45 protein-coding genes and 2 pseudogenes (1 of these 47 running past the window's edge) are annotated in these 57,671 nt (G+C 68.7%); 28 read left to right on the forward strand and 19 right to left on the reverse strand.

Annotated elements, in window-relative coordinates; genetic code table 11:
- Positions 1-72: 72 nt before the first annotated feature.
- Together RB628_RS20530 and RB628_RS20535 are read right to left on the reverse strand one after the other, a co-directional pair.
- The gene (locus tag RB628_RS20530; RefSeq protein WP_318321951.1) at positions 73-1,602 is read right to left on the reverse strand and encodes a UDP-N-acetylglucosamine 1-carboxyvinyltransferase; all 1,530 of its coding nucleotides are present in this window, start codon (positions 1,600-1,602) and stop codon (positions 73-75) included.
- Between the two features lie 64 nt (positions 1,603-1,666).
- Positions 1,667-1,867 (reverse strand): DUF4236 domain-containing protein, encoded by a 201-nt coding sequence (locus RB628_RS20535; RefSeq protein WP_318321952.1) that lies wholly within the window; start codon positions 1,865-1,867, stop codon positions 1,667-1,669.
- Between the two features lie 233 nt (positions 1,868-2,100).
- Between RB628_RS20535 and acnA the strand changes: the two genes are divergently transcribed.
- From acnA to RB628_RS20560, 5 genes are all read left to right on the forward strand, one after another.
- Positions 2,101-4,818, forward strand: a complete 2,718-nt coding sequence (gene acnA, locus RB628_RS20540) for an aconitate hydratase AcnA (RefSeq protein WP_318321953.1) — start codon at positions 2,101-2,103, stop codon at positions 4,816-4,818.
- Between the two features lie 547 nt (positions 4,819-5,365).
- A complete protein-coding gene (locus tag RB628_RS20545; RefSeq protein ID WP_318321954.1) occupies positions 5,366-6,091 on the forward strand; it encodes a response regulator transcription factor in 726 nt (241 codons plus the stop codon).
- On the forward strand, positions 6,088-7,593 hold the full coding sequence (locus RB628_RS20550; protein ID WP_318321955.1) for a HAMP domain-containing sensor histidine kinase: 1,506 nt from the start codon (positions 6,088-6,090) through the stop codon (positions 7,591-7,593). Before RB628_RS20545 ends, RB628_RS20550 begins: the two co-directional genes overlap by 4 nt.
- Positions 7,594-7,675: 82 nt before the next feature.
- Positions 7,676-8,566 carry a hypothetical protein gene (locus RB628_RS20555; protein ID WP_318321956.1) on the forward strand — a complete coding sequence of 297 codons (891 nt, stop codon included), beginning with the start codon at positions 7,676-7,678 and terminating at the stop codon, positions 8,564-8,566.
- Positions 8,567-8,878: 312 nt separating this feature from the next.
- Positions 8,879-9,979, forward strand: coding sequence for a lytic polysaccharide monooxygenase (locus tag RB628_RS20560; RefSeq protein ID WP_318321957.1), 1,101 nt, complete (start codon positions 8,879-8,881; stop codon positions 9,977-9,979).
- Positions 9,980-10,425: 446 nt separating this feature from the next.
- Here RB628_RS20560 and RB628_RS20565 read toward each other — a convergent pair whose 3' ends face one another.
- Positions 10,426-14,247 carry a GH92 family glycosyl hydrolase gene (locus tag RB628_RS20565; protein ID WP_318321958.1) on the reverse strand — a complete coding sequence of 1,274 codons (3,822 nt, stop codon included), beginning with the start codon at positions 14,245-14,247 and terminating at the stop codon, positions 10,426-10,428.
- A gap of 453 nt (positions 14,248-14,700) precedes the next feature.
- On the opposite strand from RB628_RS20565, the gene ngcE reads away from it, so the two are divergent.
- The 9 genes from ngcE (at position 14,701) to RB628_RS20610 (ending at position 26,983) form a co-directional block, all read left to right on the forward strand.
- Positions 14,701-16,182 carry an N-acetylglucosamine/diacetylchitobiose ABC transporter substrate-binding protein gene (gene ngcE / locus RB628_RS20570; RefSeq protein WP_318321959.1) on the forward strand — a complete coding sequence of 494 codons (1,482 nt, stop codon included), beginning with the start codon at positions 14,701-14,703 and terminating at the stop codon, positions 16,180-16,182.
- A 60-nt stretch (positions 16,183-16,242) separates the two neighbouring features.
- On the forward strand, positions 16,243-17,169 hold the full coding sequence (locus RB628_RS20575) for a sugar ABC transporter permease (RefSeq protein ID WP_318321960.1): 927 nt from the start codon (positions 16,243-16,245) through the stop codon (positions 17,167-17,169).
- Between the two features lie 5 nt (positions 17,170-17,174).
- Positions 17,175-18,101 (forward strand): carbohydrate ABC transporter permease, encoded by a 927-nt coding sequence (locus RB628_RS20580; RefSeq protein WP_318321961.1) that lies wholly within the window; start codon positions 17,175-17,177, stop codon positions 18,099-18,101.
- Positions 18,102-18,293: 192 nt separating this feature from the next.
- Positions 18,294-19,493: an ROK family transcriptional regulator gene (locus tag RB628_RS20585; protein WP_318321962.1), complete on the forward strand. Its 1,200-nt coding sequence runs from the start codon at positions 18,294-18,296 to the stop codon at positions 19,491-19,493.
- Positions 19,494-19,615: 122 nt separating this feature from the next.
- Positions 19,616-20,713 carry a sugar ABC transporter substrate-binding protein gene (locus tag RB628_RS20590; protein WP_412180692.1) on the forward strand — a complete coding sequence of 366 codons (1,098 nt, stop codon included), beginning with the start codon at positions 19,616-19,618 and terminating at the stop codon, positions 20,711-20,713.
- Between the two features lie 257 nt (positions 20,714-20,970).
- Positions 20,971-21,762, forward strand: coding sequence for an ATP-binding cassette domain-containing protein (locus RB628_RS20595; protein WP_318321996.1), 792 nt, complete (start codon positions 20,971-20,973; stop codon positions 21,760-21,762).
- Positions 21,759-23,081 (forward strand): ABC transporter permease subunit, encoded by a 1,323-nt coding sequence (locus RB628_RS20600; RefSeq protein WP_318321963.1) that lies wholly within the window; start codon positions 21,759-21,761, stop codon positions 23,079-23,081. Before RB628_RS20595 ends, RB628_RS20600 begins: the two co-directional genes overlap by 4 nt.
- A gap of 315 nt (positions 23,082-23,396) precedes the next feature.
- On the forward strand, positions 23,397-25,319 hold the full coding sequence (dxs, locus tag RB628_RS20605) for a 1-deoxy-D-xylulose-5-phosphate synthase (protein ID WP_318321964.1): 1,923 nt from the start codon (positions 23,397-23,399) through the stop codon (positions 25,317-25,319).
- A 146-nt stretch (positions 25,320-25,465) separates the two neighbouring features.
- Complete coding sequence (locus tag RB628_RS20610; RefSeq protein WP_318321965.1) at positions 25,466-26,983, forward strand: amino acid permease; 1,518 nt, start codon at positions 25,466-25,468, stop codon at positions 26,981-26,983.
- A 48-nt stretch (positions 26,984-27,031) separates the two neighbouring features.
- Here RB628_RS20610 and RB628_RS20615 read toward each other — a convergent pair whose 3' ends face one another.
- Positions 27,032-27,409, reverse strand: coding sequence for an NTP pyrophosphohydrolase (locus RB628_RS20615; RefSeq protein ID WP_318321966.1), 378 nt, complete (start codon positions 27,407-27,409; stop codon positions 27,032-27,034).
- A gap of 92 nt (positions 27,410-27,501) precedes the next feature.
- Between RB628_RS20615 and RB628_RS20620 the strand changes: the two genes are divergently transcribed.
- Entirely contained in the window at positions 27,502-28,572 is a 1,071-nt protein-coding gene (locus RB628_RS20620; protein WP_318321967.1) for a hypothetical protein, read from the forward strand.
- 366 nt (positions 28,573-28,938) lie between these two features.
- Here RB628_RS20620 and RB628_RS20625 read toward each other — a convergent pair whose 3' ends face one another.
- The 4 genes from RB628_RS20625 to RB628_RS20640 all read right to left on the reverse strand — a co-directional run bounded on the left by RB628_RS20625 (position 28,939) and on the right by RB628_RS20640 (position 36,012).
- Complete coding sequence (locus RB628_RS20625) at positions 28,939-31,065, reverse strand: 3-hydroxyacyl-CoA dehydrogenase NAD-binding domain-containing protein (protein ID WP_318321968.1); 2,127 nt, start codon at positions 31,063-31,065, stop codon at positions 28,939-28,941.
- A complete protein-coding gene (locus tag RB628_RS20630) occupies positions 31,062-32,291 on the reverse strand; it encodes an acetyl-CoA C-acyltransferase (RefSeq protein WP_318321969.1) in 1,230 nt (409 codons plus the stop codon). The genes RB628_RS20625 and RB628_RS20630 overlap by 4 nt, the downstream gene beginning before the upstream one ends.
- 254 nt (positions 32,292-32,545) lie before the next feature.
- Positions 32,546-33,583, reverse strand: a complete 1,038-nt coding sequence (locus RB628_RS20635; protein WP_318321970.1) for a LacI family DNA-binding transcriptional regulator — start codon at positions 33,581-33,583, stop codon at positions 32,546-32,548.
- Positions 33,580-36,012, reverse strand: a complete 2,433-nt coding sequence (locus RB628_RS20640; RefSeq protein ID WP_318321971.1) for a glycosyl hydrolase 2 galactose-binding domain-containing protein — start codon at positions 36,010-36,012, stop codon at positions 33,580-33,582. The genes RB628_RS20635 and RB628_RS20640 overlap by 4 nt, the downstream gene beginning before the upstream one ends.
- 158 nt (positions 36,013-36,170) lie before the next feature.
- On the opposite strand from RB628_RS20640, the gene RB628_RS20645 reads away from it, so the two are divergent.
- Genes RB628_RS20645 through RB628_RS20655 form a run of 3 tightly spaced genes read left to right on the forward strand, consistent with a single transcriptional unit; the run spans position 36,171 to position 39,273 of the window.
- Positions 36,171-37,484, forward strand: coding sequence for an ABC transporter substrate-binding protein (locus RB628_RS20645; RefSeq protein ID WP_318321972.1), 1,314 nt, complete (start codon positions 36,171-36,173; stop codon positions 37,482-37,484).
- Positions 37,481-38,446, forward strand: a complete 966-nt coding sequence (locus tag RB628_RS20650) for a carbohydrate ABC transporter permease (protein ID WP_412180693.1) — start codon at positions 37,481-37,483, stop codon at positions 38,444-38,446. The genes RB628_RS20645 and RB628_RS20650 overlap by 4 nt, the downstream gene beginning before the upstream one ends.
- Positions 38,443-39,273 carry a carbohydrate ABC transporter permease gene (locus tag RB628_RS20655; RefSeq protein WP_318321973.1) on the forward strand — a complete coding sequence of 277 codons (831 nt, stop codon included), beginning with the start codon at positions 38,443-38,445 and terminating at the stop codon, positions 39,271-39,273. The genes RB628_RS20650 and RB628_RS20655 overlap by 4 nt, the downstream gene beginning before the upstream one ends.
- A gap of 36 nt (positions 39,274-39,309) precedes the next feature.
- Here RB628_RS20655 and RB628_RS20660 read toward each other — a convergent pair whose 3' ends face one another.
- The 3 genes from RB628_RS20660 to RB628_RS20670 form a co-directional block, all read right to left on the reverse strand.
- Positions 39,310-40,599 carry a ribonuclease D gene (locus tag RB628_RS20660; RefSeq protein WP_318321974.1) on the reverse strand — a complete coding sequence of 430 codons (1,290 nt, stop codon included), beginning with the start codon at positions 40,597-40,599 and terminating at the stop codon, positions 39,310-39,312.
- A 200-nt stretch (positions 40,600-40,799) separates the two neighbouring features.
- Complete coding sequence (locus tag RB628_RS20665; RefSeq protein WP_318321975.1) at positions 40,800-41,459, reverse strand: response regulator transcription factor; 660 nt, start codon at positions 41,457-41,459, stop codon at positions 40,800-40,802.
- Positions 41,460-41,822: 363 nt separating this feature from the next.
- The gene (locus RB628_RS20670; RefSeq protein ID WP_318321976.1) at positions 41,823-42,491 is read right to left on the reverse strand and encodes a DUF3000 domain-containing protein; all 669 of its coding nucleotides are present in this window, start codon (positions 42,489-42,491) and stop codon (positions 41,823-41,825) included.
- A gap of 129 nt (positions 42,492-42,620) precedes the next feature.
- On the opposite strand from RB628_RS20670, the gene hemE reads away from it, so the two are divergent.
- Positions 42,621-43,715 carry a uroporphyrinogen decarboxylase gene (gene hemE, locus RB628_RS20675; RefSeq protein ID WP_318321977.1) on the forward strand — a complete coding sequence of 365 codons (1,095 nt, stop codon included), beginning with the start codon at positions 42,621-42,623 and terminating at the stop codon, positions 43,713-43,715.
- An 18-nt stretch (positions 43,716-43,733) separates the two neighbouring features.
- Here hemE and RB628_RS20680 read toward each other — a convergent pair.
- Positions 43,734-44,175 (reverse strand): annotated as a pseudogene (locus RB628_RS20680) (rhomboid family intramembrane serine protease); the annotation flags it as partial.
- Here RB628_RS20680 and RB628_RS42660 point away from each other — a divergent pair.
- Complete coding sequence (locus RB628_RS42660; RefSeq protein WP_412180694.1) at positions 44,165-45,082, forward strand: transposase; 918 nt, start codon at positions 44,165-44,167, stop codon at positions 45,080-45,082. The pseudogene RB628_RS20680 and the gene RB628_RS42660 sit on opposite strands and share 11 nt — an antisense overlap.
- Here the strand turns inward: RB628_RS42660 and RB628_RS20685 are convergent.
- The 3 genes and pseudogenes from RB628_RS20685 to RB628_RS20695 all read right to left on the reverse strand — a co-directional run bounded on the left by RB628_RS20685 (position 45,007) and on the right by RB628_RS20695 (position 46,707).
- Positions 45,007-45,471: a hypothetical protein gene (locus RB628_RS20685; RefSeq protein ID WP_318321978.1), complete on the reverse strand. Its 465-nt coding sequence runs from the start codon at positions 45,469-45,471 to the stop codon at positions 45,007-45,009. The genes RB628_RS42660 and RB628_RS20685 overlap by 76 nt on opposite strands.
- Positions 45,472-45,479: 8 nt before the next feature.
- Positions 45,480-46,200: pseudogene (locus tag RB628_RS20690) on the reverse strand (response regulator transcription factor).
- A 153-nt stretch (positions 46,201-46,353) separates the two neighbouring features.
- A complete protein-coding gene (locus tag RB628_RS20695) occupies positions 46,354-46,707 on the reverse strand; it encodes a DoxX family protein (RefSeq protein WP_318321979.1) in 354 nt (117 codons plus the stop codon).
- A 215-nt stretch (positions 46,708-46,922) separates the two neighbouring features.
- Between RB628_RS20695 and RB628_RS20700 the strand changes: the two genes are divergently transcribed.
- From RB628_RS20700 to RB628_RS20720, 5 genes are all read left to right on the forward strand, one after another.
- Positions 46,923-47,579: a TetR/AcrR family transcriptional regulator gene (locus RB628_RS20700; RefSeq protein WP_318321980.1), complete on the forward strand. Its 657-nt coding sequence runs from the start codon at positions 46,923-46,925 to the stop codon at positions 47,577-47,579.
- A 579-nt stretch (positions 47,580-48,158) separates the two neighbouring features.
- Positions 48,159-48,974, forward strand: coding sequence for an SDR family NAD(P)-dependent oxidoreductase (locus RB628_RS20705; protein WP_318321981.1), 816 nt, complete (start codon positions 48,159-48,161; stop codon positions 48,972-48,974).
- 34 nt (positions 48,975-49,008) lie between these two features.
- The gene (locus RB628_RS20710) at positions 49,009-49,176 is read left to right on the forward strand and encodes a lipocalin-like domain-containing protein (RefSeq protein ID WP_318321982.1); all 168 of its coding nucleotides are present in this window, start codon (positions 49,009-49,011) and stop codon (positions 49,174-49,176) included.
- A gap of 66 nt (positions 49,177-49,242) precedes the next feature.
- Entirely contained in the window at positions 49,243-49,434 is a 192-nt protein-coding gene (locus RB628_RS20715; RefSeq protein ID WP_318321983.1) for a hypothetical protein, read from the forward strand.
- A 45-nt stretch (positions 49,435-49,479) separates the two neighbouring features.
- Complete coding sequence (locus tag RB628_RS20720; protein WP_318321984.1) at positions 49,480-50,379, forward strand: fumarylacetoacetate hydrolase family protein; 900 nt, start codon at positions 49,480-49,482, stop codon at positions 50,377-50,379.
- 407 nt (positions 50,380-50,786) lie between these two features.
- Here RB628_RS20720 and RB628_RS20725 read toward each other — a convergent pair whose 3' ends face one another.
- The 3 genes from RB628_RS20725 to RB628_RS20735 all read right to left on the reverse strand — a co-directional run bounded on the left by RB628_RS20725 (position 50,787) and on the right by RB628_RS20735 (position 53,524).
- Positions 50,787-51,692: a LysR family transcriptional regulator gene (locus tag RB628_RS20725; protein ID WP_318321985.1), complete on the reverse strand. Its 906-nt coding sequence runs from the start codon at positions 51,690-51,692 to the stop codon at positions 50,787-50,789.
- A 79-nt stretch (positions 51,693-51,771) separates the two neighbouring features.
- Entirely contained in the window at positions 51,772-52,707 is a 936-nt protein-coding gene (locus tag RB628_RS20730; RefSeq protein WP_318321986.1) for a dihydrodipicolinate synthase family protein, read from the reverse strand.
- Positions 52,708-52,738: 31 nt separating this feature from the next.
- A complete protein-coding gene (locus RB628_RS20735) occupies positions 52,739-53,524 on the reverse strand; it encodes an SDR family oxidoreductase (protein ID WP_318321987.1) in 786 nt (261 codons plus the stop codon).
- Positions 53,525-53,760: 236 nt separating this feature from the next.
- On the opposite strand from RB628_RS20735, the gene RB628_RS20740 reads away from it, so the two are divergent.
- The 3 genes from RB628_RS20740 to RB628_RS20750 all read left to right on the forward strand — a co-directional run bounded on the left by RB628_RS20740 (position 53,761) and on the right by RB628_RS20750 (position 57,100).
- Positions 53,761-54,861: a zinc-binding dehydrogenase gene (locus tag RB628_RS20740; RefSeq protein ID WP_318321988.1), complete on the forward strand. Its 1,101-nt coding sequence runs from the start codon at positions 53,761-53,763 to the stop codon at positions 54,859-54,861.
- A complete protein-coding gene (locus tag RB628_RS20745; protein ID WP_318321989.1) occupies positions 54,858-56,033 on the forward strand; it encodes a DUF3500 domain-containing protein in 1,176 nt (391 codons plus the stop codon). Before RB628_RS20740 ends, RB628_RS20745 begins: the two co-directional genes overlap by 4 nt.
- Before the next feature lie 401 nt (positions 56,034-56,434).
- Complete coding sequence (locus RB628_RS20750) at positions 56,435-57,100, forward strand: TetR/AcrR family transcriptional regulator (protein ID WP_318321990.1); 666 nt, start codon at positions 56,435-56,437, stop codon at positions 57,098-57,100.
- A gap of 325 nt (positions 57,101-57,425) precedes the next feature.
- On the opposite strand, the gene RB628_RS20755 is transcribed toward RB628_RS20750, so the two are convergent.
- Positions 57,426-57,671 carry the end of an amidohydrolase family protein gene (locus RB628_RS20755; RefSeq protein ID WP_318321991.1) on the reverse strand. It continues 561 nt past the right edge of the window, so only the last 246 of its 807 coding nucleotides appear in the window; its start codon lies beyond the right edge, outside the window — the gene reads right to left on this strand; its stop codon occupies positions 57,426-57,428.

The raw sequence follows: 57,671 nt of genomic DNA on the forward strand, positions 1-57,671 counted from the left end.
CCCCCCGACCGGCCACACCATACGAATCAACGACCCGCGAAGTACGGGTCTAGGGGCACGACACTCCGCCGATCAGATGTCCCGGAAGATCTCGATCTGCGCCCCCACCGAGTTGAGTCGCTCCGCCAGATCCTCGTACCCGCGGTTGATGACGTACACGTTCCGCAGTACGGACGTGCCCTCCGCCGCCATCATCGCCAGCAGCACCACCACCGCCGGTCGCAGCGCGGGCGGGCACATCATCTCGGCCGCTCGCCAGCGGGTCGGGCCCTCGACCAGTACCCGGTGCGGGTCGAGGAGCTGGAGGCGTCCGCCGAGGCGGTTCAGGTCGGTCAGGTAGATCGCGCGGTTGTCGTAGACCCAGTCGTGGATGAGGGTCTTGCCCTGGGCCGACGCCGCGATCGCGGCGAAGAACGGCACGTTGTCGATGTTCAGGCCCGGGAACGGCATCGGGTGGATCTTGTCGATCGGTGCCTCCAGCTTGGAGGGCCGGACCGTCAGATCGATCAGCCGCGTACGGCCGTTGTCCGCGAAGTACTCCTGCGTACGGTCGTGATCGAGCCCCATCTCCTCCAGGACCGCCAGCTCGATCTCCAGGAACTCGATCGGCACCCGGCACACGGTCAGTTCGGACTCGGTGACGACCGCGGCCGCCAGCAGGCTCATCGCCTCGACCGGGTCCTCGGAGGGCGAGTAGTCGACGTCCACATCGATGGTCGGCACACCGTGCACGGTGAGCGTCGTCGTGCCGATGCCCTCGACCCGTACGCCCAGCGCCTCCAGGAAGAAGCACAGGTCCTGGACCATGTAGTTGGAGGACGCGTTGCGGATGACGGTCACCCCGTCGTGCCGGGCGGCGGCGAGCAGCGCGTTCTCGGTGACGGTGTCCCCGCGCTCGGTCAGCACGATGGGGCGGCCGGGGGAGACGGAACGGTCGACGCGGGCGTGGTAGAGCCCCTCCGTCGCCGCGATGTCCAGCCCGAACCGGCGCAGCGCGATCATGTGCGGCTCGATGGTCCTGGTGCCGAGGTCGCAGCCACCCGCGTACGGCAGCCTGAAGCTGTCCATGCGGTGCAGCAGCGGGCCGAGGAACATGATGATCGAGCGCGTACGGCGCGCTGCCTGGGCGTCGATGGACTCCATGTTCAGCTCGGCCGGCGGCACGATCTCCAGGTCGACGCCGTCGTTGATCCACCGCGTCCGTACGCCGATCGAGCCGAGCACCTCCAGCAGGCGGTACACCTCTTCGATGCGGGCGACCCGGCGCAGCACGGTGCGCCCCTTGTTGAGCAAGGAGGCGCAGAGCAGCGCGACACACGCGTTCTTGCTGGTCTTGACGTCGATGGAGCCGGACAGCCGACGACCGCCGACCACCCGCAGGTGCATGGGCCCCGCGTAGCCCAGGGAGACGATCTCGCTGTCGAGGGCTTCACCGATTCGGGCGATCATCTCAAGGCTGATGTTTTGATTGCCGCGCTCGATGCGATTGACCGCGCTCTGGCTGGTGCCGAGCGCCTCGGCGAGCTGCGTCTGTGTCCAGCCCCGGTGCTGCCTGGCGTCACGGATGAGCTTGCCGATACGTACGAGGTAGTCGTCTGCCATGAGGTTGAGGCTATCTCAGATATGAGATGGCGCCTTCTGGGGGGCCCGTGCGGGTGACGTGCCGTCAGTTACCGCGCCTCTTGGTGCGCGTGCGGCGCCAGCCGAAGGGTCCGGGCAGGTCCATCGATGTCGTTCGGCGTCCCGTGCTGCTGTGGGTGTGACGTGGTCCGTTGCTGCCGCCGGTCGTGATCGACCAGGACCGCTTGTTGATGTTCAGTCGTACTCCCGGGAGGATCCGGAAGCTTTTTCGGAAAGTGAGAGGCATGGGGGTCGGTTACCCCGGATCGGCGCGGTGATGGCCACATCACACTGCGGCCGGGCATGACCATCCGCCACCCATGTACTAGAGTTATCTCGACATCGAGATATCTGCCCAGGTGCACCGCGGTCGCCCACCCCGGGTAAGGGTGCCCTAACTTAGCCTTACCTTAGCGGATAGGGCAGGTCTGTGTGGCGGCAGGATGCGGTGGAACGCGCACATCAATGAAGGAGACTGTCGTGTCGGCGAACAGCTTCGACGCCCGTAGCACGCTCAGCGTGGGCGACGAGTCGTACGAGATCTTCCGGCTGGACAAGGTGGAAGGCTCGGCTCGCCTTCCGTACAGCCTGAAGGTGCTGCTGGAGAACCTGCTCCGTACCGAGGACGGCGCGAACATCACCGCCGACCACATCCGGGCCCTCGGTGGCTGGGACTCGCAGGCGCAGCCCAGCCAGGAGATCCAGTTCACGCCGGCCCGCGTGATCATGCAGGACTTCACCGGCGTGCCCTGTGTCGTCGACCTCGCCACCATGCGTGAGGCCGTGAAGGAGCTCGGCGGCGACCCGGCGAAGATCAACCCGCTGGCCCCGGCCGAGCTGGTCATCGACCACTCCGTCATCGCCGACAAGTTCGGCACGCCGGAGGCCTTCGGCCAGAACGTCGAGCTGGAGTACGGCCGCAACAAGGAGCGCTACCAGTTCCTGCGCTGGGGCCAGACCGCGTTCGACGAGTTCAAGGTCGTCCCGCCGGGCACCGGCATCGTCCACCAGGTCAACATCGAGCACCTCGCTCGCACGGTCATGGTCCGCAACGGCCAGGCGTACCCCGACACCCTGGTCGGCACCGACTCCCACACCACCATGGTCAACGGCCTCGGTGTGCTCGGCTGGGGCGTCGGCGGTATCGAGGCCGAGGCCGCGATGCTGGGCCAGCCCGTCTCGATGCTCATCCCGCGCGTCGTCGGCTTCAAGCTCACCGGCGAGCTGACGCCCGGTACCACCGCCACCGACCTCGTGCTGACCATCACCGAGATGCTCCGCAAGCACGGTGTCGTCGGCAAGTTCGTCGAGTTCTACGGCGAGGGCGTGGCGGCCACCTCCCTCGCGAACCGCGCCACCATCGGCAACATGTCGCCGGAGTTCGGCTCCACCGCCGCGATCTTCCCGATCGACGGCGAGACCCTGAAGTACCTGAAACTCACCGGCCGCGACGAGCAGCAGGTCGCGCTCGTCGAGGCGTACGCCAAGGAGCAGGGCCTCTGGCTGGACCCGGCCGCCGAGCCCGACTTCTCCGAGAAGCTGGAGCTCGACCTCTCGACCGTCGTCCCCTCCATCGCCGGACCGAAGCGCCCGCAGGACCGTATCGTCCTCGCGAACGCCGCCGAGCAGTTCAAGACGGACGTCCGCAACTACGTCGACGCCGTGGACGAGGCCGGCAAGGAGTCCTTCCCGGCCTCAGACTCCCCGGCCGTATCGCCCAACGGTGCCCCGTCGAACCCGGTCACCGTGACCGCCGCCGACGGCTCGACGTACGAGATCGACCACGGCGCGGTGACGGTCGCGGCCATCACCTCCTGCACCAACACCTCGAACCCGTACGTCATGGTCGCCGCCGCGCTCGTCGCGAAGAAGGCCGTGGAGAAGGGGCTGACGCGGAAGCCCTGGGTCAAGACCACCCTCGCGCCCGGCTCCAAGGTCGTCACCGACTACTTCGACAAGGCGGGGCTCACCCCCTACCTCGACAAGGTCGGCTTCAACCTCGTCGGCTACGGCTGCACCACCTGCATCGGCAACTCCGGCCCGCTGCCGGAGGAGGTCTCCAAGGCCGTCAACGACCACGACCTGGCCGTGACGTCGGTGCTCTCCGGCAACCGTAACTTCGAGGGCCGGATCAACCCCGACGTCAAGATGAACTACCTGGCGTCCCCGCCGCTGGTCGTCGCGTACGCCCTCGCGGGTTCCATGAAGGTGGACATCACGCGCGACGCCCTCGGTGTGGACCAGGAGGGCAAGCCGGTCTTCCTGGCGGACATCTGGCCCTCCGAGGCCGAGGTCAACGACGTCGTGGCGAACGCCATCGGCGAGGACATGTTCAGCAAGTCCTACAAGGACGTCTTCGCGGGCGACGCCCAGTGGCAGGCGCTGCCGATCCCGAGCGGCAACACCTTCGAGTGGGACCCGCAGTCCACGTACGTCCGCAAGCCCCCGTACTTCGAGGGCATGACGATGGAGACCACCCCGGTCTCGGACATCGCCGGTGCCCGCGTCCTCGCCAAGCTCGGCGACTCGGTCACCACCGACCACATCTCCCCGGCCGGCGCGATCAAGGCCGACACCCCTGGCGGCAAGTACCTCACGGAGCACGGTGTCGAGCGTCGTGACTTCAACTCGTACGGTTCCCGCCGTGGCAACCACGAGGTCATGATCCGCGGTACGTTCGCCAACATCCGCCTGCGCAACCAGATCGCACCGGGCACCGAGGGCGGCTACACCCGCGACTTCACGCAGGACGGCGGGCCGGTCTCCTTCATCTACGACGCCTCGCGCAACTACATCGAGCAGGGCATCCCGCTGGTCATCCTGGCCGGCAAGGAGTACGGCTCCGGTTCGTCCCGCGACTGGGCCGCCAAGGGCACCGCGCTCCTCGGCGTCAAGGCCGTCGTCGCCGAATCGTACGAGCGCATCCACCGCTCGAACCTCATCGGCATGGGCGTCATCCCGCTGCAGTACCCGGCGGGCCAGTCGGCCGAGTCCCTCGGTCTGACCGGCGAGGAGGCATTCTCCATCACGGGCATCACCGAGCTGAACGACGGCACCACCCCCGCCACGGTCAAGGTCACCACCGACACCGGTGTGGAGTTCGACGCGGTCGTCCGCATCGACACCCCCGGCGAGGCCGACTACTACCGCAACGGCGGCATCCTGCAGTACGTGCTGCGCAGCCTGATCACCAAGTAGGCGATCCGGTACGGCAGTCGGGCCGCGCCCCCCGCTCCGGGGGGTGCGGCCCTTCGCGTGCCCGTACCTCTGCGCCCGCTGCACCCAGCCCGCTCAGCGGCCCGCACCCCCAGCTGGAACCGGCTCGCCCCCCGCCGGTCCTGCACCTTGCTCACCCGCCGTCGCAGGGTCCGAAGGCTCACCCCCGGATGGCGGGCCACCGCCTCGTCCTTCATTCCGGCAGCCGGCAGCCGGGTCAACGTCCGCCAACGACTCGGCGACAGGGGACACGGCAGCCGCAGCCGCAGCTCCGGCCGCGGGCGTGCCCGAGACCGGGCCGGCTGCTTCCGCCGCGGCCCGGAGGGCATGGACTCCTCGCGTGGGAGGGTGGATGTCCCGCCCTGGACGCACATGGCATGGGGTTCCTGGGATTCCTGTGGCCGGGGAGTGCCAATGCCGCCTTTGGTCACGGCAGTTGACCGCATCCGATGCCTCCGGGAGGGCGTCCCACGGCTGCGGCTCAGGTTGAACACAGGGTTCCCCCAGGGAACCGGGACACGATTCGTACATGTCTGGCACTTCTGGGGTTCGCGGCGGTCATGTCCGTGTGCAGATCGTCGACGACGAACCGGCGCTCACGGAACTGTTGTGCGTTGCCGTCACCGAGGCGGGCCGGCGGCCCTACCCCGCCGCCGACGGCGAGAGCGCGCTGCGGGCCGCGGGCTCCTCGGCCCCGCACGCCGTCGTCCTCGACGGCATGCTGCCCGACCTCGACGGCCTCCAGGTGCTCCGCAGGCTGCGGTACGAGAGCCCACAACTGCCCGTCCTCATGCTCACCGCCCGCGACGCCCTCGAACACCGCTTCGACGGACTGGAAGCGGGCGCCGACGACTACGTCACCAAGCCGTTCTCGCTGGAGGAGGTCGTGCTGCGGCTGCGCGGACTGGTGCGCAGGTGCGGCGCCGAACAGACGCTCACCGACGACTCCGTACGCGTACTCGGCGACCTGGTGATCACCGGGGAGACCCGCGAGGTGCACCGCGACGGCATGCCCGTCCAGCCCACCGCCAAGGAGTTCGACCTGCTCGGTCTGCTGATGGGCCATCCGCGCCAGGTGCTCAGCAAGGGGCAGATCCTCGGCCATGTGTGGACCACCTGCTTCGACAGCGGCGACAACCTCGTCGAGGTGCACATCTCCAGCCTGCGCCGCAGGATCGACAAAGGACGGGCGCCGATGATCCACACCGTGCGCGGACTCGGATACGCGATCCGGGCGGGGGAGGAGGGGAGATGACCGTACGTCTGCGCGGGCGCTCACTGCGGACCCGCCTGCTGCTCTTCATCGGGGGCACCCTGGCCGTCGTGTGCGGCGCGATGGCGGTCACCACCGTCTTCGCCCAGCACGAGTACCTGCTGGGCAGCCTCGACGACCGGGTCGCCAACGCCGTCGAGCGCAGCCAGGGCGGTGCCGCGCTCCACCCCGGACTCGACTCCGACCTCGGCTTCCTCAACGAGAGCGGTCAGCCCGCCGGGACCCTGGCCGCCCGTCTCGCCGCCGACGGCACCCTGCTCACCGCGCAGGTCGTCGCCCAGGACGCGGCGCCGCAGGATCTGACCTCCGCCCAGCGGTCGGCACTCGCCGGCATCAAGGCCGACGGCTCGATGCACACCCGTACCGTGCCGGGCCTCGGCGCCTACCGGATCACGGCGATCGGCGGCACCGGAGACAACGGCGTCCGGGTGCTGACCGGGCTGCCGATGGACGACGTCCAGAACATGATCCGGGGCCTGGTCGTGGTCGAGGCCGTGGTGGCCGCGGTCGGACTGACGGTCGCGGGCTGCGTCTGCGCGGTCGTCATACGGCGCCAGCTGCGGCCCCTCGGCCGGGTCGCCGCCACCGCGGTCGAGGTCTCGCGCGCACCTCTGGGCCGGGGCGCGGTCGTCGGCCTCACCCGGGTCCCGGAACGCGACACCGACCCGGAGAGCGAGGCCGGCCAGGTCGGCGCCGCCCTCAACCGGATGATCGACCACGTCGAATCGTCCCTCGCCGAGCGCCAGGCGGACGAGGAACGCATGCGGCGCTTCCTGGCCGACGCCAGCCATGAACTCCGGACCCCGCTCGCCTCGATCGCCGGATACGCGGAACTCATGAACCGGGGTACGCAGCGGGTCGAGCCGGCGCTGGCCTGGCGGCGCGTGTCGGCGGAGTCGGCGCGCATGACCGGGCTGGTGGAGGACCTGCTGCTGCTCGCCCGCCTCGACGACGGGCGGCCGTTGCAGTCGGCCGAGGTGGATCTCGCGGCGGTGGTCGCCGAGTCGGTGTGGGACGCGCGGGCCGCGGGCGAGAACCACCACTGGCAGCTGGCGCTGCTCCTCGACTCGCCGGCGCTGGTCGTCGGGGACGAGGCCCGGCTGCACCAGGTCGTGGCCAACCTGCTGGCCAACGCTCGGGTGCACACACCCGCGGGCACGACGGTGGTGGCCTCGGTCGAGGTCGTGGACGAGCGGTGCGTCATCCGCGTACGCGACGACGGCCCCGGCATCCCGCCGCACCTGCTCCCGTCCGTGTTCGAACGCTTCACCCGTGCCGACGCCTCCCGCGCCCGCACCGACCCCCGGGACGGCGGCTCGGGCCTCGGCCTCGCCATCGTGGCGGCCATCGTGGCCGCGCACGGAGGCAGCATCGACGTCGAAAGTGCTCCGGGACACACCGAGTTCACCATCGAGCTGCCCGCTGCGAGTCCGGTGCCTCTGGCGCCACCCCGTCCTGACCTCCGTACAACCATTCGGAGTTGATCGCTGTCAGGTCTCGGGGGGCGTCTACGGTTCATACGTCCCTCCGGTCGCAAGCGGCACGACAGACGGGGGACGAGCATGCGTGGCACGCAGACTGTTTCTGGGAAGCTTCACCGCGGGCGCGGTGACCGTCGCGACGGTCACGGCCTCGGCGGCGAGTGAGAACGGCGCGACGACGACGTTCGACGGACCGGTGGCCGCCGAGAGGTTCAGCGCCGACACCACGCTGGAGGCGGCGTTCCTCAAGACGACGTCCGAGACGAACCACGCGGCGACCGTCTACCAGGCCGGTACGGCGGGCAGCGGCGCGGCGCTGAACGTGGTCTCCGGCAACCCGGGCACCTCGGCCATGTACCTCTCCGGCTCCGAGACCGCCCGCGGCACCCTGAAGATCACCCACCGGGGGTACGCCGACGGCTCCGACGCCAACGCCGCCGCCCTGTCCATCGACCTCCGCACGGACGGCACCGCGGCCCAAGGGCTTCCACCTCACCGCGACGAACGGCGCGACTTGGGGCAACCTGATCGCCCTGCGCGACAACGCGGGCCTGGACGACTTCGTCGTCAAGGGCACCGGCCGCATCGGCATCGGCATCGACCGCGCGGCCACCCCCCGCGCCCAGGTCCACATCGTCCAGCGGACGGACACGCCGGCCGCGCTCCTGGTCGAGGGCTCGGTACGCATCGCCAACGCCGGGGCGGTACCGGCGTTGGCGGACAGCGCGGGCGGCGGCGCCCTGTACGCGTCGGGCGGGGCCCTGTTGTGGCGGTTCCAACGGCGCGGTCACGACGATCGCACCGGCCTGACGCAGAGGAGGAGACCGTGCAACTGACGCCCGAAGAGCTGGTCTCGGAGTTCCACGACGCGGTGATGGAGCTCTACTTCGCCAGGAAACGGATCGTGGTCCTGGAGGCGGAGAACGCCGAACTGAGGGCCCGGTCGGCGACGGCCGCGCGGGAGTCGGAGGGCTGACCCCGGCCCCGGTCCGTGGCCCACTGTCTCGCGAGAGCCGCACCCACCCGGGTGCGGCTCTCGTGCGTCAGCCGTTTACAACCACACCGCTCGGCGCTAGCTTCGAAGGAGAGTGAGGTGGGAGCGCTCCCACACCGAGCGGACCGGAACCCGTAAGGCGGGGCCGCTCCCACCCCGCCACCCCCCCCACGCGTCACACGGTGCACATCGCACATATCGCGCGCCTCTTGCCGGGCGCGCCCCTTCACCCGCACGTTCCGTACGTACCGCACGACGTACGGCGCACCGCGTACGACTGAAGGAGATCATGACATGGCCCTGACATCAACCTCCCCATCCTCCCCCCGGACCACACGCCGATTACCGCTACCCACCCGAGGCAGAGCCCTCCTGCTCGTCCTCCTGGCCCTGCTCACCGCGATCCCGGCCCTCGGTCTGGTCGTCACGTCGGGCGGTGACGCGGAGGCCCACGGCACGCCGATGAAACCCGGCAGCCGTACCTTCCTGTGCTGGCAGGACGCCCTCACGGACACCGGCGAGATCAAGGCGATCAACCCGGCCTGCAAGACGGCGCAGCAGGTCAGCGGAACCACGCCGTTCTACAACTGGTTCTCGGTGCTGCGCTCGGACGGCGCCGGCCGCACCCGGGGCTTCGTCCCGGACGGCGAGCTGTGCAGCGGCGGCAACACCAACTTCACCGGGTTCAACACCCCCAGCGCCGACTGGCCGTTGACCCATCTCACCTCGGGCGCCACCGTCGACTTCTCGTACAACGCGTGGGCGGCGCACCCGGGCTGGTTCTACGTCTACATCACCAAGGACGGCTTCGACCCGACCAAGGCCCTCACCTGGGACGCGATCGAGTCCCAGCCGTTCCTGAGCGTCGACCACCCGCCGCTCAACGGTTCCCCGGGCACGGTCGAGGCCAACTACTCCTGGAACGGCCAGCTTCCGGCGAACAAGTCCGGGCGCCACCTCATCTACATGGTGTGGCAGCGCTCCGACAGTGCGGAGACCTTCTACTCCTGCTCCGACGTCGTCTTCGACGGCGGCAACGGAGAGGTGACAGGCATCAAGGACCCTGGCAACCCACCCACTGAGCCCCCGCCCGGCGCGTGCACCGCCACCCGCCGCACGACGGGCAGCTGGAACGGCGGCTACCAGTCCGAGGTGACCGTCACCAACTCCGGGAACGTTCCCATGCTCGGCTGGATGGTCGACTGGACACTCCCGGCAGGCCAGACGGTGGACAGCCTCTGGAGCGGCAACGCCACCTACAACGGCCAGGCGGTGATGGTCCACAACGCCAACTGGAACGGATCGCTGGACCCGGGCGGGAGCACCACGTTCGGGTATGTCGTCCGGGGCTCCGGCGGTGACACGGCAACTACCCTGCCCTGCCGGGTCGGTTAGACGCGCGGGGCTGCACGGTTCACAGGCAAGGCCGCTCAGGGCGGACCCGGTGGTCGACCCCCACCGGGTCCGCGAGCCGGGCCGGTACGGGGGACGAGGCCCGGGTGACGTGCTTCCGGGGATGCGACCAACTGGACGCGTCCGGGGACGCGACCAACCGGAGACAACGTTGTCCAGTGGTCCGGACATCACTCTGTCGCCCCAATGGACAGCATCGTCAAAACGGTTGTCCGCCCCGCAGGAGTGCACGTGGTACCCCGCACGCGTGACCGGCGCGCGCGTCCCCTCGGAGGCGCACTCCCTCCCGTGGCACCGCTGGCGCACGTCACTGTCCCCGCGGCTGTGCGACCTGTGGTGCGCGACCCGTCCGAAGGAGGAGGGGCCGCGTCATGCACCGCCCCCGCCCGCTTCCCCGAGCCCTGACCGGCGAAGCGGGCGGGATGCGGTCAGCCCAGCAACTCCACCTCCGCCAGCGTCGACTCACCGTCGAGAACCAGCCGGTACCGCGTGTACGAGCCCCCGGATGCCACCGAGAACGCCCGGGTCTGCCTGTCCCACCTGAACGACTCACCGGAACGCCGGTCCAGCGTCCGCCAGTTCGTGCCGTCCGTGGAACCCTGCAGCAACCAGCCCGTCGGGGCCTGGGCCCGGTCGGCGGACGTCAGCGTGTACTGAACGGCCTTCGTGTGCCCGGCAACCGGCAGGTCCACGGACGTCACCGCCGCGTTGGTCGCCGATGTGTTGTCGAACAACGCGCCCCCACCTGTCGACACATCCCCACGCGGCGTCGGCACCTTGTCGTCCTTGGTGATCGACACCGGGGCCGCATGCCGGGCCGCTCCCCAGGTCGAGGGCTCGGGGCCCATGTCGAACTCCAGGGTCCCGCCCCGGGAGACGATCGAGTGGGGGAGTGAAGTCGACGTCCAGGGAAGGCCGTTGACCTTCAGGCCCTGTACGTACACGTTCCGCGCACTGTTGTCCGGGGCCTTGATCACCAGGTCCCGGCCGTTCTCCAGGTGGACCGTAGCCTTGGTGAACAGCGGGGAGCCGATGACGTATTCGCCGCTGCCCATGACCAGCGGGTAGAAGCCGAGCGCCGAGAACAGGTACCAGGCCGACTGCTCGCCGTTGTCCTCGTCGCCGTGGTAGCCCTGGCCGATCTCGCTGCCCGTGTAGAGACGGGAGAGGACCTCGCGGACGTTCTTCTGCGTCTTCCAGGGTTGGCCGGCCGCGTCGTACATGTAGTTCACGTGGTGGGCCACCTGGTTGGAGTGGCCGTACATGCCCATCCGGACGTCCCGGGCCTCCGTCATCTCATGGATGACCCCGCCGTACGAGCCCACGAACTCCGGTGACGCCGTCTCCGGAGTCCCGAAGTAGTCGTCGAGCCTGTCCGCGAGGCCCGTCCGGCCGCCGTACAGATTGGCCAGGCCCCGGCTGTCCTGCGGGGCCGTGAAGGAGTATCCCCAGCCGTTCGTCTCCGTGTAGTCGTGGCCCCAGACACGCGGGTCGTACGCCGACGACTCCACCCGCCAGTCGCCCCGCGCGTTCCGGCCCTGGAAGAAACCGGCCTCCTTGTCGAACAACCGCACATAGTCCTGGGCCCGGTTGAGGAAGTACTCGGACTCCTCCTTGTAGCGTCGTTGCCCCGTCTCCCGGTACAACTCCTGGCCCATCCGCGCGATGCCGTAGTCGTTGAGGTAGCCCTCCAGCGCCCAGGACAGGCCCTCACGCGTCTCGGTGCTCGTGTAGCCGAGGAAGGGCGAGGTCGCCATGCCCTTGCGGCCCACGCCCGGCGACGGAGGCACCACGGTCGCGTTCTTCACAGCCGCGTCGTACGCCGACTTCGCGTCGAAACCGACGCCCTTCACATGGGCGTCGGCGAACGCCACGTCCGACGAGGTGCCCGTCATCAGGTCGGCGTACCCGGGGGAGGACCAGCGCGAGGTCCAGCCGCCGTCCTTGTACTGCTGCACGAACCCGTCGACCATCTCACCCGCTTGACGGGGCGTCAGGAGTGAGTAGGCCGGCCAGGTCGTCCGATACGTGTCCCAGAAACCGTTGTTGACGTACACCTTGCCGTCCACGATCTTCGCACCGGTGTGCGTCGGGGTGTCGGGACCCGGCATCGGGGAGAACGGCGACGCGTACTGGTACTTGGAACCGACCTTTTCGAAGCCCGAGTTGGGGTACAGATACAGCCGGTACAGGCTGGAGTACAGCGTCGTCAGCTGGTCCGGGGTCGCCCCCTCGACCTCGACCCTTCCGAGCAGCCCGTCCCACTGCCGCTGCGCACCGGCCTTCACCGTCTCGAAGGACGTACCGTCCGGAATCTCCTGCCGCAGGTTGGCCTTGGCCTGCTCGACACTGATGAGTGAGGTGGCCAGCCGCAGCGTCACCACCCCGGTCGGAGCCCTGAACCGAAGATGGCCCTTGACCCCGCTCGACGCCCCCGCCGTGACCACCGCGTCGTCGTCGAACACCCCGTACACGAACAGCCGGGTCGCCCCAGTCGACAGCCCCGACTTCACGTCGGAGTAGCCGGTGAAGGTGCCGGTCTCCGGGTGGAGGGTCAGCCCCGCCTGGTCGGTGACGTTGTCGAACAGGACGCCGGCGTCGTCGCCGGGGTAGGTGAAGCGCAGGACCGCCGCGTGGTCGGTCGGTGTCATCTCGGCCTTGACGCCGTTCTCGAACCGCACCCCGTAGTAGTACGGCCGCGCGGTCTCGTTCTCGTGCCGGAAGGCCAGTGCCCGTGCCGTACGGCTGGTGTCCGGGGTGCCGGCGGCGGCCGACGGCATCACCTGGAAGGTCTGCCGGTCGCCCATCCAGGGGCTCGGCTCATGACTCGCGCTGAACGCCTGGATCGTCGGCAGGTTGTCCGCGTTGTTGGCCCGCGCATAGTCGTACAGCCAGCTCAGCGAGCCCGCGTTGGTCACCGGCGTCCAAAAGTTGAAGCCGTGCGGCACGGCCGTCGCCGGGAAGCTGTTGCCCCGTGAGAAGCCACCGCTGGAGTTGGTGCCCCGGGTCGTCACCGCATAGTCGGACAGGTGTGCCCGAGGCGGTTCGGGGACGACGGTCCGCAGGGCCACGTCATCCAGCCACCCCCGGAACTTCGCGGGACCGGCCGGCGAGTCGTACGCCACCAGCACCCGGTCGACGGTCTTCCCCTCCGCCACCGTCCCGATCCGCGAGGCGACATGGTTCCACTGGTTGACGTACAGCACCTTGGCCGCACCCTGCCCCCGCGGCGTCAGGGCGAAGCCGTGCTGGTCGACCGCCCGGAGTTCACTCAGAAGGGTGCCGTCCGTGAAGGCCAGGTCCACCGACACGTTCGTGGCGTCGTAGTCGAGATCGCCGTCCGCCATCGACGGGAAGACCCGGTACGACAACTCGGTGTCCCGGCCGACGGCCACATCGACGTCGAACACCTTGTTGGACGAGTACGCCCGTCCGTCCGCCCGGTGCGTACCGGCGTACCGCAGCGCCCGTTTGCCGGTGAAACCGGTGCGCGCCTTCGCGGTCGGCGAGCCGCTCGGGCCGCGGTCGACCAGCGACAGCATGTCCCGGGGCACGGGGGTCTCACCGCTGCCCGTCGAGAACTGGACATCGGCGAGCTGCGTGATCGTGCCCCCGTTGTTCCGCCCGATGCCGAGCCGGAAGTGCCGGTAGGCGGCAGCCTCCGCAAGGTCGTACGACCTGGTCTGGAACCGCTCGCCGAACGACTCGCCCGTGCGGCTGTCGAGGGTCCTCCAGCCCGTCGTCCCGTCCGCCGAGCCCTGGAGCGTCCAGTCGGCAGGGTCGCGCTCGGCGTGGTCGTTCGCCGAGGTCAGCGCATAGGTGACCACCCTGACCGGCTCGTCCAGGTCGAACTCCGCCCATCCGCTCGGCGCGAACGTCAGCCACTTGGTGCCCGGTACACCGTCCACGAGGTTCTCCTTCACCTCGCCCCCGGCGGTGTTCTCGCCGCTCGCCCGTACGTCCGTCACATGGTCGGTCACATTGCCCGGGATGCCGCTGCTGTAGCCGCCGTCGACACCGGACGCACGCTTCGTGCCGTCCGGCGCGGTGTCGACAGTGTTCAGCCAGTCCGGCGCCCGCTCACCCGCCTCGAACGAGGAGACGAACTCCCGGTCCGCGGTCTGGGCGGTGGCGGGCAGTGCGGTCGCCGTACCCTGTCCGCCGATCACCAGTGCTAACACTGCCGCGATGGCCGAAAACGACCCGAACTCCCGTCCGGTCCGTCCTCTGTGCCTAACTCCCTGCCGCATACGAGAGCACCCTCCCTGCCACTTGGACAACGTTGTCACCTTGCTGCGCAGGAACCAGTAGGGAGTCAAGTGGTCTGTGGTGTCAAGGGCGTTGGGTGTGGCATTCGGGGCCAGTATTGCGAATTCCCGCGCAAAGGCAGGTGTCCGGGCCGCATATTTCCGCGAGGTCTCAACTCGGAAAAGACCAGCGGCCAACCCTGCATTCGATCTTGCCCCTTTGACGGGAAGTGGACTATACCTGTCGGCGTCTGCCACTGTTCGACCGGTCGACGACAGGTGTGAGGGGAGCCGGAAGGGTGGTTTGACGTGCTGAACGCGCGGCCCGCCGGGTATTCCCTCTGACCAGGGCGCATCACGCACCAAGTACTTCCTGCACGACCCAGTTCGACCCGATCGCGGTGCCGGGAGGATCCGGTTCACCGCCTGAGTCCTGGAGAAGGCGAGGACTTGAGCATGGGATCCACCTCCGACGAGAGCCGCACCCCCGAGCGCACCACCGGTAAGACCCCCGTCAACGGCGTCCGCCGCCGCGACCTGATCAAGCGGTCGGCGGCACTCGGCCTGATCGCCGTCCCCACGATGAGCTTCCTGTCCGCGTGTGCGAGCAGCGGCGGCGGAGGTGACCAGGAGAAGGCCGAGGCGGGCGAGAAGACCGCGAAGAACCCACTGGCGGTCAACGACACCGCCCAGATGGAGTTCGTGCTCTTCGACGGCGGCTTCGGCAAGGAGTACGCCGAGGACGCGGTCAAGATCTACGAGGCGAACTTCCCGAAGGCGGAGGTCAAGTTCTCCGCCACCCAGAAGATCCAGTCGACGCTCCAGCCCCGCTTCAACCAGGGCACGCCGCCGGACCTGATCGACAACTCCGGCGCGGAGCAGATGGACATGGGCGTCCTGGCCGGCAAGAGCCAGCTCGCCGACCTCACCCCGCTGCTGGACGCCCCGTCCTATGACGACCCGGACAGGAAGGTCCGCGACACGCTGCGGCCGGGCATCGTCGAGATGGGCCGGCTCGACGGCGACCCGGTCTGGATCATGTACTACGCCTACACGGTGTACGGCGTCTGGTACTCCCAGAAGGCCCTGGACTCGCTCGACGCCACCTACCCGGAGACGTGGGACGAGATGCTCGCCGTGTGCGAGAAGGCCAAGAAAAAGGGCATGGCCGGCTGGACCTACGCGGGCAAGTACCCGTACTACCTGCCCTTCTCGCTCTACCCGATGATCGGCAAGGTCGGCGGAGTCGAGGTCCTCGACGCGATCGACAACCTGGAGCCCAACGCCTGGAAACATCCGGCGGTCAAGGCCTGTTTCGAGGCGTACTACGAGCTCTACAAGAAGGGGTACGTCCTCAAGGGCACCCCCGGTCTCGACCACATCCAGTCGCAGACCGCGTGGGCCAAGGGCAAGGCGCTGTTCATCCCGAACGGCTCCTGGGTGGAGAACGAGTCGGCGAACGTCATGCCCGCCGACTTCGACCTCGCCGTCTCCGCGCCGACCGGCATCGACAGCTCCGACAAGCTGCCGTTCGGCACGATCTGGGCCTCCGGCGGCGAGCCGTTCATCGTCCCGGCCAAGGCGCAGAACGCGGCGGGCGGCATGGAGCAGCTGCGCATCATGCTCAGCGAGGCCTCCTCGAAGAACTTCACCACCAAGGTCAAGTCACTGACGGCGTACAACGGCGGCACCGACGGAATCACCCTCACCCCGGGTCTCAAGTCCGGTGTGGCGGCGCTGGACAAGGCCGGCGACAACGTGGTGAACCCGCGCCTGCAGGACTGGTACGTGCAGCTCCAGAAGGAGAAGATCGGGGTGTCGGGACTCGGCGAGATGATGGCCGGCCGGCTCACGCCCGCCGAGGCCATCAAGAAGATCCAGGACTACGCCGACGAGACCGCGAAGGACACGTCGATCAAGCACTACAAGCACCAGTGACCAGAAGTTGATGATCTGTCACCAGCGGCGGCACCCGCGCACGGAACGGGGTCTGTGGTAATGCAGCACGGCAAGTACCGCTTCATCGTGGGATTCCTGGCGGTCCCTCTCGGGCTGTACGCACTGTTCGTCGTCTGGCCGTTCATCCAGTCCATCTATTACTCGTTCACGGACTGGACCGGACTGAGCCCGGAATTCAAGATGGTCGGCCTCGACAACTACAAGAGGATGCTCGACGACGACATCTTCTGGAAGTCGTTGCAGCACAGCCTTCTGTTCGCGTTGGTGCTGCCGCTGGTGACGATCAGTCTGGCGCTGTTCTTCGCCTTCATGATCAATGTGGGCGGTAAGCGGCGCCGCGGCGGACCGGTGATTTCCGGGGTCCGCGGTTCCTCGTTCTACAAAATCGTCTACTTCTTTCCGCAGGTACTGTCGATCGCCATCGTCGCGCTGCTGTTCGCGTTCGCGTACAACCCGGACAGCGGCTCGATCAACTCGCTGCTGCGCGGCATCGGCCTCGACAGCGTCCAGCCGCTCTGGCTGGGTGACCCGGGCCTCGCCCTGTGGTGTGTGATGGCGGTGCTGGTCTGGTCGACGGTCGGCTTCTTCGTGGTGCTGTTCTCCGCGGGCATGGCGTCCATCCCGGCAGACCTGTACGAGGCCGCGCTGCTCGACGGCGCGGGCCGGGCCGCCACGTTCTTCCGGATCACCCTGCCGCTGTTGTGGGACACCGTGCAGTCGGGCTGGGTCTACATGGGCATCCTCGCCCTGGGCGCCGAGTCGTTCGCGGTCGTCCAGATCATGACGACCGGGCCCGGCGGTCCGGACTACTCGACGACCGTCATGGTCCTGTACGTCTACCAGAAGGCCTTCCGCGACGGTCAGGCCGCCTACGCAACCACCATCGGGGTCGCCCTGCTCGTCGTCACGCTGGCCTTCGCGGCCCTCGTGATGAGGCTGGGCCGGCGCGAGCGGCTGGAGTACTGACACACATGAAGACGACCGACAGCACACCGTCCCAGGCGCTTCCCCAGCAGGCCGGCGGGCCCGTGCGCAAGGAGAACACGTCCGGTCAGGAGGAGCGGGAGAAGAAGGAGGGCCGGGTCCTCAACGTCTTCTCGCACGGCATGCTCGTCCTGTGGGCGTTCATGGTCGTGATGCCGCTCCTGTGGGCGGTGATGACGTCCTTCAAGGACGACAACGCCATCTTCAGTTCGCCCTGGGCCCTGCCGGACAAACTGCACTTCGACAACTGGGCGCGGGCATGGACCGACGCCAACATGAGCGACTACTTCTTCAACACCATCCTGGTGGTGGGCGGTTCACTCGTCGGCACCCTGGTGCTGGGCTCGATGGCGGCGTACGTCCTGGCCCGCTTCGAGTTCCCGGGCAACGGGTTCATCTACTACCTGTTCATCGGCGGCATGAGTTTTCCGATCATGCTGGCGCTGGTCCCGCTGTTCTACGTCGTGAACAACATGGGCCTGCTGAACACGATCCACGGGCTGATCCTGGTCTACATCGCCTACTCGCTGCCGTTCACGGTCTTCTTCCTGACCGCGTTCTTCCGCACCCTGCCTGCCTCGGTGGCGGAGGCGGCCTTCGTCGACGGCGCCTCCCACTCCCGGACCTTCTTCCAGATCATGCTGCCGATGGCCAAGCCCGGCCTGATCAGCGTGGGCATCTTCAACTTCCTCGGCCAGTGGAACCAGTACATGCTGCCGACGGTGCTCAACACCGACCCCGACAAGCGGGTCCTCACCCAGGGCCTGGTGCAGCTGGCGGCCAGCCAGGGCTACAAGGGTGACTGGTCAGGTCTCTTCGCCGGACTGGTGATGGCGATGATGCCGGTGCTGGCCGCGTACATCGTCTTCCAGCGCCAGGTGGTGACGGGACTCACGGCGGGCGCGCTGAAGTAACCGGAACCTTCTGTTCAGCCGCCGTACGCGCGCGTGCTTACCGCAAACGGTGCACGCGCGTAGCTATGTGTACAAGACCTCGGATGCAGTTCAACCTCTTGACGGGAGGCGACCCGAACGGCTCAGCTTAGAGTTCACTAGTTGGACATAGACGGGGCCTCATCGAAGCGGTCCCGCGCGCAGGAGGTCGTCGTGGAGACTCCGGGGTCGCAGTCGTCACTGCACCGAGCCAACCTGGAACGGGTCGTACGGGCCGTGCGTCTCGCCGGGTCGCTCACGCAGGCCGAGATCGCCAGGACGACCGGTCTGTCCGCGGCCACGGTCTCCAACATCGTGCGCGAGCTCAAGGACGGCGGAACGGTCGAGGTCACGCCCACCTCGGCGGGCGGCCGCAGGGCTCGGGCCGTCTCGCTGAGCGGGGACGCCGGCATCGTGATCGGCATCGACTTCGGGCACACGCACCTACGGGTCGCGATCGGCAACCTCGCCCACCAGGTGCTGGCCGAGGAGTCCGAGCCGCTGGACGTGGACGCCTCCGCCGCACAGGGCCTCGACCGGGCGGAAGAGCTGGTCAGTCGCCTGATCGCAGCAACGGGGGTCGACCGGTCCAAGATCGCCGGCGTGGGCCTGGGTGTGCCGGGTCCGATCGACGTCGAGTCGGGCACCCTGGGCTCCAGCGCGATCCTGCCCGGCTGGATCGGCACCAGACCCGGCGAGGAGATGCGCGGGCGCCTCGGCGTGCCGGTCCACGTGGACAACGACGCCAACCTCGGTGCCCTCGGTGAGCTGGTCTGGGGCAGTGGCCGGGGGGTGCGCGACCTGGCGTACATCAAGGTCGCGAGCGGTGTCGGCGCCGGGCTGGTGATCAGCGGCAAGATCTACCGGGGCCCGGGTGGCACAGCGGGAGAAATCGGGCATATTACTCTTGATGAGTCCGGCCCCGTCTGCCGCTGCGGAAACCGGGGCTGCCTGGAGACCTTCGCGGCGGCGCGCTATGTGCTTCCGCTCCTCCAGTCCAGCCACGGAACCGACCTGACCATGGAAGGTGTCGTGCGGCTGGCGCGGGACGGTGACCCGGGCTGTCGTCGCGTGATCGCCGACGTCGGCCGCCATATCGGCAGTGGAGTCGCCAATCTCTGCAATCTGCTGAACCCGAGCAGAGTGGTCCTCGGTGGTGATCTCGCCGAGGCCGGTGAGCTGGTGCTCGGTCCCATAAGAGAGTCTGTCGGCCGCTATGCGATCCCCAGTGCGGCACGTCAACTGTCCGTTCTCCCAGGGGCACTTGGAGGCCGTGCGGAGGTACTCGGAGCGCTCGCTCTCGCGCTGAGCGAGATGGGCGATTCGACCCTTTTGGACGGCACGCTGACCATGGCCACTCCTGCCTTCACCTAGAGAACGAACAAAGCCGTTGCCAACCCGTTAAGGATTTACTTCTTGACGTCGCACGCGTGGCCGAGTTGACTTCCAGCCACCTCGGCCGCAGCGTTGCGGCCCTGTCAGGGAGGCACCCCCAAATGAACGCGATGATGCGTAGAGTCGTGATCGGTACCACTGCGGTTTCCATGGCTCTCGCCGTGGCCGCCTGTGGCAAGGCCGGAGACGACGACTCCGACAGCGGCAGCACCTCGGGCGGCGACAAGACCATCGGTCTGCTGCTGCCCGACAGTGTGACCGCGCGCTACGAAAAGTTCGACAAGCCGTTCTTCGAGGCCAAGGTCAAGGAGCTGTGCTCCGACTGCAAGGTCGAGTACGCGAACGCCGCCGGTGACGCCGCCAAGCAGGCCCAGCAGGTCAGCAGCATGATCACCAAGGGCGTCAAGGTGATCGTGGTCAGCGCCCAGGACTCCGCCGCCATCAAGTCCTCCATCCAGACGGCGGTCGACAAGGGCATCAAGGTCGTCGCGTACGACCGTCTGGCCCAGGGCCCGGTCTCCGCGTACGTCTCCTTCGACAACGTCAAGGTCGGTGAGCTCCAGGGCGAGGCCCTGATCGCCGCGCTCGGTGACAAGGCGACCACCAAGTCCAAGGTCGTCATGATCAACGGTGACGACGCCGACCCGAACGCCGGTCAGTTCAAGGAGGGCGCGCACAAGGCCCTCGACGGCAAGGTCGACATCGCCTACGAGCAGTCCGGCCTGTGGAAGGACACCGTCGCCGCCCAGAAGATGTCGGCCGCCATCACGCAGCTCGGCGCCAAGAACATCGCGGGCGTCTACGCCGCCAACGACGGCATGGCCGGTGGTATCGCCAACACCCTGAAGGGCGCGGGCATCAGCGGTATCCCGCTGACCGGCCAGGACGCGGAACTGTCGGGCATCCAGCGCATCGTCGCCGGCACCCAGTCCAGCACCGTCTACAAGGCCTTCAAGCCGGAGGCCGACGCCGCCGCCCAGATCGCGGTGAACCTGCTGGAGGGCGAGAGCATCGACTCGCTCGCCACCCAGACACTGACCAGCGGCTCCGGTGACGAGGTCCCCTCGCAGCTGCTGACCCCGGTGTCGGTCACCAAGGACAACATCGCGGACACGGTCGTCAAGGACAAGCTCTACACCGTCGCCGAGATCTGCACCGGCGAGTTCGCCGCCGCCTGCAAGACCGCCGGTCTTCAGTAAGCGGTAGCGCGCCATGACCGCCGGCACCGGGTGAGCGCCCACGGGCACTCACCCGGACCCGACCGCCCGGCCGGTCCCGCGAAACCTGTCCGACGCCCGACCCGGCCTTCACACCCCGCTGCCGGGCCGGGCGTCGGACGGAACCGTTGCCACCGGCAACGGATTCGCCCATGTTCATCTTGTAATCCAGTGCATTGCGCACACCCCTCCGCGCCTACCCCAAGCGCGGCATCCCCGCCGGTCAGGCGGCGAAGGAGATGGTTCACGTGTCCGCTACGCCCGTGTTGGCGTTGCGCGGAGTCTCCAAGCGGTTCGGTGCGGTCCAGGCCCTCACCGACGTAGAGCTGGAGGTCCAATCCGGAGAAGTGGTCGCCCTGGTGGGCGACAACGGCGCAGGAAAGTCGACCCTGGTCAAGACGATCGCGGGCGTTCACCCCATCGATGAGGGCGTCATCGAGTGGGAGGGCAACCCGGTCAGCATCAACAAGCCGCACGACGCCCAGGGACTCGGCGTCGCGACCGTCTATCAGGACCTCGCCCTGTGCGACAACCTCGATGTGGTCGGCAACCTCTACCTCGGGCGCGAGCTGCTGCACCGCGGCGTCATCGACGAGGTGTCGATGGAGAAGAACGCCCGTGAACTGCTGAGCACGCTCTCCATCCGCATCCCGAGCGTGCGCATCCCGATCGCCAGCCTCTCCGGCGGTCAGCGCCAGGTCGTCGCCATCGCGCGCGCCCTGATCGGCGACCCCAAGGTCGTCATCCTCGACGAGCCCACCGCCGCCCTCGGCGTCGAGCAGACCGCACAGGTCCTCGACCTGGTCGAACGGCTGCGGGAGCGCAACCTCGGTGTCATCCTCATCAGCCACAACATGGCCGACGTGAAGGCGGTCGCGGACACCGTCCACGTCCTGCGCCTCGGCAAGAACAACGGCTCCTTCCCCGTGAAGACCACGAGCCACGAAGAGATCATCGCCGCGATCACCGGAGCCACGGACAACGCCGTGACCCGTCGTGCGGGGCGTCGCGACGCGGAGGCGGCAAAGTGAGCGACACGTCCAAGACCGTGAAGCCGGACCCCGGCGCGGAGCACCAGAACACGGTGGCTCCCGCCGACGACCCGACGGCGGCACCGGTGTCCGTCGTCGACCCGCGTCTGCTGATCCGTGACGAGGGCCTCAAGGGCTACGTCACCGAGTTCAAGCGCAAGGTGAAGGGCGGCGAGCTGGGCTCGCTGCCGGTCGTCATCGGCCTGATCGTCATCTGGACGATCTTCCAGTTGCAGAACGACCGCTTCCTCAGCGCCGACAACCTCTCCAACATCAGCTACTACCTCTCGGCCACCGGCATGCTCGCCATCGGCCTGGTGTTCGTGCTGCTGCTCGGCGAGATCGACCTCTCCGTCGGCTCGGTCAGCGGTTTCGCGTCCACGCTCTTCGCCGTCTTCGTGGTCACCCACGGGATGAACGGCTGGCTGGCGCTCTTCCTGGCCATCGTGACCGGTGTCGGAGTCGGCGCGCTGCACGGCTGGTTCTTCGCCAAGATCGGCGTACCCGCGTTCGTCGTGACCCTGGCCGGCTTCCTCGGCTGGAACGGCCTGATGCTGTGGCTGCTCGGCTCCAGCGGCACCATCAACATCCCGGCCGACGAGGGCCCGGTCAAGCTGCTCGGCCAGAGCTCCTTCTTCATGGACCAGGCCATCATCGGCGCCTACCTGCTGGCCGGCCTCGGTGTCCTGTCGATGCTCGTCGGTTCCTTCGGTGAACAGCGCCGGCGCAAGGCCGCCGGGGTGCCCTTCCGGCCCACCAGCGAGATCCTCGTCCGGGTCGGTGCGCTCGCCCTGGCGTCCTTCGCCGCCGCGTCCGTGCTGAACAACGCGGCCGGTGTCTCCAACGCCCTGGTGATCTTCCTCGCGGCGCTCGTGATCGTGGACTTCGTGCTGCGCCGTACGACATACGGCCGCAAGGTCTTCGCGGTCGGCGGAGGCATCGAGGCGGCGCGCAGGGCCGGCATCAACGTGCCGGTGATCCGAATCACCGTGTTCGCCATCTCCGGCGGGTTCGCGGCGATCGGCGGTATGTTCTTCGCCGGTCAGACGGCGAGTGCGACGCTGAACGCCGGAGGCGGCAACACGCTGATGCTCGCCATCGCGGCGGCGGTCATCGGTGGTACCAGCCTCTTCGGTGGGCGTGGCACGGTGTGGTCGGCGCTGCTGGGTATGTTGGTGATCCAGTCGATCCAGACGGGTCTGGATCTGCTGAACATGAACACGTCGATCCAGTACATGATCACTGGAGCGGTGCTGCTGGGTGCGGTTGTCATCGACTCGGTGTCCCGTCGCAGCCAGAAGGCCGCCGGCCGGGCGTAGCGGGGCAGCGCTGTGGGGGTTGGGACCGGTTTCCGGCTGCGGCACGCCCGTGGCTGGTCGCGCCCGCGCGGCGGAGCCGCAAATTGAACACAGCCCCGCGCCCCTGAAAGTGCCGCCTGCGGCATACTTTCGAACATCTGTGCCCGGCATCCCGTTGGTGATGCCGGGCACAGGCTTGTCATAGACAACACGTTTCTTGGGTACGGCCGATCGCGTGACGTATCACGCAGAGGCCGGGCGTTGGTCGCGAAGGCGGAACACTAGACTCGACACGCCCGGCGAAAGCTCGATCAGCTCTACTGCAAGGAGGCACGGGTGCCGCTGCTGACCCGCATCAGGGGACCGCGCGATCTTGACCGGCTCAGCCTGGAGCAGCTGGACCAGCTGGCCGAGGAGATCCGGACCTTCCTCGTCGACGCGGTATCCAAGACCGGCGGCCACCTCGGCCCCAACCTCGGTGTCGTCGAGCTGACCATCGCGCTGCACCGGGTCTTCGACTCGCCGAAGGACAAGGTGCTGTGGGACACGGGCCACCAGTCCTACGTCCACAAGCTGCTCACCGGCCGCCAGGACTTCTCGAAGCTGAAGATGAAGGGCGGCCTGTCGGGCTATCCCTCGCAGGCCGAGTCCGACCACGACATCATCGAGAACTCGCACGCCTCGACGGTCCTGGGCTGGGCCGACGGTCTCGCCAAGTCCAACCAGGTGCTGCGTCGCGACGACCACGTGGTCGCCGTGATCGGTGACGGCGCGCTCACCGGCGGTATGGCCTGGGAGGCGCTGAACAACATCGCCGACGCCAAGGACCGCCCGCTGGTCATCGTCGTCAACGACAACGAGCGCTCGTACGCACCGACCATCGGCGGCCTCGCCAACCACCTGGCCACCCTGCGCACGACGGACGGCTACGAGCGGTTCCTCGCCCGGGGCAAGGACCTGCTGGAGCGGACCCCGGTCGTCGGCAGGCCGCTGTACGGGACCCTGCACGGCGCCAAGAAGGGCCTCAAGGACTTCATCGCCCCGCAGGGCATGTTCGAGGACCTCGGGCTCAAGTACGTGGGCCCCATCGACGGTCACGACATCGAGGCCCTGGAGTCCGCGCTCGCCCGCGCCAAGCGCTTCGGCGGGCCGGTCATCGTGCACTGCCTCACCGAGAAGGGCCGCGGCTACCAGCCCGCCCTCCAGGACGAGGCCGACCGCTTCCACGGAATCGGCCCCATCCACCCCGACACGGGTCTGCCGGTCAAGGCCTCGGGCGCGGACTGGACCTCCGTCTTCGGCGACGAGATGGTCAAGCTGGGCCAGGAGCGCGAGGACATCGTCGCGATCACGGCCGCGATGCTCCAGCCCGTGGGTCTGAAGAAGTTCGCGGACGCCTTCCCCGACCGCATCTACGACGTCGGCATCGCCGAGCAGCACGGCGCCGTGTCCGCGGCCGGCCTCGCCACCGGGGGAGTGCACCCCGTCTTCGCGGTGTACGCCACCTTCCTGAACCGGGCCTTCGACCAGGTCCTCATGGACGTGGCGCTGCACAGGTGCGGCGTGACGTTCGTGCTGGACCGGGCCGGCATCACCGGCACCGACGGCGCCTCCCACAACGGCATGTGGGACATGTCGATCCTCCAGGTCGTACCGGGCCTCAGGCTCGCCGCGCCGCGTGACGCCGACCAGGTCCGCGCCCAGCTCCGCGAGGCGGTCGAGGTCGACGACGCGCCGACCGTCGTCCGCTTCTCGAAGGGCGCCGTCGGCCCCGCCGTACCCGCGGTGGGACGCGTCGGCGGCATGGACGTGCTGCGCGAGCCCGGCACCGACACCCCGGACGTCCTCCTCGTCTCCGTGGGCGCGCTGGCGCCCATGTGCCTGGAGATCGCCGGGCTGCTCGACCAGCAGGGCATCTCCACCACCGTCGTCGACCCGCGCTGGGTCAAGCCCGTCGACGAGGCCATGGCGCCGCTCGCCGAGAGGCACCGCGTGGTCGTCACCGTCGAGGACAACTCCCGGGTGGGCGGCGTCGGTTCGGCCGTCGCGCAGGCCCTGCGGGACGCGGGGGTCGACGTACCGCTGCGTGACTTCGGTATCCCGCCGCGCTTCCTCGACCACGCCTCGCGGGCCGAGGTCATGGCGGAGATCGGCCTGACCGCACCCGACATCGCCCGCCAGGTCACCGGGCTTGTCTCCAGGATCGACGGACGGTTCGAGAGCGCCGAGGTCGACTCTGTGGAGCCCGCCCGCGACTGACTCGCGCAGTAGCCCCAATGGGCCGGTTTCCCCACCCTTTACGGTGGGGAAACCGGCCCATTGGCGTGAAATCCCAGGTGTCAGGGCATACGCACCACGCCCCCTCCCGATCATGTCCGGGACGACACAGCGTGGGAGGTACGCCCGTGAGCAGCACCCTCTTCAGGACGAAGAAGGTCGAGCAGTCCATCCTCGACACCGAGGAACCAGAGCACGCGCTCAAGAAATCCCTGTCCGCGCTGGATCTGACGGTCTTCGGCGTCGGCGTCATCATCGGCACGGGCATCTTCGTCCTCACCGGCACGGTCGCCAGGAACAACGCGGGACCGGCCGTCGCCCTGGCCTTCGCGGTCGCCGGGGTCGTCTGCGCCCTCGCGGCCCTGTGCTACGCCGAGTTCGCGTCCACCGTCCCGGTGGCCGGGTCCGCGTACACGTTCTCGTACGCTTCGCTCGGTGAGCTGCCCGCCTGGATCATCGGCTGGGACCTGGTGCTGGAGTTCGCGCTCGGCACGGCGGTGGTCGCCGTCGGCTGGTCCGGCTACATCGCCTCGCTCCTCGACAACGCGGGCTGGCATCTTCCGGAGGCGCTCGGCGGCAGGGACGGGGCCGACGGCTTCGGATTCGACATCCTCGCCGCCGCGCTGGTGCTGGTGCTGACCGGCATCCTCGTGCTCGGCACGAAGCTCTCCGCGCGCGTCACCTCGATCGTCGTCGCCGTAAAGGTGACGGTCGTCCTGACCGTGATCATCGCGGGCGCCTTCTTCGTCAAGGGCGACAACTACGACCCGTTCATCCCGAAGGCGCAGGAGGTGCCGGCCGGTGACAGCCTCCAGTCGCCGCTCATCCAGCTGATGTTCGGCTGGGCGCCCTCGAACTTCGGGGTGATGGGCGTCTTCACCGCGGCTTCCGTCGTCTTCTTCGCCTTCATCGGCTTCGACGTGGTGGCCACGGCCGCCGAGGAGACCAGGAACCCGCAGCGGGACATGCCCCGGGGCATCATCGGCTCCCTCGTCATCTGCACCGCCCTCTATGTCGCGGTGTCGATCGTGGTGACCGGCATGCAGCACTACACCGAGCTGTCCATCACCGCGCCGCTCGCCGACGCCTTCAAGGCCACCGGGCACCCGTGGTTCGCGGGCTTCATCAGCTTCGGCGCCGCCGTCGGCCTCACGACGGTCTGCATGATCCTGTTGCTGGGCCAGACCCGCGTCTTCTTCGCGATGAGCCGCGACGGCCTGCTGCCCCGCTTCTTCTCCCACGTCCACCCGCGGTTCAGGACCCCGCACCGGCCGACGATCCTGCTGGGCGTGATCATCGCGATCGTCGCCGGCTTCACCCCGCTGAGCGAACTCGCCGAACTGGTGAACATCGGCACACTGTTCGCCTTCGTGGTCGTCGCGATCGGCGTGATCATCCTCCGCAGGTCCCGCCCCGACCTGCCCCGGGCCTTCCGCACCCCGTGGGTGCCGTTCATCCCGATCCTGTCGGTGCTCGCCTCGTTCTGGCTGATGCTGAACCTGCCTGCCGAGACCTGGCTCCGGTTCGGCCTCTGGATGGCGCTCGGCTTCCTCCTGTACTTCATGTACGGCCGTTCCCACAGCCGCCTCGGACGCCAGGAGGCGACGGGGGGCCAGGCGCTGAAACCGCCGACCGACACCAACTGACCCGACCAGGCGCCGAAGTTGACTGCCGGGCTCGTCCGCTACGCAGCGCTAGTCGTTCCGTACCGTACGGGGCCCGGCGACCTCGGCGCCCAACTTCCCTACCCTGCGGCGCAGTTCACGATCAGCGGTGACGACGAGGATGTCCCGCTCCCCGGCCCCGGCGACCAGCTCGACCATCCGGTCGTCCCCACTGCCGGGCGCCGACTCGACCCGTACCCCCGGAACCGAAGCCACACCCCGGGCCGCGCCCTCGACCACGAGGACGATCTCCAGGGGTCCCGCCCGCCCCGGCAACCCGTCCGCCGCGTACGCCAACAGCCGGTCCCGGAGGCGCTCCGCCGCCCCGCGCCGGTCCCGCCACCAGCCGTCGGGAACCGAGCCGACGACATTCGCGGCGTCGACGATCACGAGCAGTGGGGTGTCCATGGGACCAGGGTGGCACGCGGCACCGGAATCGGAGGTACCGGATAAGGGGGCCGGGAGGCGCGGCCAAGGTAGGAGCACACTAAAGTAGTCCAGTGCCCATTGTTCCTCCTTCCGCGACCACGGCCGCGGGGCGTCCCGAGTCGGTCAATGGCGACTGGCTCATACGGGGTCGCGACGGCCGGCTGAGCACGTACGACGCCGTGGGAGACGCGATCGTCTGCCGCGCGGAGTCCCGGCCCGGCGGGCCCTGGCTCGAACCCAGGCGCATCGGCGGCGACCAGCGCGTGCACCCCATGCTCGGCGTGGGCCAAGGCGCCGACCAGTACGCCCACTTGGCGACCTGGCGGCCCACGGTGAAGGGCGAGGCGGGCCTCGTCCACACGACACACTTCCGCCCCGCCCTCGCGGCCCTCGACTGGACGCCTCTCGGCCACCCGAACCAGAAGGGCGACCGGACCGGCGTACCGGCGGTCGCCGTCGACGCGGAGGGCCGCGCTCATGTGTTCGTACGGAACGCGGTGGGCGGTGTCAGCATGCGCGGCCAGAAGGAGCGCGGCGGCTGGGGCCCCTGGCGCGACCTCAAGGGCCATGAGGTGGAGGAGCAGTTGACGGCCGTCACGCGTACGTCCGGACGCGTCGAGGTGTACGGCAACTCGCCCCACGGCATCCTGCGCTGGACGCAGGGCGGCCCCGGCTGGATCCCGGAACTGGACGAGACCCCGCTGAAGGTGACGGCCCGTAGCGGGAGCCTGCGGGCACTGGTCACGTCCGAGGACCACGTGACGCTGTTCTACACGGACGAGACGGACACGGTGTGTGCGTGGCGCCCCGGCAGCGAGCCGGTGGAACTGCTGCCGGGCGCGGGGCCTGGTCCGGTGTCGGTGATCCGCTGCACCCTGGACGAGGCCGACTGCACGTTGCTCGCGCAGCGCTCGGCGAGCGGGCGGGTGGCGTTCGCCGCGTATCCGACGGAACAGGAGTCGGCCGGGGCGTGGTGGACCGAGTCGGGCCCCCAACTCCCGCTGGACGCACGGTTGTCGCTGACGGAGGACGCGGACGGCAGAGTGGTCGCGGCGACGGTGGTGCCTGGGGGCGGGGAGCTGAGGGTGGCCCGGCGGAAGCGGGAGCCGGGGTTGGCGCTGGAGGCGTGGGGGGTGGTGTGAGGGTGGCTGTGCCGGGGCCGTGCTTCCCACCAGGTCCGGGTACGGCCAACTCGTCCGGCGTCTGACAAGTAAGGCCGATGCCGCCCAGACCGTGCTTCCCACCCGCCCGGCCCGTGCGGCGTTCGAGTACGAGGCCGGTTCGGCCCGAGCCTCTTTCCCACCCGCCTGTGTCCACCGCTTCTTCAGCCCAGGCCCGGTATCGCAGCCTGTCCGGCGTTCGAGGACAAGGCCCGTTCAGGGCCGTGGCGGGGTCTGGGGCGCAGCCCCCAGGAACGGGATGGGACGGGCAGGGGCGGCGGGGGCGAAAAACCGAGTGCCCCGCACACCACCACGGCATGCGGGGCACTCGGCGGACAGAACGAACCGTTACGCCGGGACGGAAGCCACCCCGGACTCCAGGAACCGCTTGCCGTTGACCCGCTCGGAGACACCCTCACGGTCCAGGTACGGCGTGATCCCGCCCAGGTGGAAGGGCCACCCCGCACCCGTGATCAGGCACAGGTCGATGTCCTGCGCCTCGGCCACGACACCCTCGTCGAGCATGAGCCCGATCTCCTGGGCGACCGCGTCGAGCACCCGGTCCCGTACCTGCTCCTCGCTCAGGGCGACGTCGCCCTGCTTCAGCAGCGCGGCGACCTCGGGGTCCAACTCGGGCTTCCCGCTGTCGTACACGTAGAAGCCGCGCTTGCCGGCCTTGACGACGGCGGCGAGGTTCGGGGAGACCGTGAAGCGGTCCGGGAACGCCCGGTTCAGCGTCTCCGACACATGCAGACCGATCGCCGGACCGACCAGCTCAAGCAGTACCAGCGGCGACATCGGCAGCCCCAGCGGCTCGACCGCCTTCTCCGCGACCGCGACCGACGTACCCTCGTCGATCACGTTCTGGATCTCGCCCATGAAGCGGGTGAGGATGCGGTTGACGACGAACGCGGGGGCGTCCTTCACCAGTACCGCGGTCTTCTTCAGCTTCTTGGCGACACCGAACGCCGTGGCCAGCGAGGCGTCGTCGGTCTGCTCGCCGCGCACGATCTCCAGCAGCGGCAGGATCGCGACCGGGTTGAAGAAGTGGAAGCCCACGACCCGCTCGGGGTTCTTGAGCTTCGACGCCATCTCCGTCACGGACAGGGACGACGTGTTCGTCGCGAGGATCGCGTGCGCCGGGGCGACCGCCTCGACCTCCGCGAACACCTGCTGCTTGACGCCGATCTCCTCGAAGACGGCCTCGATGATGAAGTCCGCGTCGGAGAAGCCCTCCGCCTTGTCCAGGACACCGGTGACCAGAGCCTTGAGGCGGTTGGCCTTGTCCTGGTTGACACGGCCCTTGCCGAGCAGCTTGTCGATCTCGGCGTGGACATAGCCCACACCCTTGTCGACGCGCTCCTGGTCGATGTCGGTCAGCACGACCGGCACCTCAAGGCGGCGCAGGAACAGCAGTGCGAGCTGCGAGGCCATCAGACCGGCCCCGACAACGCCCACCTTGGTGACCGGACGGGCCAGCGACTTGTCGGGCGCGCCCGCCGGCCGCTTGCCGCGCTTCTGGACGAGGTTGAACGCGTAGATGCCGGACCGGAGTTCGCCGCCCATGATCAGGTCGGCGAGGGCCACGTCCTCGGCGTCGTACCCCTGCTGGAGGTCGCCGTTCTTGGCCGCGGCGATGATGTCGAGAGCGCGGTACGCAGCCGGAGCCGCCCCGTGCACCTTGCTGTCCGCGATGAAGCGGCCCCTGGCGACCGCCTGGTCCCAGGCCTCGCCGCGGTCGACGGCCGGACGCTCGACCCTGACGTCGCCCTTCAGGACGGAAGCCGTCCAGAGCAGCGACTGCTCCAGGAAGTCCGCGCCCTCGAACAACGCGTCGGCGATGCCCAGGTCGAGGACCTGCTGGCCCTTGAGCTGCTTGTTCTGGTTGAGCGAGTTCTCGATGATCACGCTCACCGCACGGTCCGCGCCGATGAGGTTCGGCAGGATCGTGCAGCCGCCCCAGCCCGGGACCAGGCCCAGGAAGACCTCGGGGAGGGAGAAGGCGGCGATGGCCTTCGACACGGTCCGGTACCGGCAGTGCAGGCCGACCTCGACGCCACCGCCCATGGCGGCACCGTTGTAGTAGGCGAAGGTCGGGACCGCGAGCCCGGACAGCCGCTTGAAGACCTCGTGGCCGCCCTTGCCGATGGCGAGCGCGTCGGAGTGGTTCTTCAGGAGCTCGACGCCCTTGAGGTCCGCGCCGACCGCGAAGATGAACGGCTTGCCGGTGACACCGGCACCGACGATCTCGCCGGCCGACGCCTCCTTCTCGACCTGGTCGATGGCGATGCTCAGGTTCGCCAGCGAGGCCGGACCGAAGGTGGTCGGCTTGGTGTGGTCGAAGCCGTTGTCGAGGGTGATCAGCGCGAACCGGCCGGCGCCGAACGGCAGGTCGAGGTGGCGTACGTGCGCGGACGTCACGACCTCGTCGGGGAACAGCTCGGCCGCGCCCTTGAGAAGTTCGGTGGTGCTCACTTGTCGCCTCCGGCAGCGTTCTCGAAGTGCGGGTTCTCCCAGATGACCGTCGCGCCCATACCGAAGCCGACGCACATGGTGGTCAGGCCGAAGCGGACGTTCGGCTGTTCCTCGAACTGGCGGGCCAGCTGCGTCATCAGACGGACGCCGGAGGAGGCGAGCGGGTGACCGAAGGCGATGGCGCCGCCGTACTGGTTGACGCGCGCGTCGTCGTCCGCGATGCCGTAGTGGTCGAGGAAGGCCAGCACCTGGACGGCGAAGGCCTCGTTGACCTCGAACAGACCGATGTCACCGATGCCGAGGCCCGCCTTGGCGAGGGCTTTCTCGGTCGCCGGGATCGGCCCGTAGCCCATCACCTCGGGCTCGACGCCGGCGAAGGCGTACGAGACGAGGCGCATCCTCACGGGCAGGTTGTTCTCGCGCGCGAAGTCCTCGGACGCGATGATCGACGCGGTGGCACCGTCGTTCAGACCGGCCGCGTTACCGGCGGTGACGCGCCCGTGCACACGGAACGGCGTCTTCAGCCCGCTCAGGTTCTCCAGGGTGGTTCCCGGCCGCATCGGCTCGTCGGAGGTCACCAGACCCCAGCCGGTCTCGCCGACCTCGCTGTTGGTGTTGCGTACGGAGATCGGCACCAGGTCCTGCTGGATCCTGCCGTTGGCGTACGCCTTGGCGGCCTTCTCCTGCGAGCGCACGGCGTACTCGTCGGCGCGCAGCTTGGTGATGTGCGGGTAACGGTCGTGCAGGTTCTCGGCGGTCATGCCCATGAACAGGGCCGACTCGTCGACGAGCTTCTCGCTCACGAACCGCGGGTTCGGGTCGACGCCCTCGCCCATGGGGTGACGGCCCATGTGCTCGACGCCACCGGCGATGACGGCGTCGTAGGCGCCGAAGGCGATCGAACCGGCGGTGGTGGTGACGGCGGTCAGCGCACCGGCACACATCCGGTCGATGGAGTAGCCCGGAACGGACTGCGGAAGACCGGCGAGAATGCCCGCCGTGCGACCGAGCGTGAGCCCCTGGTCGCCGATCTGCGTGGTCGCGGCGATGGCGACCTCGTCGATCTTCTTCGGGTCGAGACCCGGGTTGCGGCGCAGCAGCTCCCGGATCGCCTTCACGACGAGGTCGTCGGCGCGGGTCTCGTGGTAGATGCCCTTCGGGCCCGCCTTGCCGAACGGGGTGCGGACGCCGTCGACGAAGACGACGTCCCTGACGGTACGAGGCACGATGGCTCTCCTCCAGAGGTGCGGGACGGCACTGCTGCATACGCAACCGCTGAGCGGGCGCTCAGCCCTATGCTACTTGCGAGTAACTGTGCTGCACACCCCTGGGCGGGGGAGCGGCGAACGTCACACGTCTTTCGCATGTTACCGCCGGTTACATCCGCCCGCCCAAAGGGCGCGGGCTGTTTCGGTGTACGGCTCCGTCGCGGACCCCGACAAGCCATGTCCGGCCCGCCGCCCGCAGACGACGGAAGCTCTCACCCGCGGGGCGGAGCAGTGGACCCCCGGGGGGTGAGAACGGGCGTAGCCACCGGATGCGACCCACTCCCGCCCCCGGCGATCACCCCGAACAGCGTTCGCGCGACGTCCGCCCCGAACCCGTGCACATCGTGACTCATCGCCGACAGCGTGGGCCGGGTCAACCGGCACAACTGCGAATCGTCCCAGGCCAGCAACGACACGTCCCCGGGAACGTCGAGCCCCATCTCCGCGGCCACGGACAGACTCGCCACCGCCATGATGTCGTTGTCGTACAGGATCGCCGTGGGCCGGTCCGCCACCGAGGCGGACAGCAGCGACCGGGTGGCCCGAGCCCCCGCGTCCCCGGAGAAGTCGGTCGCCACCTGCCATGCCCCGGCCAGCCCAAGGCCCCGCGCGGCCTCGTCGAAGGCGACCGTACGGATACCCGTGTGCCCGAGTGCCGCCGCACCCCCCACCCGGGCGATCCGCCGATGCCCGAGCGCCGCCAGATACCGCACCGCCTCCGTCACAGCGGTGGCGTCGTCGGTCCACACGGAGGTGAGCCCGCCGGTGAGCGACGGATGCCCCACCGCGACCGCGGGCATCCCGAGCCGTTCGACGGCCGGGATCCGGGGATCGTCGGCCCGGAGGTCCACCAGGATCGCCCCGCCGATCAGCCGCCCCTTCCACCAGGACTCCTGGAGCCCGACCTCCTCCTCCAGGGTCCGTACGAGCCTGAGCAGCAGCGAGCACGAATGCTCGGTCAGGACGCTCTCCACACCCGAGATGAAGTCCATGTAGAACGGTTCGAGGCCGAGCAGCCGGGCCGGCCGGCAGATCGCGAGCCCCACCACGTCCACCCGGGCCCCGGCCAGCGACCGGGCGGTCAGGTTCGGCTCCCAGCCCAGTTCACGGGCGGCGGCGAAGATCCGGTCCCGGGTCGCCTCGGCGAGTCCCGGCTTGTGGTTGAAGGCGAGGGACACGGCCCCCTTGGACACGCCGGCGCGCGCGGCGACGTCCTTGATGGTGACGCGGGGGGTCGGCAATGCCGTCATCTGGCGGGCTCCACGCAGTACAGGGCCGATCGGGCGGTCTCGGCATCCGGAGTCTCCCAGCCGCGCACCCCGATGGTCACCTGTTCCCCGGGCAGCAGGGTCACCAGCCCACGATCGGCCCGCGCTCCCGGGTCCAGCCGGTCCGCCTGCAGCAGCAGATCCCGTACGAGAGTACGAGCAGTCACCGTGACCGTCCCGGGGGCGACACGCACGTCGAACTCGGGCCGAGGATAAGGGATTTCACGGTCCGCAGCCGGAAAGTACAGTGCCCTCAGCCCTTCCCCGCCGACGTCCGCGACCAGAAACTCCTTGGCCCCCACCGGCGCCAGCTCCCGAGGCACGTGCACGTCGGATACCGCCCGCCGCTCCGCCGCGAACGCGACCCGCACCGACCCGGCAACCACGCCCCCGTCCACGGTCATCCGCCGTAGTTCGACCGTCCCCGTCCACCGCTCCGCCGTCTGGTTGACGACCGCCAACAACAGGTCGGTCCCCCGCACTCGCAGGCTGAGCAGCCGGTCCGCGTACAGCCGCCGCAGCTCGTGGTAGAGCGGCTTCTCGCGCCCGTCCCCGTCGACCGCCGCCCAGGACGTCACCGGCCAGCAGTCGTTGAACTGCCACACGATCGTTCCCGCGCACACCGGCCAGTGCGCACGCCAGTGCTCGATCCCGGCGGCGACGGCCCGGGCCTGATTGACCTGGGTGAGGTAGTGCCACCGGTCGAAGTCCCCCTCGGGCAAGGCGAAATGCCGGGCGAGCCCGCGCTCCAGCTTCCCGTTCCCGTCCTCCGCCTTCTGGTGGTGCAGCATGCCGGGGGAGTCGGAGCGGAGCCGCTCGCCCGGCAGGGCGCGCCGCATCGTGGCGTACGCGGCCGGCGCCTGCCACCCGAACTCGGCCACGAAACGGGGGACTTCGAGCCGGTAGTCGGCGTAGTCCGCCCGGTTCCACACCTCCCACGAGTGGTGCGTACCGTGCGCCGGATCGTTCGGATGCCGCTCCCAGGACCCGGACCAGGGGCTGCCGGCCGTGTAGGGCCGTGTGGGGTCCAACTCGGCCACCAAACGCGGCAGTACGCCCAGGTAGTACCCCTCGCCCCACGACTCCCCGGCGAGCCGCTGCTCCCAGCCCCAGTCCCTGAATCCCCACAGGTTCTCGTTGTTCCCGTTCCACAGCACCAGCGAGGGATGCGGCATCAGCCGTACGACGTTCTCCCGGGCCTCCGCCTCGACCTCACCCCGCAGCGGCTGCTCCTCGGGATACGCGGCGCACGCGAACGGGAAGTCCTGCCAGACCAGCAGCCCCAACTCGTCGCAGGCGTCGTAGAAGTCCTCGCTCTCGTAGATCCCGCCACCCCACACGCGCACGAGGTCCACACCGGCACCGGCCGCCTGCGCGAGCCGCTTCCGGTACCGCTCCCGGGTGATCCGGGACGGGAACACGTCGTCCGGGATCCAGTTGACCCCCCGCGCGAACAGCCGCTCCCCGTTGACGACAAGGGCGAACCCGGTCCCGTGGGCGTCGGCGGACGTGTCGAGCCCGACGGTCCGGAACCCGACCCGTCGCCGCCAGCCGTCCAGCCGAACGTCACCATGACGGAGCGTCAACTCCACTTCGTACAGTGGCTGTTCTCCGTAGCCGCGCGGCCACCACAGCTCCACGTCCGGCACTTCCAGCCGTACGGCACCGCTGGTCCCGCCGACCTCGCCCCGCGCCACCACCTCAACTCCCCCGGACAGGCCACCACCACTCACCCGGGCCTCCAGCGTGAGCCCGGCCTCGACTCTGGTGCGCTCGACGTCCACCGCCAGCCTGACGTGCCCCAGGCCGTGTTCGTCGACCGTCACCTCGGGACGCACCCGGGCGATCCGGGCCGTCGACCAGTGCTCAAGGCGCGCCGGCCGCCAGATCCCGGCGGTGACGAGAGTCGGCCCCCAGTCCCAGCCGAACGAGCAGGCCATCTTCCGGATGTACTGGAAGGGCTCGGTATAGGCGCCGGGCCGCTCGCCGAGCCGATCCCGTACCGCCTCGGCCTCCGCGTAGGCGGAGGCGAACCGCACGGACAGCCGACCCGTCATACCGGTCACGTCGAAGCGGTACGAGCGGTGCATGTTCCTCACCCGGCCCAGGAGTTGACCGTCGAGCCGGATCTCGGCGGCGGTGTCGAGCCCGTCGAAGACGAGATCGGTCTGCTCATGAACCTCGTGCCGCTCACGCGCCTCACGCGCGGGCGCGGCGGAAATCTCCGTCTCGTAGGTCCACTCCCGTCGCCCCACCCATGCGACCTCGGTCTCGTTCCGGCCGGTGAAGGGGTCCTGGATCACCCCGGCCGCCAGCAGGTCGGTGTGCACACATCCGGGGACGGTGGCAGGCAGTTCGCCCCCCTCGTACCGCACGGTCCAGCTTTCGGTGAGCGGTGTGGCCTCCAGCATGCGCACTCCTAAACCGTTCTATTTCCGCGTGAGTGAAGCGCGGAAAACATGGTGGCACCCTTGGCGAAATAGGGACTTTACCGGTTCAGTAAGTGGTGTCAGAGTGCCGAATCAGCCATCCCAGTAGTGCTCGTCCGTCCCGAACGGAGCTGATGCACATGAACCGCCGCACGATTCCCGCACTCCTCACCGCCGGTCTGCTGCTCTCCGCCTGCACCGGAGCCGGAGGAACCTCAAAGGGTGCCGACGCCAGCGCGGCTGACGACCCGTCAAAAGTGGCCGGCACCATCAAGGTCCTCACCGTGCGTACCGATCTCGTCCAGGACGGCACGATGAAGAAGTACGCCGACGAGTTCCGGATGACGTATCCGAAGGTGAAGGTCGAGTTCGAGGCGCTCACCAACTACGAGGCCGAAGTCAAGATCCGTATGAATACGGAGAACTACGGCGATGTCCTGCTGATCCCCGCGGTGATCAAGAAGAGCGACTATCCGAATTTCTTCGCCTCGCTGGGTGCCCAGGCGGAGCGCGCCAAGAAGTACCGCTTCACCGACTTCACCACCGTCGAGGGCAAGGTCTACGGCCAGAGTCCGGTCGGGGTGACCCCCGGGTTCCTCTACAACAAGAGGATCTGGCAGAAGGCCGGGATCACCGACTGGCCCACCACACCCGCCGAGTTCCTCACCGCACTGAAGGCGATCAAGTCCAGGACGGACGCGGACCCGTACTACACCAACTTCGCCGCCCAGTGGCCGCTCACGTCATGGACGTACGTCAACGGCTCGGTCAACTGCGACACCGGGGCGACGACGAAACTGGTCGAGAGCGACCCGTGGGCCAAGGGCGCCGACCTGCGCGTCGGCGACACCCTGCTGTACGACATCGTGCACGACGGACTCGCCGAGAAGGACCCGACGACCACCAACTGGGAGGCGTCCAAGCCCCGGTTGGCGAAGGGGCAGATAGCCACCCAGTGGCTCGGCACCTGGGCGATCGTCCAGTTCCAGGACGCTGCCAAGAAGGCCGGCGTCGACCCCGCCGACATCGGGTTCATGCCCTTCCCGGCCCAAGTGGACGGCAAATTCTGTGCGGTTGTCGGCCCCGACTACAACCAGGCCGTCAACGTCCACAGCAAGCACAAGGAGGCGGCCCGCGCCTGGATCGACTGGTTCACCGACAAGTCCGGTTACGCGGAGGACAACCTGGCCATCTCCCCGCTCAAGGATGCCCCGCTGCCCGAGGTGCTCCAGCCGTACGAGGACGCCGGAGTGAAGTTCATCGAGGTCGACGACACCGAGGGCGCGCGGCTCAAGCTCGTCGACACCGAGTCGGAGGTCGGCATCTACGCCCCCGACTACCGTCAGGACCTCGTCGACCTGGCCCGAGGCGCCCGCAAGGGCAGCCTCGACGACTTCCTCGGAGACCTCGGCAAACGCTGGAGCGAGGCGCAGCGGTCCGTGGGGACGCGGTGACGGACACCACCGAGGCCGGCACGGCCGGGCGACGGGCGGCGCGACGCAGGGAACCGCCGCCCGCCACCCCCGCACCGCCTCCGCCCCCGCGCGGGGCACGCCTGGGACGAGGCATGACCCCGTGGCTGTTCCTGATCGCCCCGCTCGCGCTGCTCCTGACGTTCACCTACGCGCCGATCGCCAACATGGTCGCGTACAGCTTCACCGACTGGGACGGCGTCAGCCCCGAACTGCACTACACGGGCTCAGAGAACTACACCGAACTCCTCACGCGCCCCGAGCTGTTCGAGGTGTTCTTCGTCAGCGGCTACTATCTGGCGGCCTCCGCGCTCCAGATCGTCGCCGCTCTCTACTTCGCGACGGTCCTGAGCTTCAACGTCCGCTTCCGGAACTTCTTCAAGGGCGTGCTGTTCTTCCCCTACCTGATCAACGGGGTCGCGATCGGCTTCGTGTTCCTCTACTTCTTCCAGGACGGCGGCACCCTCGACTCGGTGCTGAGCGTGTTCGGCGTCCACACGGACCACGCATGGCTGGGCACACCGACGTCGGCCAACATCTCGCTCGCCGGCGTCTCGGTCTGGCGCTACATGGGCCTGAACTTCGTCCTGTTCCTGGGCGCCATCCAGTCCATCCCGGGGGAGTTGTACGAGGCCGCCGAACTCGACGGCGCGAACCGCTGGCACCAGTTCCGGTACATCATCGCGCCGGGCATCAAACCGGTGCTGAGCCTGACCGTGATCCTGTCGATCTCGGGCTCGCTGTCGGTCTTCGAGATCCCGTACATCATGACCGGCGGGGCGACCGGCACCGAGACCTTCGTGATCCAGACGGTGAAGCTGGCGTTCCAGTTCAACAAGACCGGGCTCGCCTCCGCGGCGGCCGTCGTACTGCTGCTGATCGTGCTCGCCGCGACCTGGGTGCAGCGGCGGCTTGTTCCGGACGACAGGGTGGACCTCGTATGACGCGCCGAGCGGTTGCCCGTACGTTCGTGTACCTGTCCCTGGTCCTCGCGACGGTGGTCGTCCTGCTGCCGCTGGGCGTGATCGTCCTGACCTCGCTCAAGTCCGAGCAGGAGATGGCGGACGACAGCGGTGCGCTCTCGTTGCCGGGCGACCTCCTGAACCTCCACAACTACGTGACGGCGTTCCAGGACGGCGAGATGCTGTCCGCGTTCGCCAACACGGCCTTCATCCTGCTGTTCGCCGTCGCGGGAACCGTCCTCATCGGCTCGATGACGGCGTACGCGATCGACCGCTTCACCTTCCGCTTCCGGAAGCTGGTGATCGCCCTGTTCCTGGTGGCGACCCTGGTTCCAGGCGTCACGACTCAGGTGGCGACGTTCCAGATCGTCAACAGCTTCGGCATGTTCGACACCCTCTGGGCGCCGATCGCGCTCTACATGGGCACGGACATCGTGTCGATCTACATCTTCCTGCAGTTCGTCCGGTCGATCCCGGTCTCCCTGGACGAGTCGGCACGCCTCGACGGGGCCAACGCCTTCACGATCTACCGAAAGATCATCTTTCCGCTCCTGAAGCCGGCGATCGCCACGGTGGTGATAGTGAAGGGGATCACCGTCTACAACGACTTCTACATCCCCTTCCTCTACATGCCGTCCGAAGATCTTGGCGTGATATCGACGTCCCTGTTCCGCTTCAAGGGCCCCTTCGCGGCCCACTGGGAGACGATCTCGGCGGGTGCGGTCCTGGTCATCCTGCCGACCCTGGTCGCTTTCCTGTCCCTGCAGCGCTTCATCTACAACGGCTTCATGAAGGGCGCGACGAGGTGACATCCCTGCTTTCAGGGGCGCGGGACCACGGAGTCGCTACGGCGCCTCGGCGGAAAGTGCCTCGACCAGAACCGGCGTCACCTGCTCCACCTGCCAGGCCCGAGCCCCGTACCCGGCAAGCGCCACCGCCACGGACCCGGCGTCCACAGGCGTAGGCGGCTCCCAGCAGACCCTTCGCACCGTGTCCGGAGTGATCAGATTCTCCTGAGGCATGTTCAACCGCTCGGCCAGCGCGGAAACCCCGGTCCGCGCAGCGGACAACCGGGCCGCGGCCACCGGATCCTTGTCGGCCCAGGCCCGCGGCGGCGGAGGCCCGACCACAGGCTGCCCCGGCTGGGGCAACTGCGCGTCGGTGAGCGCCCTGACGCGATCGACCGCCGCCTGCCACTGCTCCAGCTGCCGCCGCCCCATCCGATGCCCGAACCCGGTCAGCGCGGCCAGCGCGTGGACGTTGGCCGGCACGGCGAGCGCGGCTTCGACGATGGCCGCGTCCGACAGCACCTTGCCCGGAGATACGTCCCTGCGCTGTGCGATCCGGTCCCGGGTCTCCCACAGTTCGCGTACGACGGCGAGCTGCCGACGCCGGCGGACCTTGTGCATGCCGGACGTACGACGCCAGGGGTCCTTGCGCGGCTCCGCCGGCGGAGCCGACGCGATCGCGTCGAACTCCTGCCGGGCCCACTCCAGTTTGCCCTGCCGTTCCAGCTCCTTCTCCAGCGCGTCCCGCAGGTCGACCAGGAGTTCGACGTCAAGTGCCGCATACCGCAGCCAGGGCTCGGGCAGGGGCCGGGTCGACCAGTCGACCGCGGAGTGGCCCTTTTCGAGTACGAAGCCCAGGACGCCCTCGACCATCGCGCCCAGGCCGACCCGCGGGAAGCCGGCCAGCCGTCCGGCCAGCTCGGTGTCGAACAGGTGGGAGGGAATCATGCCTATCTCGCGGAGACAGGGCAGGTCCTGTGTGGCGGCGTGCAGCACCCATTCCACACCGTCGAGCGCCTCGCCGAGGCCCGACAGGTCAGGGCAGGCGACGGGGTCGACGAGCGCGGTGCCGGCGCCCTCGCGGCGCAACTGAACCAGGTAGGCGCGCTGTCCGTAGCGGTAACCGGACGCGCGTTCGGCGTCGACGGCGACGGGGCCGCTGCCCGCGGCGAACGCGGTGATCACCTCGGCGAGCGCGTTCTCGTCGGCGACGACAGGCGGAATTCCGTCACCGGGTTCGAGGAGGGGGATCGGCGCCTGAGCCTCAGAAGATCCGTTGTCGTCCGGAGGAGCGCCTCCGGTGGTTCGCAGTGAGCTGTCTGCTGCGGTCTCTTGGGCTTCGGTCACCTGTCAAGGGTATCTGTGTATGGACGGCGCCCGCCGACGGAACGTTCCGTCGACGGGCGCCTTGGGGTCGTAAACCGGTCACGCGTCACACGTGTCAGTGAATTCTGTCGGTCATCTCGGTCAGGAGTGGTGGCGGAGCGGTCGTCAGAAGCCGCTCGCCGATGGACGTTCGTCAGTGATCATCGAGTCAGTGATCAGTGTCAGTGGATGATTCCGGTCCGCAGGGCGACCGCCACCATCCCGGCGCGGTCGCCCGTGCCGAGCTTGCGGGCGATACGGGCGAGGTGGCTCTTGACGGTCAGCGCGGACAGGCCCATGGAGACACCGATCGCCTTGTTCGACTGGCCTTCGGCGACCAGCCGCAAAACCTCGACCTCGCGGCCGGACAGCTCGCGGTATCCGCCCGGGTGGCTCGGGGCACCCGGGGGGCGGCGGTGCATACGGGCGCCGGCACCGATGGGGGCGGCGCCCGGCCGGGTGGGGAGCCCGACGTTGGTACGGGTGCCGGTGACGACATAACCCTTCACACCGCCCGCGAGGGCGTTGCGCACGGCTCCGATGTCGTCGGCGGCGGACAGGGCCAGGCCGTTGGGCCAGCCCGCGGCACGGGTCTCGGACAGCAGGGTGAGCCCGCTGCCGTCGGGCAGGTGGACGTCGGCGACGCAGATGTCGCGGGGGTTGCCGATGCGGGGACGAGCCTCCGCGATGGACGAGGCCTCGATCACGTCGCGCACACCGAGCGCCCACAGATGGCGGGTGACGGTGGAGCGGACGCGGGGGTCGGCCACGACCACCATGGCGGTCGGCTTGTTCGGGCGGTAGGCGACCAGGCTTGCGGGCTGCTCAAGAAGAACGGACACCAGGCCTCCTGGAGTGCGGGACAGATCCGGTCTCTGGGGGTGAATCCGGAACGACCGTGCTTTCAAGGTCACAGAGGTCTTCGGCACCAAACCTGTGCTCCTTTAGAGAAAGATCACGATCTGGTGAGTAACAATCCGTGCAATTCGGACACGCGATCGATCATCCGAAGATCGAACGATTTCACTCTGCGTCGATACGCGGCCGAAAGTGGCCGTATCGACAAAGAGCTACTAAAGACGGCGTGCCGATGCACGGCGAACGACAGGACATGGACGTGGCAAAAGGAACGGCCTTGCGGTCCCCGCACGGGGACCGCAAGGCCGGTCAGTCGGTTCAGTCGGTTCAGCGAGGTTCAGCGAGGTTCAACGGGACTGAGGCCCCCGTCGCTGAGGCAGCGTCACCACCGACGCGTCCCCGGGGCCGGCCGGTGGCAGGCCCGCGATCTGGGCGAGCAGGTCGCACCAGGCGGTGAGGTGGGAGGCGGTGTCCGGGACGCCGCCGAGGCCCTCGCGGGGCGTCCAGGAGGCGCGGATCTCGATCTGGGAGGCGGCAGGCCGCTCCGACATCCCGCCGAAGTAGTGCGAACTCGCGCGCGTCACCGTGCCGCTCGCCTCGCCGTACGGCAGCCCGCGCGCCTGGAGCGCCCCGGTGAGCCAGGACCAGCACACGTCGGGCAGCAGCGGGTCGGCTGCCATCTCCGGCTCCAGCTCGGCACGTACCAGCGTCACCAGCCGGAAGGAGCCCTGCCAGGCGTCGTGCCCGGCCGGGTCGTGCAGCAGGACGAGCCGGCCGTCGGCCAGATCCTCCTCGCCGTCGACGACCGCCGCCTCCAGGGCGTACGCGAACGGCGCCAGGCGCTGTGGCGCCCGCGTCGGCTCGATCTCGATCTGCGGCCTCAGCCGCGCGGACCGCAAGGCGTCGACGGCCGCCCGGAAGGGCAACGGAGCTGTCTCCACCGCATCCCGGTCCCCCTCCTTCGCATCGTCCATTCCGCCAGCGCCGTCCGACAGTCGTCCCTGAGCCGCAGCCATGCGGGGAAGGTTAAAGGGAACGGAGCCTCCGTGCGGGGAGGGACACCCGTGGAACGGACCACAGTCCGGTAAGAGCCGTCGCCGGGGCTGTTCGTGGGACTGTCGGTGGGGCGTGCGAGACTTTGGGTCGTGAGCGCGAACCAGAGCCCCGCGGGCCAGCAGCCGACAGCGACGTCCGCCGCCGTCAAGAACGACGCCGTGCAGGATTCCGCCTTCCTGAAGGCGTGCAGACGCGAGCCGGTGCCGCACACGCCCGTGTGGTTCATGCGCCAGGCCGGGCGTTCCCTGCCCGAGTACCGCAAGGTCCGCGAGGGCATCCCCATGCTGGAGTCCTGCACCCGGCCCGAACTGGTCACCGAGATCACACTCCAGCCGGTCCGCCGGCACAACGTGGACGCGGCGATCTACTTCAGTGACATCGTCGTCCCCCTCAAGGCCATCGGCGTCGACCTCGACATCAAGCCCGGCGTCGGCCCGGTCGTCGAGAAGCCGATCCGCACCCGCGCGGACCTCGCCCAGCTCCGTGACCTGACCCCCGAGGACGTCTCGTACGTCACCGAGGCCATCGGCCTGCTCACCCGCGAACTGGGCGCCACCCCGCTCATCGGCTTCGCCGGCGCGCCCTTCACCCTCGCGAGCTACCTCGTCGAGGGAGGCCCGTCACGGACGTACGAGAACGCCAAGGCGATCATGTACGGCGACCCGCAGCTCTGGGCCGACCTCCTCGACCGCCTCGCCGACATCACGGCCGCCTTCCTCAAGGTCCAGATCGAAGCGGGTGCCAGCGCCGTCCAGCTGTTCGACTCCTGGGCCGGCGCCCTCGCCCCGGTCGACTACCGCCGCTCGGTGCTCCCCGCCTCCGAGAAGGTCTTCAGGGCCGTCGAGGGGTACGGGGTGCCGCGTATCCACTTCGGCGTCGGCACCGGTGAACTCCTCGCCCCCATGAGCGAGGCCGGCGCGGACGTCGTCGGCGTCGACTGGCGCGTCCCGCTCGACGAGGCCGCCCGCCGCGTCGGCCCCGGCAAGGCGCTCCAGGGCAACCTCGACCCGACGGTCCTTTTCGCCTCCACGGAGGCCGTCGAGGCGAAGACCCGCGAGGTCCTCGACTCCGCGAAGGGCCTGGAGGGCCACGTCTTCAACCTCGGCCACGGCGTCATGCCGAACACGCCCCCGGACGCCCTGACCCGCCTCGTGGAGTACGTCCACACGAACACCGCCCGCTGAGCCGCAGGCCGGCGCCCGTCACCACGTATGCCGTGCCTGCCTGCCCCACAGCAGGCGGCCCGGCTCGGGCGGCGGCGGGATGCCCGCCCTGAGCGGCCAGGCGAGCAGCATGCCCGCGAGGAAGCCGACGACGTGGGCGGCGTACGCCACGGTGCCGGCCTCGGAGATCCTCTCGCCCGGACGAGTACACCGCCTGCAGCGCGAACCAGAAGCCCAGCACCAGCCAGGCCGGCAGCCGCAGCGGCAGGAAGACCAGGAAGGGCACCAGGACCCAGACCCGGGCCTTCGCGAGCAGCACCAGATAGGCGCCAGGCGCCCAGGGCGTTGGCGATCGCCCCGGAGGCGCCGGTCAGCGGGTCGCCCGAGTCGGCGTTGAGAAGCGCGAAGCCGTACGACAGTCGCAGACGACGTGGAAGAGCGCGTACCGCACATGGCCGAGGCGGTCCTCGATGTTGTTGCCGGACAACTACGCACTGGACACACGTGCAGGTCATGGGTGCGATGTCGAGGCCCTGGTCAGCAACCCGTCAGCGGCGGGCCGAGAGGAGTCCGTCGTTGCTGACTCTGGGCGTGACGCTGGGGACCGTGGCCGGCGGTGCCCCTCAGCCCTCATCGGAAGGCTCAACTCTTGGCACGGCAGTTCGCCCGAGGCATGGGCTCTTTCTTCGAAGTCTGCGACTGCGCCAACCAGAGCCTGGATCTGCTTCCGGGACCAGGCCGGGGCCTCACTGACCGGCGCGGTCGTCCGCACCTGGGCACCTGCCGGGCAGACATCGACCCTGACGGTGGTCAAGGGTCGTCAGCCGAAGCTGTCCATGGCCCCCCTGGCCTGCTACCGGCCCGGCGAACCACCCCGGCTGACCTACCGGATCCGCACCGGCCGGTGTCGCGACCTGATCCCGCTGCTCGACCAGGCACACCAGACCCTTCACGCCCCGATGATCCTGATCTGGGAAAATCTCGCCGGGCACCACAGCCGCCGGATGCAGCGCGCCGTCGCCGACCGGGACCGGCTGACCTTGCACTACCCGGCCGCCTACGTCCCCGACCTCAATCCCGTCGAGCAAGGTCTGGTCGCACCTCAGGCGCACCGCCCCGGCCACCCTCGCCGCCCGCACCCTGGAGGAGCCGACTCGTGCCGTTCGAACAGGTCTCCGTCTCATCCACCACCACCCCACTCTGCCGACCATCTCACCCGGCTCCTGCGGCCGCATCGGCATCGACACCCTCCCCCTACAGCAACGTCGCCCGGCGGCCGCCACACCGGCCTCGATGACGACCAGGCCGTTGATCATGTCCTGTACGTCGTCCATGGGCAGGGCGCGAGGACGGGCAGGCCCGCGCCGTCGATGGCGGTCACACGGTAGGTGCCCAGGCCGGGGACGTTCCGGGTGTGGAGGGATCCGTCCGTGGGGATACCGTCCAGCGCGGCGACCTGGACGGCTGTGAGGGGCTGCGGCACGGCGTCCGAACCGACGAACTCGGCGGCGACGACATCGCCGTCGTCGAGCCGGGCGGCGATCGTGCTGGCCGGCTGCCCCCGTTCGTTGAGGAAGCCCAGGTCCGTGGCGTCCCCTGCCCGGCGCTGGAGTCCACCCTGGCTGCGCTCGGCGGCGTCGCTGACCCGCTGGTCCAGGTTGCCCAGCAGATAGGCACGTTGGGCGTAGATGGTGGTGAGTGCCATCGCGGCACACACCACGGCGAGTGTGAGGCCGATGGACAGCAGCAGGCGTGTGCGCAGGGAGCGTCCGGGCATCCGGGGTCTCACCTGCCGTCCTCGGCCGGCCTGATGGTGTATCCCATCCTGCGCAGCGTGCGGATCATCGGGGCCCGACCCTTGTCGATCTTCCTGCGCAGATTGGAGATGTACGCCTCCACGAGGTTGCCGCTGGCGTCGAAGGAACTGCTCCAGACGTGGTCGAGGATCTGGGCCTTGCTCAGCACCTGGCGCGGGTGGCTCATCAGCAGCCACAGCAGGTCGAACTCCTTGGCGGTCAGCTGGATGGGCGTCCCGTCGCGGTGCGCCTCACGGGTCTTCTCCACCCAGATCCCCGACGGCGAGGACGGACTCGTCGGCCTTCGCATCCTCGACGCCGGCCCTGCGCAGCAGGCCGCGCAGCCGCAGCACGACCTCCTCCAGCGAGAAGGGCTTCGTCACATAGTCGTCCGCTCCCGCGGACAGGCCGTCGATACGGTGCTCCAGTGTGTCCCGGGCGGTGAGCATGAGAACCGGCAGCCGGGGGTTCTCGTGCCGCAGACGCCTGAGCACCTGTACGCCGTCCAGGCCGGGCAGCATTCCGTCCAGAACGACGACGTGCGGTGCGCAGCCGCGCGCGGTGAGCAGCGCGCTCTCCCCGTCGACCGCCGGGTAGGGCCGCCAGCCCGCTTCGGTGGCGGCCACGGACAGCGTCTCGACGAGCCCGGGCTCGTCATCGACGATCAGCACGCGGATCAGGTCCTCGCGGATTCCGGAAGTGCCAGACATGATTCGATCCTGTCGCGGTTGACTGGAGCTTGCTGCTGCGCCTTGGCGAGGCCTGGGGATGCGACATCCCGGGGAGTCACGTGCCGTGGCGTCGGGCTGCTCCTCGGCCTGGCCATACCGCTGATCGCGCCGGTCGGTGCGGGGGCTGTTCCTTCATGCCGTTGCCAGGTGGGTGGCGAGGTAGGCGGTGACGAGCAGCGCCACGATGACCGCGGGTGCGAACTTCCGCGGCCCGTCGCCTTGGCGCAGGTGAGTGACGAGGGCTCCGGTCATCAGAAGCAACAACCCGGTACCGGCGAGGCCGCCGAGCAGCGGTATGGCCAGGCCGAGGAGCAGCCCGACCGCCGCGGCGGCTTCGAGTACGCCGATGGCCCGGTAGGCCGTGACGGAGAAGCCGCTCTCCACGGCCAGTTGGCGCGTCTGTGGCAGGGCAAGGATCTTGGCGGTGCCCAGGGGCAGGAAGAACACCGCGAGCAGCACGGCGAGGACGACGGATGCGACGTTCATGGGGTGACCTGTGTTTTCGCTGGGATCGTGCAACGGTTCGGAAGCGTCCAGGAAGCGGCGTGCGGGTCTTGCGGCTCAGTCACTGACCGCCTCTTTCGTTTCTGACGACATCGTCACCGCAGATGGAATCGTCAGTCAAGAGATAGTGACGATTTCATCATTAGTGACGGTCGTGGATATGATGGTTCTCGAGCCCGTGGGGAAGGGGAGCAGACATGACGGAGGCTGTCCCGAGCCGGCTGGAGCGGCGGAAGGCGCGCACCCGCGCCGCGCTCATCGAAGCGGCCGCGGCATTCATCGCGGCCGGGAAGACGAACGCCCCGATCCTGGAGATCACACAGGCCGCCGACGTGGGTATGGGGTCGTTCTACAACCACTTCGAGAGCAAGGAGCAGCTCTTCCAGGCCGCCGTCGAGCACGGACTCGAGGTCTACGGAAACCTGCTGGATCAGCTGACGGCGGATCTGACCGACCCGGCGCACGTATTCGCGCAGAGCTTTCGCCTGACCGGACGTCTGCACCGCCGCCAGCGGGAGCTCAGCAAGGTTCTCCTGAGCAACGGACTGGCCATGGCCGCCTCGGACAAGGGCATCGCGTCCTTCGTCCTGCGTGACATAGAAGACGCGGTCCGCGCCGGCCGGTTCAGCGCGCGCGACCCCAAGCTCGCCCTGGTTGTCGTCGCGGGCGCCGCGCTCTGCCTCGGCCAGCTCCTGCACGACCATCCCGAGCAGGACGACGCCGAAGCCACCGACCAGGTCACCGAGGATCTGCTGCGCATGTTCGGGCTGTCCGCCGACGAAGCCCACGAGATCTGCCGGCTCCCCCTGCCCGGCCTCGGGACCGTGGTGGAACTGCCGGACTCCGCTGCCTGAGCCCGGCAGTTCACACGAGCAGGAATCCGCAGGGAGACCGCTTCATCCACGACCGTTTCGTCGCTGCTTCCACAGGGCCCCGGTGGAAGCGGCGCAGTCGTCATGCGGTCCTTGTGACGGCTGCACGCTCACTGGTCTGATCAATGGCGGATCCGCTGGTCAGGAGAATGACGCCAGAGAGCGAGACGACGATCGAGCATGACTCCGTGGAGGAGCCGTCCGGGTGCGTCACTCTGAGGGCCGGTGTGGGGTTCTCGGCAGTGAACGCGGAGCGCGGCGGGGACGGCTCGCGCCGCCGGGCCAGGACCGGCGGCCACCCTGATCCCGGGCGGCGGCCGCAGCAGCCGGGCCTGGTCGCGGCGGCCCGGTTCGGGGCTCGACCGCCAGCCCGCCCAGGCCCACACCTGGCCGGGGACGACCGACAGGCTGAGCCATCCGTCCGGAACCAGTGCACGGGACAGGTCTTCGGCACAGCGTCGCAGGTCGGCGTCGGTGACGTGCAGGCTGATCCGGCGACCGCATGCCCGCCCAGCTGGTCCCCCACCACCCTGACCACTTCACCCCAGGAGTTCCTCACCCATGAGCAAGATCTGGTTCATCACCGGCTCGTCCCGCGGCCTCGGCCACCGCATCGCCCAGGCGGCGCTCAGGCGCGGCGACAGGGTCGCGGCCACGGCCCGGGACACTCGCGCCCTCGCGGACCTGGTCGCCGACCACGGCGACGCGGTTCTGCCGCTTCCCCTGGACGTGACCGACAGGGCCGCCGCGTTCAACGCCGTCCAACGCGCCCACGACCACTTCGGACGGCTGGACGTCGTGGTCAACAACGCCGACTACGCCCTCGGCGGCGCGGTCGAGGAGCTCGGCGAGCAGCAGCTCCGCGACCAGCTCGAGACCGCCTTCTTCGGCGCCGTGTGGGTCACTCAGGCCGCGCTGCCCCTGCTGCGCGCCCAGGGCAGTGGCCACATCGTCCAGATCTCCAGCCTCAGTGGAGTCGTGGCCCATCCGATCATGGGCGGCTACGCGGCGGCGAAGTGGGCGCTGGAGGGACTCACGGAAAGCCTTGCCCAGGAGGTCGCCCCGTTCGGGGTCAAGGCCACACTGGTCGAGCCCGGAGCATTCGCCACCGACGTGACCTCCTCCGCCGTGCTTGCCACGCCGATCGACGTATACGGGCCGACACGCCAGGACGTGCTGGCTCAGTTGACGAACTCCAAGGCCGGGGATCCGGCGGCGGCGGCCCGCGCTCTGTTGAGGATCGTCGACGCCGAGAAGCCCCCGCTGCGTGTCCTCTTCGGTGCCCACGCCTACGAGTTCACCCAGCATGTCTACGCCGAGCGACTGAAGAGCTGGAGCGAGTGGGCGTACCTGTCGACCGAGGCAGACGGCGCCTGAACACACGCCGAACAGCAACGACATGGAGTCAGCGATGGATGACATCGTCGGTGCCTGGGAGCTGACGGGCTTTCTGGCCAACCGCGGGGATGCCGTGCGCCGACCGCTCGGCGAGAAGCCGGGCGGACTGCTCCTGTACACCGCCGACGGCTGGATGAGCGCTTTGCTCACGGCCGACTCCGGCGGTCCCGCCGAGCGATGAGAGCGGCCTGCCGCCCTCATCGAGTCCCTCGCCCTGCTGGATGCCCTCGGTGCTCCCCGCGGGACGGTGGCGAACGCCCGCCGCTGCAAACGCACGGCGGACGGGGCGGTGCTCCACCACGTCCGGTGCAGCCACTACGCGCCGTGGGTGGGTACGACCCTGGAACGCGTCGCGCGGCACGCCGCGGACGTACTGGAGTTGACGACGTCCGTACGGGGCTTCGACCCGGCCATGCGCTGGCGCCGCGTCCGTGTCTGACACCGCCCCGACCGCCCTCACAGCCCCTTTCCCTGGAGGTGTGCCGTGCGCACAGCCAATCTCGACAACCGACTCGTCCTCGTCCTCGTCCACGACGACGGTGCGGTGGATGTGGAGAAAGCCAGCAGTGGCCTGTTCTCCGCAGACCCGCAGGCCGTCTTCGACCGCTGGCAGGAATTCACCGCGTGGGCGCAGTCTCCGGCCGCGCTGCGAGCGGATCGTGTCCTCGTGGACGAGAGCCTTCTCGGCCCGCCGGCGCCCCGCCCGCGGCAGGTTTTCGCCATCGGGCTGAACTACGCCGCGCACGCGGCGGAGTCCGGCGCGGACAAGCCCGCGTATCCGCCGGTCTTCACCAAGTTCCCCACGTCGCTGACGGGGCCCTGCGACACAGCCACGCTGCCCAGTGCCGTCGTGGACTGGGAGGTGGAGCTGGTCGCCGTCATCGGCACCCGTGCTCAGGGCGTGCGGGAGGAGGACGCCTGGCGGCACGTGGCCGGACTGACCGTGGGCCAGGACCTCTCCGAGCGCCTGGTCCAACTGGCTCCGCCCTCACCGCAGTTCTCGCTGGGCAAGTCGTTTCCCGGCTTCGGCCCGACCGGGCCGGTCCTGGTGACCCCGGACGAGTTCGACGATCCGGACGACCTGGCGATCGGCTGTGCGGTGAGCGACGAAACCATGCAGGAATCCCGTACGAGCGGCATGATCTTCTCCATACCCCGGCTGATCTCCTGGATCTCCGCCATCTGCCCGATCCTTCCCGGCGACATCCTGTTCACCGGCACCCCGTCCGGTATCGGCGGCGCCCGCAACCCGCGCCGCTTCCTCGCACCCACTGAGGAACTGCACAGCTGGGTCGAAGGCATCGGCTCCCTCCGCAATCCTCTGGTCGCCGGCCCCACTTACCCGGATGGGCTGGTCCCTGTTCCCGGGAGTCCGAGAGGGTGAGCTCTCGCCGGCACGGCGGTCCGCTCGTCCCCGTCCGCTCTTCGGCCACCAGGACACGAAACCTGGGCGACCGGGCGCCGGACCGTGCTGCGGGCGTGGTGCCGCGGCCGTGACCGAGTCACCGACGAGCGGCTGGTCTTCTCCAGCGACGCGGTCGTCGCTTTCAGCCCCGACCCTGCCGGCGCTGGAGTCGCCTGTGTCCCACGGCAGGAGCGACGCCGAGGTGCTGGGCCCGCGAGCATCTCCCGAGGAAGAAGCGGACGAGGACCTCGGTGCGCGACTCCGGTGGGGAGGTGGACGGGCTGCGGTCAGTGCGCTGCGGAAAAAGAGTCCCGCGTCGGCGCGCTCTTGCCGAGGACATAGCCGCCGCAGGGCTCACGGCGCTCCGTACGCCCTGCCTTGGGGCATCAGCAGCGGACGGCACCCTTGGGCAGGTCCCCCTCCGCGATCAGCGGCAGCGCGACAGTGGTGAGCATGTCCCGATAGCGTTCTGCCAGCTGTGAGGGTTGCTTTCTGCTGTACGCCACGAGCTCCCGGTAGAACCCGGGGCCGATTCTCCGTGCGTGCCTGGCCCACCCCAGAGGCACCGCGTTCGCGGGTGCCACCGTCATTCCGATGCCCTCGACCGCGAACAGGAGCGCCGCCGAAACCTGGCCCGTACGTGCGACGGCACGTGGCGTGAACTCGAGATGTCCTGCCACCCGGTCCACCACCTCGCTCATGCCCTGTTCCGGCTCATAGAGCACCCAGTCGGCACCGGCAAGCTCAGCGGGCTCGGCAACGTCCTCCGCCTCGTGCCCCACTGGACCGACCACCACCATCTCCTCATAGCCGAGTGACACAACGGGCCCGTCCCAGGGAGATGGCCGTGGCCCTACGGCGATGTCGCCCTGGCCGCTCCGGACGGCGTCCTCCAGGGCGCGACGGTGTGAAAAGTCGTGCAGGCGCAGGACTGTGGAAGGAAACAGGGAGTGCCATCGTGCGGCGGACGACGGCAGGACGCCCGACGCCACGGATCTCACCGTCAGCACGTGGACGTCGCCCTTGCGGCCCTCGACCACCTGGCGCACGGAGTCCTGGGCGTCCTGAACGGCCTGGAGGGCGCGTTGGGCCTGCGACAGGAAGACCCGGCCGGCGGGAGTCAACGTGATGCCATGACGACCACGTTCGAGCAGATCCGCCCCAAGCTCCTTCTCAAGAGCGCCGATCTGCTGGGACAGCGAGGGCTGCGTGACATACAACCGGACAGCGGCTCCGCTGAAGGAACCGGCGTCACAGATGGCAACGAAGTACTCCAGCTGACGCAGCTGCATGCGATCAAGTTACTCCTTGCTCATCAGGACGTCGGCCTGCCGCCCAGCCCTTCCGGCTGAGGTGACTGGCCCGGACTCGTCAGGACGTGAGAGTGACCCTGGTGTCCTTGCGTGCCAGCCGGGTCAGCAGGTAGTCGACCTCGGTGCGGGCCATGGCGGACAGGCCGGCCCCGGGCCTGCGCTGTGCATCGGACGTCAGCAGCCCCCGCCGCTTCATCACGTACTTGCGCACGGCCAGACCAACACCCGGCTGCTGCTCGTATCGCAGCAGAGGCAGGTGGACGTCGAAGACGTCGTGGGCGGTGTCACGGCAGCCGGCTGCCGTATGGCGGACCACGTCCACGAGCAGTTCCGGCACGCAGTAACCCGTCATGGCGCCGTCCGCTCCACGCTCCGTCTCGAAGTCGAGGAAGAGGCCGCCGTTTCCGCACAGCACCGACAGACGAGGCATGTCACCGGCGGCCTCCATCCGCCGCAGGCTGCTGATCTTCTCCAGGCCCGGCCAGTCCTCGTGCTTGAGCATGACGCACCCGGGGAGGGTGTTCGCGATCCGGGCTATGACGGACGGGGACATCTCCACGGAGAACGACAGCGGGTAGTCCTGGATCACGAAAGGCACATCCTCGCCGATGGCTGCGGAAGCTCCCTCGTAGTACGCCACGATCCGGTCATCGGTCCGCAGCGTGTTGGGCGGTGCGATCATGACACCGGACGCGCCGGCAGACATGACCTCCGTGGACAGCGCACGCATGGCGGCATAGCCGGGCGCTGACACTCCCACGACGATCGGCAGGTCGGTCCGCCCGAGTACGTGCCTGACGATGCGCACGCTCTCGTCGTGGGACAGCTTGGGGGCCTCGCCCATCTGACCGAGCAGGGTCAGGCCGGTGACACCGACAGATGCGTAGAACTCCGTGAGTCGGCTGAGCGAGTCGAAATCAACGGCCCCCTCATCGTCGAACGGAGTCGGCGCGATAGCGAAAACACCCTCGGTCGTACGAGTCAGCAGTGCCATACCGCAACCTTTTTTGGTCAGCTTTTCAGGTTCAGATGCCGGGAATGAGGCCGCCGTCGACCCGGACGACAGAGCCGGTGATGTAGGCGGCCTGTGCGCTCGCCAGGAAGGCGACGGTGGACGCGTATTCGCGTGGCTCTGCGTAGCGTCCCACGGGTATCGACGCGATACTCTCCGAAGACGCCTGTTCCGCGGTCTTTCCCTCCCGTTCGGCTTTCGATCGGTCCAGGAATTGCACACGCTCCGTGCTGATTCTGCCGGGCACCATCACATTGCAGGTGATGCCGTCGGCCGCGACCTCCCGTGCCAATGTTTTCGACCACCCGAGGAGACTGGCACGAAGGGTATTGGACAGTCCGAGGTTGGGAATGGGGGACACCACGCCGGAGCTGGTGCTGGTGATGATCCGGCCCCAGCCGCGGCTCCTCATCGACGGTGCCACCCTGTCGGTGATCGCCATCACCGACAGCACCATGGACTGGAAGTAGCTCAACCAGACCTCGTGGCCCTGACCCAACACGGGTGAGGGCGGAGGCCCGCCGGTGTTGTTGACGAGAATGCCGATCGGGCCGAGGGCGTCCTCGACGAGTGCGACATTCGCGTCGATCGCGCCCAGATCGCCGAGATCCCATTCCACCCCCAACGCGTTGCCGCCGACACTCTTCACCACTTCTGCACGCTTCTGCGCGGCCTGCAGATTGATATCGGCAATGGCGATATTGGCCCCCTCCTCCGCGAGGACCTGCGCGACAGCGCCGCCGATACCTCCGCCTCCGCCCAATACAAGCGCGGTTTTTCCAGTAATTCCCAGATCCACGGTTCCGCTCCTCAAGGCGCCCAGGTCTTCAGTATTACGGCAAGTCTTGATATCCCGACGACTGTGGCACACCATGTAAATCGTTACCAATAGGAATTAACCTCATGCTCCATAGGCAACTCCTATGTGACATCCGTAGGACAGGCGGCATGAGTGGGCAAAGATGGTTCCGGGGCGTGAACGTCCCGTTCCCCAAAATGATGCGTGGCGTGATGGCCCGCAGTTGGAGACTCGATATGTCCTTGCCGGAAACCATGCAGGCGGCAGTGCTGGGCGGCGAGCCCGGCGTCATCAGAACGACCACGCTGCCCGTGCCTCCAGTGGGTCCGGAAGACGTCCTGGTGCACGTCCGTAGAGCGTCCCTGTGCGGCACGGACCTGAAGATCCGCAGTCGCCATTTCTTCCCGGACGGCGGACCGGACCCCGATGTGTTCGTCCCGGGGCACGAGTACGCGGGAGTCGTCGCCGCCGTCGGGGACACCGTCGACGAGTTCCGCGTCGGCGACCGAGTCGTGACCGAAGCGCACCGCGGCTGCATGCGCTGTGCCAACTGCCTGGCCGGGGGCTACACCGACTGCCTCAACTACGGTCACCGGCGCAAGGGCCACCGTGTGCAGGGGATGACCGTGAACGGGGGATTCGCCGAGTACGCGGTCAACCATGTCTCCACCCTTCACCGGCTTCCGGAGTCGGTCGACTTCGACGCCGCTGTCGTCCTCACGACGGTGGGCACGGTCATGCACGCCTTCGACGTACTCGGCTCCCTGCTGGTCGGCGCGAGCATCGCGGTGATCGGGCCGGGCCCGATAGGACTGCTCGCCACGCAGGTCGCCCGCGAGCTCGGCGCTCGGACGGTGGTCCTGATCGGCACACGTGACGCCCGCCTGGAGATCGGCAGGTCATTCGGCGCGGACCTCGTGCTCAATTCCCGTAACGAAGACGCCGTTGCCGCGGTTCGCGAAGCGACGCAGGGCACGGGCGCCGACATCGTTCTGGAATGCTCGGGCGCTTCCAGCGCGGTGGACGACGCCCTCCGTATGACCAAGCGGGCCGGCAAGGTCGTGCTCGTGGGTTTCTTCGAGGAGCCGGTGCGCGCCGATCTCAACCACGCGGTGATGAACGGCATCTCGATCGAGACGGTCCGCGGTGAGGGCACCGGCTCACTGGCCCGCGCGGTCTCCCTCGCGGCCCGCGGGCGTCTGCGTACCGCTGAACTGATCACGCACCACTTCCCTCTGCAGAATGTCGGCGAAGCCTTCGACACGTACGCCGAACGCCGGGGCAACGCCATCAAAGTCATGCTGGATGTGTCCGAGGACGGGGGAGCGCGCCAATGACCAACGACGGCCGTAAGGCCCGGCCGACTGCCGCCGCACCTGGACGTGAGGGGGCGGCAGCGACCATGGCGACGGTCGCCGCCACCTGGCTGGGCGCGTTGAGCCAGGAACAACTGCTCCTCGCCCTGTACGAATCGCCGCTCGACCCCGAAGCGGAGGCCGAGAGGCTGCGGTGGTTCTACACGCCGACGAATCACGGCGGACTGGCCATCCGGGAGCAGAGCGCCTACCAGCAGGGCCTGGCCATGCAGTTGGTGGCGAGCGGGTTGTCCGAGGCCGGATACGCCACGGTCGCCACGGTGATGGGTCTCGAGAACACCCTGGACCAGGTGGAAGGATGGCGGGTCGACTGGGGCCGGGAGCGCGGGCGCGATCCCGGTCTGTACTGGCTGAGGGTCTTCGGCCGACCCGGTGACCCGGTCTGGGCCTGGAGGTTCGGGGGCCACCACATCTCCCTGAACAACCTGATCGTGGCGGACAGACTTGTCTCGACGACACCGTGCTTCATCGGCGCCGATCCCGCGAGGACCGTGCTGCTGGGTGGATTCCTGGACCCACTGGGCGGGATCGAGGGTCAGGCACGGCAACTGGCGCGAACGCTGAGCGCACCACAACTCCGGCAGGCGCTGCTCCACCCGTCGGCCGTGTCCGACATCGTCTCCGGCAACAGGCCGCGAGTCCGCCGGGGCGACACCATGATGCACATGCAGGACCTGTGGCGCGGAAGCTTCTCGGACCCGGCTCTGGCACGTCTCGTGGACGACATCGACCGTCGGGCCGAGGAGGCCAGCGGATACACCGAGGAGGACCACGCGCGCGTGGCGATCACAGTTCCTCCCCGAGGCATCAGCGCACGCGATCTGGACGAGGAGCAGCGCCACGGTCTGCGACGGCTGCTCTCCCTGTACACCGGCCGGGCTCCGGAGGACCTCGCACAGGAACACGGAGTCCGCCACGCCTCCGACGGCGTCCTCGACGAGATCCACTTCAGCTGGTCCGGCAGCCTGGACGCCGGCGAACCGCACTACTACCGGCTCCACGGCCCCCGTGTGCTCATCGAGTACGACAACACCCAGAGGCTTGCCAACCACGCCCACTCGGTTTGGCGTGACCCGGCCTCCGACTTCGGCCTGGACGTCCTTGCGGAACACCGGGCACGGGCGGCCCACTGACGGACCGCGCGGTCAGGCGCTCGGCCGGACGTTCGCGACGGGGTCCGTCAGCGAGGTCGGCGGTCATGCCTGCGCGGTGGCAGGCGTATGGCGTCTGACCAGGCCCCTGCGGTCGTAGGAGGGGGTGCCGAGGAAGCCGACGAATCAGTGGCGACGCGTCGAGTCGACGGGCCGAAGCCATGGGCTGTCGGTGTCTGATGCCCTGCGAGAAGGCTTCCGGCGTGCCGCAGTCGAAAACGGATACGATAAGGCCGAAAATCCTGGTCGGGATACGTGCCGACAGAAGATCTGGCTGAGAGGGTGACCGCGTCATGGCTTCGGAGGCCCAGCCGGTTCCGGGAAATCCCGCTTGGTGGGCGAGCCGGAAGCCCGCTCCTGCGTACCGGCGCGGGCGCCCCCCGATGGACGCCGGGCGGATCGTCGACACGGCCCTGAAGCTCATCGACGAAGTCGGCATCCAGACGGTGACCCTGCGTATGCTCGCCGATGCGCTGGACTCGGGCACGGCGACGCTCTACCGGCACTTCAACGGCAAGGACGAGCTCCTCGCTCTTGTCGCCGACAGAATCCTGGGCGAAGTCAACGTCCCGTCCGAGGAGCTGGACGGTCTTACCTGGCGGGAAGCCGTGACCGTCGTGGCAACGGCTTTCTACGGTGCCCTGTGCCGGCACCCCCACGCGCTGTCCTTGCTGGCTGCCCAGGTTCCCGTCGGCCCCAACGGTCTGCGAGCCAGGGAACGGCTCATCACCCTGTTCCTGAGTCACGGGTTCCCGGTCGGCCTGGCCGCTCGGGCCTTCACCGCCATCGGCCACTACGTGATCGGCTTCGCCATCCAGCAGCACGGCCCGGGAACGCCAGGCCCCGAGGATCAGATGCAGCTGCGGGACTTTTACAACTCACTCGACCCGACTGCCTATCCGGCAACGACGGCGGCGGCCCACGCGTTGACCTCCGCACCACTGCACGAGGAGTTCCGGTTCGGTCTGGACCTGCTCCTCGACGGGCTGGAAAAGGCCAGGGTCGACTCGCCGCAGAATTCTGAAGAAGGCCCAGGAGCAGCCGGATAGCCGCTTCCGGGCGCCGAACATGGTGCCCGCGGCGCGCCGGTGGCGGGCGTATACGACGGCTGTGGTCTGCAAGAGGCCGGTGTCACCCACACCGATCCGGGCGGCGCGGAGCCGGGGTGCGAAGCCTTCGGCCGCGCGCCGCGGCGCGCGGCACGGTGTGGTCGTCGAGCGTCGGATGGAGCAGCAGCCGGAAGTGGACCGAAACAGCGGTGTCGTACCCGCGTTGGGCCCACCGTGGCGGCCGACGCTCCGCCGGCGAATGTGGGCGGGATTGTTCGGGCGGGGTTCAGATGCACGCCGCCGAGCCCTGCTGGCGCGCGGCTCCTCAGCGCCAGCCGATCCAGTCGGCCACGGCGCGGCCCATGACGCTCTCCAGGTCGTGCCCCTTCAGCCAGGGCAGTTCCTCGGTGAACATTGTCACCGCCTGGCGCCATGGGCAGTGGAGGCGAGTGATGTCCGTGCCCCAGAACATCCGCTCCGCGCCGTATGCGTCGAAGACCTTCCGCAGTACGCCGTGGGTGCTGGCGAACGGGTACGCGTCCGTTGCCATGCTCGGTACGCCCGTAGCCTT

This window comes from Streptomyces sp. ADMS (genome assembly GCF_033441795.1).
Classification (GTDB): Bacteria; Actinomycetota; Actinomycetes; order Streptomycetales; family Streptomycetaceae; genus Streptomyces.

Coding starts and splice junctions, on each gene's coding strand:
- RB628_RS20530 (WP_318321951.1), bottom strand. CDS start 1,602: ATGGCAGACGACTACCTCGTACGTATCGGCAAGCTCATCCGTGACGCC.
- RB628_RS20535 (WP_318321952.1), bottom strand. CDS start 1,867: ATGCCTCTCACTTTCCGAAAAAGCTTCCGGATCCTCCCGGGAGTACGA.
- RB628_RS20545 (WP_318321954.1), top strand. CDS start 5,366: ATGTCTGGCACTTCTGGGGTTCGCGGCGGTCATGTCCGTGTGCAGATC.
- RB628_RS20550 (WP_318321955.1), top strand. CDS start 6,088: ATGACCGTACGTCTGCGCGGGCGCTCACTGCGGACCCGCCTGCTGCTC.
- RB628_RS20560 (WP_318321957.1), top strand. CDS start 8,879: ATGGCCCTGACATCAACCTCCCCATCCTCCCCCCGGACCACACGCCGA.
- RB628_RS20565 (WP_318321958.1), bottom strand. CDS start 14,247: ATGCGGCAGGGAGTTAGGCACAGAGGACGGACCGGACGGGAGTTCGGG.
- ngcE (WP_318321959.1), top strand. CDS start 14,701: ATGGGATCCACCTCCGACGAGAGCCGCACCCCCGAGCGCACCACCGGT.
- RB628_RS20575 (WP_318321960.1), top strand. CDS start 16,243: ATGCAGCACGGCAAGTACCGCTTCATCGTGGGATTCCTGGCGGTCCCT.
- RB628_RS20580 (WP_318321961.1), top strand. CDS start 17,175: ATGAAGACGACCGACAGCACACCGTCCCAGGCGCTTCCCCAGCAGGCC.
- RB628_RS20590 (WP_412180692.1), top strand. CDS start 19,616: ATGAACGCGATGATGCGTAGAGTCGTGATCGGTACCACTGCGGTTTCC.
- RB628_RS20595 (WP_318321996.1), top strand. CDS start 20,971: ATGGTTCACGTGTCCGCTACGCCCGTGTTGGCGTTGCGCGGAGTCTCC.
- RB628_RS20615 (WP_318321966.1), bottom strand. CDS start 27,409: ATGGACACCCCACTGCTCGTGATCGTCGACGCCGCGAATGTCGTCGGC.
- RB628_RS20635 (WP_318321970.1), bottom strand. CDS start 33,583: ATGACGGCATTGCCGACCCCCCGCGTCACCATCAAGGACGTCGCCGCG.
- RB628_RS20640 (WP_318321971.1), bottom strand. CDS start 36,012: ATGCTGGAGGCCACACCGCTCACCGAAAGCTGGACCGTGCGGTACGAG.
- RB628_RS20645 (WP_318321972.1), top strand. CDS start 36,171: ATGAACCGCCGCACGATTCCCGCACTCCTCACCGCCGGTCTGCTGCTC.
- RB628_RS20655 (WP_318321973.1), top strand. CDS start 38,443: ATGACGCGCCGAGCGGTTGCCCGTACGTTCGTGTACCTGTCCCTGGTC.
- RB628_RS20670 (WP_318321976.1), bottom strand. CDS start 42,491: ATGGCTGCGGCTCAGGGACGACTGTCGGACGGCGCTGGCGGAATGGAC.
- RB628_RS42660 (WP_412180694.1), top strand. CDS start 44,165: ATGTTGTTGCCGGACAACTACGCACTGGACACACGTGCAGGTCATGGG.
- RB628_RS20685 (WP_318321978.1), bottom strand. CDS start 45,471: ATGCCCGGACGCTCCCTGCGCACACGCCTGCTGCTGTCCATCGGCCTC.
- RB628_RS20695 (WP_318321979.1), bottom strand. CDS start 46,707: ATGAACGTCGCATCCGTCGTCCTCGCCGTGCTGCTCGCGGTGTTCTTC.
- RB628_RS20700 (WP_318321980.1), top strand. CDS start 46,923: ATGACGGAGGCTGTCCCGAGCCGGCTGGAGCGGCGGAAGGCGCGCACC.
- RB628_RS20705 (WP_318321981.1), top strand. CDS start 48,159: ATGAGCAAGATCTGGTTCATCACCGGCTCGTCCCGCGGCCTCGGCCAC.
- RB628_RS20710 (WP_318321982.1), top strand. CDS start 49,009: ATGGATGACATCGTCGGTGCCTGGGAGCTGACGGGCTTTCTGGCCAAC.
- RB628_RS20725 (WP_318321985.1), bottom strand. CDS start 51,692: ATGCAGCTGCGTCAGCTGGAGTACTTCGTTGCCATCTGTGACGCCGGT.
- RB628_RS20730 (WP_318321986.1), bottom strand. CDS start 52,707: ATGGCACTGCTGACTCGTACGACCGAGGGTGTTTTCGCTATCGCGCCG.
- RB628_RS20740 (WP_318321988.1), top strand. CDS start 53,761: ATGTCCTTGCCGGAAACCATGCAGGCGGCAGTGCTGGGCGGCGAGCCC.
- RB628_RS20745 (WP_318321989.1), top strand. CDS start 54,858: ATGACCAACGACGGCCGTAAGGCCCGGCCGACTGCCGCCGCACCTGGA.
- RB628_RS20750 (WP_318321990.1), top strand. CDS start 56,435: ATGGACGCCGGGCGGATCGTCGACACGGCCCTGAAGCTCATCGACGAA.